This is a genomic window from Helicobacter rappini, from assembly GCF_900198625.1.
Taxonomy (GTDB): Bacteria; Campylobacterota; Campylobacteria; order Campylobacterales; family Helicobacteraceae; genus Helicobacter_A; species Helicobacter_A rappini.
The window spans coordinates 1-44,176 of the sequence record NZ_FZPK01000016.1 but is presented as its reverse complement, the minus strand read 5'-3'; the positions used below and the strand labels follow the sequence as shown (position 1 = coordinate 44,176).

At 35.4% G+C, this 44,176-nt stretch carries 36 protein-coding genes and 5 pseudogenes; 20 read left to right on the top strand and 21 right to left on the bottom strand.

Annotated features, from left to right (window positions below):
• Nucleotides 1–199: 199 nt before the first annotated feature.
• A complete protein-coding gene (locus C6H17_RS04295) occupies nt 200–907 on the top strand; it encodes an outer membrane beta-barrel protein (protein WP_020995450.1) in 708 nt (235 codons plus the stop codon).
• A 405-nt stretch (nt 908–1,312) separates the two neighbouring features.
• Here the strand turns inward: C6H17_RS04295 and C6H17_RS04290 are convergent, their stop codons facing one another.
• On the bottom strand, nt 1,313–3,115 hold the full coding sequence (locus C6H17_RS04290; protein WP_005216746.1) for a flagellar hook-basal body complex protein: 1,803 nt from the start codon (nt 3,113–3,115) through the stop codon (nt 1,313–1,315).
• A gap of 275 nt (nt 3,116–3,390) precedes the next feature.
• Here C6H17_RS04290 and C6H17_RS04285 point away from each other — a divergent pair, with 275 nt between their 5' ends.
• The gene (locus tag C6H17_RS04285; RefSeq protein ID WP_005216748.1) at nt 3,391–3,999 is read left to right on the top strand and encodes a hypothetical protein; all 609 of its coding nucleotides are present in this window, start codon (nt 3,391–3,393) and stop codon (nt 3,997–3,999) included.
• A gap of 1,250 nt (nt 4,000–5,249) precedes the next feature.
• Here C6H17_RS04285 and C6H17_RS04270 read toward each other — a convergent pair.
• Nucleotides 5,250–6,794: a flagellin A gene (locus C6H17_RS04270; protein ID WP_004086178.1), complete on the bottom strand. Its 1,545-nt coding sequence runs from the start codon at nt 6,792–6,794 to the stop codon at nt 5,250–5,252.
• Nucleotides 6,795–7,140: 346 nt separating this feature from the next.
• Here C6H17_RS04270 and aspA point away from each other — a divergent pair, with 346 nt between their 5' ends.
• The 4 genes and pseudogenes from aspA to ruvA all read left to right on the top strand — a co-directional run bounded on the left by aspA (nt 7,141) and on the right by ruvA (nt 11,540).
• Entirely contained in the window at nt 7,141–8,580 is a 1,440-nt protein-coding gene (gene aspA, locus C6H17_RS04265) for an aspartate ammonia-lyase (RefSeq protein ID WP_104731360.1), read from the top strand.
• Nucleotides 8,581–9,065: 485 nt separating this feature from the next.
• Nucleotides 9,066–9,824, top strand: a pseudogene (locus C6H17_RS13415) (anaerobic C4-dicarboxylate transporter family protein); the annotation flags it as partial.
• Nucleotides 9,825–10,226: 402 nt separating this feature from the next.
• Nucleotides 10,227–10,814: pseudogene (locus tag C6H17_RS13410) on the top strand (anaerobic C4-dicarboxylate transporter family protein); the annotation flags it as partial.
• A 156-nt stretch (nt 10,815–10,970) separates the two neighbouring features.
• Nucleotides 10,971–11,540, top strand: coding sequence for a Holliday junction branch migration protein RuvA (gene ruvA, locus C6H17_RS04255; protein ID WP_005216758.1), 570 nt, complete (start codon nt 10,971–10,973; stop codon nt 11,538–11,540).
• 466 nt (nt 11,541–12,006) lie between these two features.
• Here ruvA and C6H17_RS04250 read toward each other — a convergent pair whose 3' ends face one another.
• From C6H17_RS04250 to C6H17_RS04225, 6 genes and pseudogenes are all read right to left on the bottom strand, one after another.
• Nucleotides 12,007–13,065: an alpha/beta fold hydrolase gene (locus tag C6H17_RS04250; RefSeq protein ID WP_005216760.1), complete on the bottom strand. Its 1,059-nt coding sequence runs from the start codon at nt 13,063–13,065 to the stop codon at nt 12,007–12,009.
• 188 nt (nt 13,066–13,253) lie between these two features.
• On the bottom strand, nt 13,254–13,877 hold the full coding sequence (pyrE, locus tag C6H17_RS04245; protein ID WP_005216763.1) for an orotate phosphoribosyltransferase: 624 nt from the start codon (nt 13,875–13,877) through the stop codon (nt 13,254–13,256).
• A gap of 4 nt (nt 13,878–13,881) precedes the next feature.
• A complete protein-coding gene (frr, locus tag C6H17_RS04240) occupies nt 13,882–14,439 on the bottom strand; it encodes a ribosome recycling factor (protein ID WP_005216765.1) in 558 nt (185 codons plus the stop codon).
• A 20-nt stretch (nt 14,440–14,459) separates the two neighbouring features.
• Nucleotides 14,460–14,867 (bottom strand): annotated as a pseudogene (gene secG / locus C6H17_RS13525) (preprotein translocase subunit SecG); the annotation flags it as partial.
• Nucleotides 14,868–15,024: 157 nt separating this feature from the next.
• Nucleotides 15,025–15,705 (bottom strand): hypothetical protein, encoded by a 681-nt coding sequence (locus tag C6H17_RS04230; protein ID WP_005216774.1) that lies wholly within the window; start codon nt 15,703–15,705, stop codon nt 15,025–15,027.
• An 18-nt stretch (nt 15,706–15,723) separates the two neighbouring features.
• Nucleotides 15,724–16,698: a hypothetical protein gene (locus C6H17_RS04225; protein ID WP_005216775.1), complete on the bottom strand. Its 975-nt coding sequence runs from the start codon at nt 16,696–16,698 to the stop codon at nt 15,724–15,726.
• A 238-nt stretch (nt 16,699–16,936) separates the two neighbouring features.
• Here C6H17_RS04225 and C6H17_RS04220 point away from each other — a divergent pair, with 238 nt between their 5' ends.
• Nucleotides 16,937–18,739, top strand: a complete 1,803-nt coding sequence (locus tag C6H17_RS04220) for an AAA domain-containing protein (RefSeq protein WP_005216776.1) — start codon at nt 16,937–16,939, stop codon at nt 18,737–18,739.
• Between the two features lie 303 nt (nt 18,740–19,042).
• Here C6H17_RS04220 and C6H17_RS04215 read toward each other — a convergent pair whose 3' ends face one another.
• The 3 genes from C6H17_RS04215 to C6H17_RS04205 all read right to left on the bottom strand — a co-directional run bounded on the left by C6H17_RS04215 (nt 19,043) and on the right by C6H17_RS04205 (nt 20,961).
• Nucleotides 19,043–19,336, bottom strand: coding sequence for a hypothetical protein (locus tag C6H17_RS04215; protein WP_005216777.1), 294 nt, complete (start codon nt 19,334–19,336; stop codon nt 19,043–19,045).
• Nucleotides 19,337–19,654 (bottom strand): DMT family transporter, encoded by a 318-nt coding sequence (locus C6H17_RS04210; protein WP_005216778.1) that lies wholly within the window; start codon nt 19,652–19,654, stop codon nt 19,337–19,339. It abuts the gene before it with no gap.
• A gap of 224 nt (nt 19,655–19,878) precedes the next feature.
• Nucleotides 19,879–20,961, bottom strand: coding sequence for a cytochrome-c peroxidase (locus C6H17_RS04205; RefSeq protein ID WP_005216779.1), 1,083 nt, complete (start codon nt 20,959–20,961; stop codon nt 19,879–19,881).
• A 228-nt stretch (nt 20,962–21,189) separates the two neighbouring features.
• Here C6H17_RS04205 and C6H17_RS04200 point away from each other — a divergent pair, with 228 nt between their 5' ends.
• The 5 genes and pseudogenes from C6H17_RS04200 (at nt 21,190) to C6H17_RS04175 (ending at nt 28,390) form a co-directional block, all read left to right on the top strand.
• Nucleotides 21,190–22,707, top strand: a complete 1,518-nt coding sequence (locus tag C6H17_RS04200) for a TolC family protein (protein WP_005216780.1) — start codon at nt 21,190–21,192, stop codon at nt 22,705–22,707.
• 17 nt (nt 22,708–22,724) lie between these two features.
• Nucleotides 22,725–23,975 (top strand): efflux RND transporter periplasmic adaptor subunit, encoded by a 1,251-nt coding sequence (locus C6H17_RS04195; RefSeq protein WP_005216781.1) that lies wholly within the window; start codon nt 22,725–22,727, stop codon nt 23,973–23,975.
• A 1,443-nt stretch (nt 23,976–25,418) separates the two neighbouring features.
• Nucleotides 25,419–26,549 carry a DNA-methyltransferase gene (locus tag C6H17_RS04185; protein WP_005216784.1) on the top strand — a complete coding sequence of 377 codons (1,131 nt, stop codon included), beginning with the start codon at nt 25,419–25,421 and terminating at the stop codon, nt 26,547–26,549.
• A pseudogene (locus C6H17_RS04180) lies at nt 26,539–27,412 on the top strand (CfrBI family restriction endonuclease). The gene C6H17_RS04185 and the pseudogene C6H17_RS04180 overlap by 11 nt, the downstream one beginning before the upstream one ends.
• 369 nt (nt 27,413–27,781) lie before the next feature.
• Nucleotides 27,782–28,390 (top strand): sugar O-acetyltransferase, encoded by a 609-nt coding sequence (locus C6H17_RS04175; RefSeq protein ID WP_005216787.1) that lies wholly within the window; start codon nt 27,782–27,784, stop codon nt 28,388–28,390.
• An 82-nt stretch (nt 28,391–28,472) separates the two neighbouring features.
• Here the strand turns inward: C6H17_RS04175 and C6H17_RS04170 are convergent, their stop codons facing one another.
• Complete coding sequence (locus C6H17_RS04170) at nt 28,473–29,117, bottom strand: NAD(P)-dependent oxidoreductase (RefSeq protein WP_005216788.1); 645 nt, start codon at nt 29,115–29,117, stop codon at nt 28,473–28,475.
• A 189-nt stretch (nt 29,118–29,306) separates the two neighbouring features.
• Between C6H17_RS04170 and rrpB the strand changes: the two genes are divergently transcribed.
• Nucleotides 29,307–29,636, top strand: a complete 330-nt coding sequence (gene rrpB, locus C6H17_RS04165; protein WP_005216795.1) for a MarR family transcription factor RrpB — start codon at nt 29,307–29,309, stop codon at nt 29,634–29,636.
• 71 nt (nt 29,637–29,707) lie between these two features.
• Here the strand turns inward: rrpB and C6H17_RS04160 are convergent.
• Nucleotides 29,708–30,038 (bottom strand): annotated as a pseudogene (locus C6H17_RS04160) (winged helix-turn-helix transcriptional regulator).
• A 186-nt stretch (nt 30,039–30,224) separates the two neighbouring features.
• On the opposite strand from C6H17_RS04160, the gene C6H17_RS04155 reads away from it, so the two are divergent.
• Entirely contained in the window at nt 30,225–30,566 is a 342-nt protein-coding gene (locus C6H17_RS04155; protein ID WP_005216799.1) for a TIGR04076 family protein, read from the top strand.
• Nucleotides 30,567–30,849: 283 nt separating this feature from the next.
• Complete coding sequence (locus C6H17_RS04150; RefSeq protein ID WP_396279276.1) at nt 30,850–31,332, top strand: MFS transporter; 483 nt, start codon at nt 30,850–30,852, stop codon at nt 31,330–31,332.
• Between the two features lie 34 nt (nt 31,333–31,366).
• Here the strand turns inward: C6H17_RS04150 and C6H17_RS04145 are convergent, their stop codons facing one another.
• On the bottom strand, nt 31,367–31,885 hold the full coding sequence (locus C6H17_RS04145) for a restriction endonuclease subunit S (RefSeq protein WP_104731358.1): 519 nt from the start codon (nt 31,883–31,885) through the stop codon (nt 31,367–31,369).
• On the opposite strand from C6H17_RS04145, the gene C6H17_RS12445 reads away from it, so the two are divergent.
• The gene (locus C6H17_RS12445) at nt 31,808–32,011 is read left to right on the top strand and encodes a hypothetical protein (protein ID WP_199768858.1); all 204 of its coding nucleotides are present in this window, start codon (nt 31,808–31,810) and stop codon (nt 32,009–32,011) included. The genes C6H17_RS04145 and C6H17_RS12445 overlap by 78 nt on opposite strands.
• On the opposite strand, the gene C6H17_RS12105 is transcribed toward C6H17_RS12445, so the two are convergent.
• The 5 genes from C6H17_RS12105 to C6H17_RS04120 all read right to left on the bottom strand — a co-directional run bounded on the left by C6H17_RS12105 (nt 31,972) and on the right by C6H17_RS04120 (nt 36,430).
• A complete protein-coding gene (locus C6H17_RS12105) occupies nt 31,972–33,249 on the bottom strand; it encodes a restriction endonuclease subunit S (protein ID WP_158655003.1) in 1,278 nt (425 codons plus the stop codon). The genes C6H17_RS12445 and C6H17_RS12105 overlap by 40 nt on opposite strands.
• Nucleotides 33,250–33,258: 9 nt before the next feature.
• Nucleotides 33,259–33,930 (bottom strand): hypothetical protein, encoded by a 672-nt coding sequence (locus tag C6H17_RS04135; protein ID WP_020995452.1) that lies wholly within the window; start codon nt 33,928–33,930, stop codon nt 33,259–33,261.
• Nucleotides 33,920–35,845, bottom strand: a complete 1,926-nt coding sequence (locus C6H17_RS04130) for an HsdM family class I SAM-dependent methyltransferase (protein WP_005216808.1) — start codon at nt 35,843–35,845, stop codon at nt 33,920–33,922. The genes C6H17_RS04135 and C6H17_RS04130 overlap by 11 nt, the downstream gene beginning before the upstream one ends.
• Nucleotides 35,846–36,059: 214 nt before the next feature.
• On the bottom strand, nt 36,060–36,269 hold the full coding sequence (locus tag C6H17_RS12845; RefSeq protein ID WP_223808325.1) for a fluoride efflux transporter FluC: 210 nt from the start codon (nt 36,267–36,269) through the stop codon (nt 36,060–36,062).
• Nucleotides 36,173–36,430 (bottom strand): FluC/FEX family fluoride channel, encoded by a 258-nt coding sequence (locus C6H17_RS04120; RefSeq protein ID WP_005216809.1) that lies wholly within the window; start codon nt 36,428–36,430, stop codon nt 36,173–36,175. Before C6H17_RS04120 ends, C6H17_RS12845 begins: the two co-directional genes overlap by 97 nt.
• Nucleotides 36,431–36,503: 73 nt before the next feature.
• Here C6H17_RS04120 and C6H17_RS13250 point away from each other — a divergent pair, with 73 nt between their 5' ends.
• Nucleotides 36,504–36,626 carry a hypothetical protein gene (locus C6H17_RS13250; RefSeq protein WP_005216811.1) on the top strand — a complete coding sequence of 41 codons (123 nt, stop codon included), beginning with the start codon at nt 36,504–36,506 and terminating at the stop codon, nt 36,624–36,626.
• Between the two features lie 321 nt (nt 36,627–36,947).
• Here the strand turns inward: C6H17_RS13250 and lon are convergent, their stop codons facing one another.
• Complete coding sequence (lon, locus tag C6H17_RS04115) at nt 36,948–39,455, bottom strand: endopeptidase La (RefSeq protein ID WP_020995453.1); 2,508 nt, start codon at nt 39,453–39,455, stop codon at nt 36,948–36,950.
• A 30-nt stretch (nt 39,456–39,485) separates the two neighbouring features.
• Complete coding sequence (locus C6H17_RS04110) at nt 39,486–40,118, bottom strand: outer membrane protein assembly factor BamD (RefSeq protein WP_005216814.1); 633 nt, start codon at nt 40,116–40,118, stop codon at nt 39,486–39,488.
• Between the two features lie 222 nt (nt 40,119–40,340).
• Between C6H17_RS04110 and fliW the strand changes: the two genes are divergently transcribed.
• The 3 genes from fliW to glnA all read left to right on the top strand — a co-directional run.
• Entirely contained in the window at nt 40,341–40,754 is a 414-nt protein-coding gene (gene fliW / locus C6H17_RS04105) for a flagellar assembly protein FliW (RefSeq protein ID WP_004086083.1), read from the top strand.
• A gap of 548 nt (nt 40,755–41,302) precedes the next feature.
• Nucleotides 41,303–42,676: a sodium-dependent transporter gene (locus C6H17_RS04100; RefSeq protein WP_005216826.1), complete on the top strand. Its 1,374-nt coding sequence runs from the start codon at nt 41,303–41,305 to the stop codon at nt 42,674–42,676.
• Between the two features lie 118 nt (nt 42,677–42,794).
• A partial coding sequence (gene glnA, locus C6H17_RS04095) for a type I glutamate--ammonia ligase (RefSeq protein ID WP_104731357.1) occupies nt 42,795–44,176 on the top strand: 1,382 nt, incomplete at its 3' end.

Here is a 44,176-nt window from a genome sequence, read left to right as displayed (position 1 = left end):
AATAAAACAAGATTCCCTCTCATTTTATGTAAAAATATCGTTAAATTCCATAAAAATGTTACATTTTTTCTATTGAAATGCAGAAAAATCGTTTTTTTTTTTTTGTAGTTTGCGATTTGTTTGTTTTTATTAAAATTTTAAATCCTTTGAGCTTTTTATCAAAGTTAAAGGAAATTTAAATTATTTTAAAGGATAAACAATGAGAAAAACTCTTAGTATAATAGCTGCAAGCACATTACTTGCAGTAGGGCTTAGCAATACTGCCTTAGCAGATGAGGGCGGAGAGAAAAGCGGTCTATTTGTAGGTGTGCATGGCGGTGTTTCACTTTTTGGTGTGGGAATATATGATGAAACAGGTAAAAAAGCAACCGACAAACAATTCAAAGATCAAACAGGCACAGATGCCTCAACTGCTTCATTTAATGTTGGTTTAAAAGCTGGTTATCAATACTTCTTTATGCCAATAGTTGGTGTGAGAGGCTATCTAGGTTATGACTTTAATGGTAGTAGAGTGTTTGGAAAAGGCTCAAAATTTGGAGAAGGCGTGAAAGATGTAAGTATATCATTCCAAAATATTACATTAAACGCTGATGTAATGGTGAATTTCTTAAATACAGATAGCTTTACACTCGGTGCGTATGTAGGCTTTGGACTTGGCTATGGTATCACTGGATTAACTGGTGAAAAAACGATCGTTGATACTTTGAATAAAGGACAGGATTATAATGGATTCAATATCCCTATAAATGTAGGTATCGCAGCAACTTTTGCAGGATCTCATAAAGTAGAAATCGGTGCAAAAATCCAAGCCCTATCAGCTGGATATAGCTCAAAGACTAAGAATGATAAAAGCGAAATACTAATGAATACACATGTGATTAATGTAGGTTATTCTTACATTTTCTAATGTTTTATAGGGCATAACCTTTATTTATTCTGCCCTACTTTGTTTCAACCTATTTGTTCAGTCTTACAACCTTACATTATTAAAACTCCTTCCCACTTTTAAAGTGGGAATCTTTTGTATTTCACAGATATATTTTTGTATGTATCTTAGATAAAAAACGCTTTGTATTTTTACAGAACATATATATGAAATAAATCAAAATCTATTTACATAAGCACAAAGTTTAGCGCGTGAATGAAGAAATTTTAACTCCACAGATTCTATATTCACGCAATTTTATAGAATCTAGCTTCAAGATATGCTTGTCATTTTGCCTTGCGTAATGCTTTGATATAATTGCGATTTTGAAACCAAGAAAAATCTCATTATAATCGCATTCACATAAAAAACGCTATGAAATAAAAACTAAGCGCGTTTAAGATTGATCGCTTCTTTAATCAAGTCATCAGAAGTTGTAAAGGCTTTTGCATTCATAGAATAGCCTCTTTGCATTAAGATAAGATTAGTTAAAGCATCTGCTACATCAACATTGCTTGTCTCAACATAGCCTTGCAATACTTTCCCTTGCTTAAGGTTAGAATCTTCCCCCCATACAAGCTTTGGATTCCCACTAAGTTGCGTTACTTCGCCATTAATCGTGCTAGGATTTAGGGCAAAAAGATTCCCGCCGACCTTTTTTAACCCTTGATCGTTTGCAAACATAGCAAGTCCCACACGACCGATCGCTTCTGTCTGCCCATTTGTGAAAGCAACAGAGATAATGCCCTCATTATTGATTCTAATGTTAGACATTTCGCCGCGATTTTTACCATCTTGTTCTGTATCATTCACACCAGAATCTTTATATACTTTATTCGTGCTTCTTGATAGCGTTAGCTTAACACTTTTTTTGCCTAAGAATGGAATCTCCATATCATCAGCTTCTGCCTTACCGCTTGGGTCAAAGAAAATTTTACCCTCTTTTACCTCACTGCTAATAAGCATGCGATTGCCTGAAAATTCATGTATATAGCTACGCACATTCCAAGTCTCTGGCATTTTCTGTGTGCCTTCAGAATCTCCCGCATTTACAAGGAAGTATTCATTATGCATAGCATATTTTTTACCACCTTCATCAAAGATTTCAGTTGTATTTGTAAAACTTGGCACACTAAGATTTGTGCCTGCTAGATAGTCGTTTTTACCCATATTATCCATTTCACCGCTTAGATGCAGTCGCTCAAAGAAATTCCCACTTAGCTTAACTTTTACCGGCGTATTTGTATTATTTTTTAGCACAAGCACACCTTTTGGATCGATTGATCCATTTGGATTTCTATTTAATTCTAAATCAAGTCCTGTATCTCTCTTGATAAGGTATTGCAACTGCCCTATTGTATGAAATTTACCCTGCGATGAAGTGCCATCACCATATTCATAATGTGCGATTTGCACCGTGCCATCTGGCATTGTTACTTCAATATCTGCTTTTGGAAAAGTATTAGGGCGTATCATATCGCCGTCTCTGTTTGCAAGGGCATTAAAGTCTTGATTAAAGAAGCTTGCTTCATTAAAGACTCCATTGCTTGTGTGTGCTAATACTACATTTTTAAGCTCACCTGTGCGATTTAGATTTACACTTAAATCTACTTTTGTTGTCTCTACGGGCTGATAGCTAATTTGTGGTGGTATAGAGATTGGCTTCATCACGCCTTTTGCGAGTTCTTTATAGTCTTTTTCTGGGTCTTGTGAAGCTTTGAAATTATTTCCATTGATTTTTCCAAGATTTACGCCATAGAGATAATACCCTTCAGAATTTACCAAATATCCATCAGAATCTATTGTAAAATCCCCATTTTTTGTAAAGTAGTTTTCATCGCTGACATCAAAATTATCTTCGCCTATTTCAAACTGCCCCTCTTTATTTTTCCCAACGACAAACCAGCCCTTGCCTGTATAAGCCACGCTTGTATCACTATCTGCTTTTTTGAGATTCCCCATTTTTGTAATCACATTGTTACTAGCTCCAGTTACACCATAGCTGAAGTCATTGTTGGTAACCGTCGAAGCATTCATAGAATCCATGCTACGAGAAAATAGCGTCTTAAACTCTGGATCATTTGCCTTGTAGCCAACCGTATTGACATTGGCGATATTGTTTGAGATACTATCAAGCCCAAACTGATGTGTTTTAATCCCGCTCACAGCGTTTAACATCGTGTCATTCATTCTATGCCTCCTGCACTTTTATGGAATCTTTTTTGATAAATATAGCCTTTAATCCTATGTAATACGGCTTTTTGATATTTTTAATATGTAGTTTTTAGCAAATTCTGTGCCATTTGGGCATTTTGTGTGTGAATAAATGAGAAGCACAATCCATTCGGTATTTGGACGGACCATAAAGCTGGAGTGTATTCGCTAAAATCTAAAATAACAAAAATCTTAAAGCGCGTTTGTATAAAAACTTGCTATAATCCATATATTTATTTTAAGGGGAAAAGATGCGTGTTATAGAGAGTGAAAGTAAGCAAGGGGCTTATATCATCGTTATATTTGGATTGATTGCTGCATATTTTGGATTCTATATTTTGACTGGGATTTTGTTGCTTATGTTATTAGCATGGCTATTTTTTTGTAGTTCAAAACTCATTAATCCCACAACACCAAATGCCATAGTTTCGCCAATTAGCGGTGTGATAGAAAATATCACTCACAATGGAGATTGTGTTGAGTTTAGCATAAAAGCACGCAGAAATGGCAGGATCTATTCTCCAAGCGACCTGCATGACATAAGCGTGAAAAAATATCATGGATTCTATTTCTTACGAAAAAGTGAGTTATCAAATCAACTTGGCGTAAAAGAACTCATGCAAGCAAAGACAATGCTAGATAATGAGAATCTCTCCATAAAGATTGAAGTCTTGCCTAGAGTGTTGCGTTTTTGTGGTTTATACGATGGTAAGCTAGAGTCGCTCTTTTTAGAGAAAATTGGCTTTTTAAATGTAGGGTTATTACGCATAAGCATTAAAGGAGAGAATCTCAAAGTCCTTGCGAAAGAGCATGAAAGAGTGCTAGGTGGCAGCTCACCGCTTATTACTATTGAAAAATAATCGCTTTAAATAATTACTCAGTCTAAACGAGATTATAATTATTTTAGTATGATAGATTCTAAAAAGAAAAATTTATATGCTTTTAGAATCTAAGATTTGATTGCTTATCACAAGATTATAATTCTAAAGAAATTGAAAGCAAAAAAGAGAACTAAATCAAACATATATTGCTTGATAATTATATAGGAGCTGATACAAGTCTTACATTAGGAAATCTCCCTAAAAAACAACATCTTGATATGCTTTTGTTTTATAATCAATGCAATAGGAAATATTCCTTTTATGTAGAAGGAAATTCTAAAGAATACACTTTAGCTATACGAGGTAGCTATAATAGTAGAGATTATGTAAAAGCAGATGCTTGGAATTTATTGATAAAAGAGCAAGTGCCACGAGCCCACCATAATAAATATACTTAATTTTTATGAGCACAGAATCTAAAGGGACTATAAAATGAAAGAATTTAAAATATTGCTGATTATCTATATGATATTAAGCCTATTATTTGCCATTGGGTTTTATGGATTGATAGGAGATTTCCAAAAATCTACTAAATTTTTTATAACACTTTTAGCAATTCCTTTGTTTCCTTATTCCTTATTTTTCTTTATTATAGATACGGTAAAAAACTTTACGATATGGAAGCTAGTAAGTATAATATTGCTAATCATATCTGCTTATATGTATTTTATAGACAAATATGATTGGGCTTGGTTAAGATAGATTAGCAATGCTAAATGGTACTTATAAATAAATGGAGAGATAACATGGAGAATAAGAATAAAGAATTAATTAAAAAGCTCATGTTGCTTACATATCTCACATAAAGATATGACACAAAATCCCTTACAGATTCTAAAACACTCTAACAATAATAAATAAATGCAGAATCTAAGATCACATAAACTAAAATCTTTAATATCTAAAAGTTTTATGCAGGGCTATTATCAAAGCTGTCATATCTATAAATAACACACACTTTATAATCGCATAGAAATCTTTTCGTAAAGAATATAAAAGAGACTATAGAATCTTTTATTTAAAACATAAAGCATATAAAACTACATAATTAAATTTGATAGAATAAACACAAAGAAAAAAGAAGTATAGAATCTAAAAAGCCACATCTACCCAAAGATATATGAAAAACCATATCAAAGGCAAATGTGGCAAAAGCTATCTTAAGATAGCGGAGACTTATAGACTAACGCCATAAAGCCCTTTGAATATCGTTGCTTTAAAAGCTTTTACTATTGTAAAAGTCTTAAAACATTTTGCTGCACTGCGTTAGCTTGAGCCATAGCAAAGCTACCAGATTGAGCCAAGATATTATGCTTAGAGAATGTCGCAGATTCTTGTGCGAAATCCACATCTCTAATTTGACTTTCAGCCGCTTTAACATTAACTTGTGTGATAGAAATGTTGTTGATTGTAGCAACAAGTTGCATTTGCACAGAACCCATGTCAGCACGGATTTTATCAAGCTGTCTTGTAGCAGATTCTGCCATATCCATAACAACCATCGCACCGCGAAGTGATGTTACACCTGCACCGATACCATCTTTATTCTGCACTGCTTGAGCCGCATTTGCGTTTGCACCGCTTGCACTTGCGATATTTGCGTCCATATTACCGCGAACAGAACGCAAATTCACAGTGTATTGTGCGATACCTTGAGCTGAATGGAAACCAACACTACTAAAGTTTGTCCCAGATACAATAATATCTCTTGCATCTGTCCTAACAAGGCTTATACGACCCACGATAGCGTGATTTGTCCCAGATACCCCAGCAAAGCTACCGCCACCAAGCACCGCACCTGTTTTACCTTCAGCATGCACAGATATAGCACGACCATCAAGACTTCTAAGGTTTAATCTACCCTCGATATCCACATACGCTTCTACACCTGTTCTTTCTTTAATTGAGTTAAAGGCATTAATCAATCTACCATCAGCATCATTTTTACGCACATCATTGATTGTCCCAATGGTTGTGCCATTTACAACTAAGCCATGCACCGTTCCAGATTGCACCGGCACACCACCAGTCCCAAGCACCGTTGCATACGCACGCACACCGAGTGTATCAGAGAATTTGTTGATAGTATCTGCTAATACACCAATACCTGTGCCAGCACTTGTAGAAATGACTGCAGTTTCAAGCTTGTAGTCTTTCTTACCATCAACTTGGCGGAATTTCAATGCTACCTCTTTAAGATTCTTAGCACCAGCACTAGCAAGCATACCAATACCTGTTACAGATGAGCTTTCAAGTCTTACATGCCCGATTTTATCCGAGCTTGTTGGACCGATTGAAGCTTTCACCGTTGTATTAGAATACGCACCGATTTGGAACTCTTTGTTAGAGAAAGCACCAGATAGCATTTGCTGCCCGTTGTAGCTTGTTGTATTAGCGATATTATCAAGCTCTTCTAAGAGTCGCACAATATCGTTTTGCAACGCGCGTCTTGATTCAGTGGTTTGCCCATCTTGAGCAGCTTGGATTGCTTTAACCTTTACGGTATCAAGAATCTTTAATTGCTCATCCATTGCTTTATCCGCAATCTGAATCATACCGATAGCATCATTTGCGTTGCCGATTGCTTGCCCTAGCGAGCTTGCTTGGCTACGCAAACTATCTGCGATTGACATACCTGAAGCATCATCTGCTGCCTTGTTAATCCTCAAACCAGAGCTTAACTTCTCTAACGAGTTAGCTATTGCCCTATTGTTTTGCACACCGATGGTATGCGCATTGAGTGCCGCGATATTTGTATTTATCCTAAAACTCATGTTTGCATCCTTTGCGAAAAATTTGAATACGCAGTTTTTGAAGCAAAAGGTGTTCCTAAAATTATGTAAATAATAAAATTGTGAGATAAATTGAAGTTTTTAGAATCTATTATATTTTTAGACAATATTGACATGTGAGTTCACCATTATTTCAGTAAGTGTGGCTCGGAGTTATATAAATTGTTTTAATAAAATTCTAAAATCAATGGAAGTCTATGTATAAAACACAGATTATTACGCCTTAATGGCTTAAATATTGCTAAAAGCATAGATACTTGTTACTTTTTTTGCTATAATCCGCTGAAGCAGTAGCAATTATTGCGAAATTCATTTTTTGGAGTTTATTATGGGAAAACGCGTAGAACACGATTTTATAGGCGAACTAGAAATTGCTGATGATGTGTATTATGGAGTGCAAACTTTTAGGGCTTTGCAAAACTTCAATATTACAGGTGATAAACTCAGTGGCTATCCAAGCTTTATTAAGGCTTTCGCACAGGTAAAAAAGGCGGCAGCTCTAGCAAATAATGAGTTAAAACTACTTGATGATACAAAAAAAGATGCTATTTGTAAGGCTTGTGATAGGCTTATCGCTGGGGAATTACGCGATCAATTTGTCGTAGATATGATTCAAGGCGGGGCTGGAACTAGCACAAATATGAATACCAATGAAGTGGTAGCAAACCTTGCTTTAGAGATTATGGGGCATAAAAAGGGTGATTATCAGCACTGCCACCCAAACGACCACGTGAATCTCTCTCAATCTACAAACGACTCTTATCCCACAGCTATCCACGTAGCCCTTTATGATGAGCTTTCAGCCCTTGCTAAAGATATGGAAGTGCTTAAAAAATCCTTTGAAAATAAGTCAAAAGAGTTTAAAAATGTGCTAAAGATGGGACGCACACAGCTCCAAGACGCTGTGCCTATGACTTTAGGGCAGGAGTTTCATACATTTGCGGTGATGATGGGTGAAGACATTGCTAGAGTGCTAGAGGCAAGAAGCCTTGTAACAGAAATCAATATGGGTGGCACAGCCATTGGCACAGGGATAAACTCTCACCCAGACTATCCAAAAATCGTGCAAAAATATCTTTGCGAAGTTACAGGACACCCTTTCAAAACCGCTGATGATTTGATTGAAGCGACACAAGATATGGGTGCTTATGTGCAAGTAAGCGGCGTGCTAAAAAGAGTAGCGGTAAAACTCTCTAAGGTATGCAATGACTTGCGACTTTTAAGCTCTGGACCGCGTGCTGGGCTAAATGAAATCAATCTCCCTAAAATGCAGCCCGGAAGCTCTATTATGCCCGGAAAAGTAAATCCGGTAATTCCAGAAGTGGTGAATCAAGTGTGCTATGCAGTTATCGGTAATGATGTAACTGTAAGCTTTGCAAGTGAAGGCGGACAATTACAACTCAATGTATTTGAGCCAGTGATTGCCTATGGATTATTTAACTCTATCTCTATGATGAGAAATGCAATGCTTACCCTTGCAAGTAAATGTGTAGATGGAATCACAGCAAATGAAAAAGTATGTAGTGATTTTGTGTATAACAGCATAGGTATCGTTACAGCACTTAACCCATATATCGGTTATGAAAACTCTGCGTCTATCGCTAAAGAATCTTTGCAAACAGGCAAGCCGGTGAAAGAAATCGCATTAGAGCGAAAACTTTTAAGCAAAGAGCAGTTAGATGAGATTTTCCAACCACAAAATATGCTTAATCCTCATATGAGTGCGGAAGATAAAGCGAAGTTTCAAAAAAATTCGCCATTTGCGTAAGAGCTTGGGTTAGATTTAGTGTTTATAGAATCTGGATTCTGCGTTGTCTCTCTGTCGCTTTTAGCGGATTGTTCGCTCAAGGCTCGGTCATTACCTTTAGGTAACTTCCTTCGCCTTTCGCTCCAAAACCGCTAAAATCACTCAAAGATACTTCCGCAGTATTCGTATCAGTATCTTTTATGGGATCTAGGTTTTAACGACTTGTTATGTTTGAGCGAAGCGAACCGCCTAAGAGTTTGGATTTCAAAATAAATTTAAATTAAAAGGTATTTCATCAAATGCTTAATATGACAAGAGTTTAGATTCTAGGTTTTCACTAGGCAATACTTATTTTTTGTGTTTTTTAAGGCAAGAACCACTCTATATGCGAATTGCTATCTTAAAAAACACAAATTTAGATTGAACACAAAGTAAATCTTGTGAATCTTTAGAGTAGATTCTAAAATTGAAATACAAAACAAAGGATTACAATGGAAATGTTGGAAATGTTAGTGCTTATACTTCAAGTTGCCGTGCTGCTTGGAGCTATTTTTATCGGTATTCGGCTTGGTGGTATGGCGATAGGCTACGCTGGTGGATTTGGTGTCGTTGTGCTTTGTCTCTTTTTGGGTATGAAGCCCGGGGCTATTCCTTGGGATGTTATCCTTATCATTATGTCCGTTATTGCGGCGATTGCGGCAATGCAGCTTGCTGGTGGGCTAGACTATATGGTGCAGGTGGCTGAAAAGATTCTAAGAAAGAATCCAAAATACATTAACTACCTTGCCCCCACCGTTACCTACTTTTTGACATTTTTAGCAGGGACTGGACATACTGCGTTTTCTATGATACCTGTGATTGTAGAAGTGGCAAAGGAGCAAAACATTAAGCCCTCCGCCCCCCTTTCAATCGCTGTTGTCTCTAGTCAAATCGCCATTACCGCAAGTCCTGTAAGTGCGGCGGTAGTGTATATGACCGGTGTGCTAGAGCCGCTTGGCTGGAGCTATCCTACTTTGCTTTTAGTGTGGCTTATCACAACTTTTAGTGCGTGTATGCTGACTGCTTTTGTGGTGAGTAAGTTTTTCCCACTTGATTTGAGTAAAGACCCTGTGTATCAAGAGCGACTAAAGGCTGGACTTGTGAAATCAGCAAATGGTGCGGCACACATTGAGCTAAAAAAGGGAGCAAAGCTAAGTGTTGGGATCTTCCTTGTAGGTGTGCTTTGCGTGGTGATTTATGCCACTTCAATATCTGATGTCGTGCGTAAGCCTATGCTAGATTCTGTTAGCAAAAATATCCCGGTATATGTGGATAAAGAGCTAGATTCTATAAAGAAAGAAGCGACTTCGCTTTTAGCCATAAAAGACAACGAGCAATTAAAGCTAGAAAAGCAAAACCTTGCTGCACCGCTAGAATCTTTGAAGAAAACCTATATAGATTCTATCCCTGCCATTAAGGCAAATCCAAATGATATACAGAATCTTCAAAATGCCTTTGCCACTGCAAAAAGCGAGATAGATTCTATCACTAAAAATGAGCAGAATGAAAAAGCCATTGCATTAATAGAATCTAAGTTAGATTCATTAAGTAATGAGCTAGATTCTATCCTGCCAGACTTTGCGGCAAAAGATGGAATGTTAGCAAACTTGTCTGCAGTGGTGAAAAACTATATTGACCCTGTGCGATTGCCACGCGATGGGGCGATTATGAGCTTTATGCTGATGATTGCGACTTTAATTGTGATTTTCTGCAAGGTAGAAACCGGCAAATTGCTTGATGCAAGCACATTTAAGGCGGGAATGACAGCTTGTGTGTGCGTTTTAGGTGTAGCGTGGCTTGGTAATACTTTTGTTGATGGCTACAGGGAAGAGATTGGCGAGTTAGCCGGTAAGCTTGTAAATCCTAAAGAGGGTGGCTATCCCGCACTTTTAGCAGTAGCCCTTTTCTTTGCGAGTATGTTGCTTTACTCACAAGCGGCTACGGCTAGGGCGATTATGCCAGTTGTGATTGCTGCACTTGGTATCAGTGCTACAAATGCGGATTCTGCGTATATTTTGGTAGCAAGTTTTGCGGCTGTGTCGGCGTTATTTGTGCTTCCTACCTATCCAACGCTACTTGGAGCGGTGCAAATGGACGACACCGGCTCTACACGCATTGGCAAGTTTGTTTTCAATCATAGCTTCATACTTCCGGGTATTATCGCTATCGTGTTTGCCGTAGCCCTTGGCTTTGTTGTTGCACCAATGTTTGCTTAAAACTACCCATTTAATTTAAAGTTTTGGGCTTATTGCGAAATGAGCCTAGCTTAAAAATAGAATCTATTGTTGCGATTCTAAGATACAAAATCTTGTATAAATACGCTTGATTTTTCGCCTACATGCAATGTGAGACACAATGGCTAAGGATACATAATGATTGTAAGGTTAAAGGGAAATATAGAAAAGCTTTTGCCAACGGGTGTAGAGCTAGAAGTCTCTGGCGTTACTTATATGGTTGAGATTTCATTGCTTACAAGTGCTGCTTTACAGAATAAAACACATGTAACACTTGAGATTGCTGAGATTATCCGCGAAGATTCCCATTTGTTGTATGGATTTGAGACACGCAGAGAGCGAGAGGTATTTTTGCAACTCTTAAAGGTCAATGGTGTAGGCGCAAAGATTGCCTTAATGATTCTATCAAGCTATTCTGTGGAGCAGTTTCTTGCTATCGTGCAGACAAATAACCTTGCTGCATTAAAGGGTGTTAAGGGTATTGGCACAAAGGTTGCTGGAAAAATCATGCTTGAATTAGCTGGATATACTCAAAGCATACAAACCCCAAATAATGTAAATGTGCAATTAGCCCATGAAGCTTTAGTTGCACTAGGCTTTAAAGATACGCAAATCACACAAGCCCTGCAAGGATTAAGCAATGAGATATTGCAAATGCCACCAAATGATATGGTAAAAGCCATATTGCAAACATTGGGTAAAAGCTAGATTCTATATTGTAATTCATTTTTTGTAGTATAGAATCTTTAATGTTTTTGCTAACTTTTTATTGTGTAAAGTTCATATTCCATATTTTGACTTTGTTGTTGAAAATATGAGTCTAGCTTTATTATAGAGTTTTTGTAAGCTATATTCTTGGTTTTACAAAAGTGTTAATGGGCAAAATAACTTCGTGCAATTCCTTTTAAATTCTAAAAAAGATAATTGTTAAGCGTATAGAATCTTGTTGGTTGTGATATTTAGAAGTATTAAAGAAAGCCAGATTCTATATTTAACTTTTTTGTAGTATAAAATCTTTGCTTCTATGAAAACTCACATTCTATTTGAAAAACATTAACACACATAATGCTTTATTTAAAGTTAGATTCTTAATTTTACAAAATCATATTAAAAGATTAATTTTCTAAAAATTTAGAATCTCATTTTGTGCTGTTTAGAGTCTAAGAGTGAAAGATTAATCTCTCTTCATATCCGCTAGATTATATAGCCACTCAAGCATATCATGTAGCACTTCTTCCTTATTGATTTCTTGGAAAATCTCATGTCGTGCTTCCTTGTATAACTTTAGCGTAACTTCAAAGCCAGAATCCTTTAAAAGTTGTGCCATTTTCTGCACGCCCTTACCAAAATCACCACATGAATCACTTGCCCCACTGATGACATAAATAGGTGGTTTTGGCAAATCCTTACTATTTAACGCACTCTTTTCGCAAAGCACTTCTTGCACCCATAATGTCCCTTTAAAAAGTGCGATAAAGCTATCAAGCGAAAACACAAACTGACACGCCGCATCGGAGCGATACGCCTTAACACTCTCTATATCCCTACTTAGCCATGCAAACTCACCTGTGCTATATTTTGCATTACTATCCTTTTTCGCAAAAGGTCTATTGAATCCACCAAATGAAAGATTATTAATAAAGTTTTTACCCCATTCTTTTGCACCAATGAGGCGTAAAAATGACGCCATGCTAATGCCTGTTTTAAGCAATGGATTATACGCAGGTGAGCCAGAGAGAATAAGCCCATCTAACATCTCACCATGCTTTTTGAGATAACCTCGTGCAAGTAATGACCCCATGCTATGCCCAAGCAAAATAAAGCGATGGTGTGGAAACCTAGCGCGAAGCATTTGCGTAAGGCTATATAAATCACCTATTGCTTTATGGAATCCATCTCTATTATCTGTCGCATCAATGCCACCCATCTCCCCCCAAACATGCGTCAAAGAAATGCTTTTGCCATGTCCCCTATGATCACTGATTGCCACAACATAGCCATGTAGTGCTAACTGAGCGCAAAGCCAGATATAACGCTCTTTGTGTTCTACCATACCATGTGCGATTTGTATAATAGTAGGCTTTGTCGCATGTAGATTCTGTTGTGCTTGACCTTGCTGTGTCTCTTGTGGGAGATAAATATCATAGTAAATGTTTAAATTATCGCTTTGTGAGATAAAACATGAATCTTTTTCTATATTGATATTTTGTGGGATATTGTCTTTTGTTTCCATGTAGATTCCTTAGTCTAATCGCATTTTTGTTATTTTAGAACAGAATCTTACTAAGAGATTCTAAAGATTGAATGAGAAGTTGCTTGTTTTTTAATTTGCTTTGTTAAACATATTGCATTCTAACAGAATTAGTCTGTGGTTGATATTTAAGATTATACGAGAAAATACACTGGATAAAACAATAAACGCTAATTTCTACTGCCGGGTTTATACGCAACGGAATCTTTACAAAGTGGGCAAGTTTTAGGATCATAAAGCTCAAAGTCAAAGTCAGCTAATGCAAATAGTGGGATATCTTGGCTCAATTTACACACCTCTTTGCTTTTACCCATAGAATATGTGCCATCTGTTTTTGTGCGTCTGCAAAGCCCACGATTTGCTAATCCAGCGAATGCGACTATAATGCCACCAGCACTCTTTACACATTCTGCACTTTCCATTGCACTCCCACCGGTTGTAATGATATCTTCACAGATTAACACTCTTTCATTCTTAGCTACTTCAAAGCCCCTGCGTAAAGTCATCTTGCCATCAACCCTTTCGGTGAAGATAAATCTCACATCAAGCGCCCTTGCTAACTCATAACCAGCTAAAATGCCACCTAATGCAGGGGAGCATACACAATCAAGCACTATGCCATAATCTAGAATTTGCTGTGCCAACTCTTTTGCTAGAATCTCGGCTGTCTTTGGATTTTCTAGCACTTTAGCAGACTGCAGATAAAACGCACTATGATTGCCACTACTCAGTAAAAAATGCCCTTCAAGCAAGGCATTGTGTTCTTTATAAATAGATTCTATATCTAATGCCATGCTTTTATACCTTCATTACTTCTTCTTCTTTTGTTTTTACCATGTTATCAATCTTTTTAATATGCTCATCTGTGATTTTTTGTATCTCATCAGCACCTTTTTTGCTTTCATCTGTGGTTATTGCCTTGTCTTTCTCAAGCTTTTTAATCGCATTATTAGAATCTTGTCGAATGTTTCTTACTGCAATCTTTGCTTTCTCGCCCATTGCCTTTGCTTGTTTAGCAATATCTTTTCTTTGGTCTGAAGTCATCGGTGGAAAAAAGAGTTTGATACACTCGCCATCTGCGTTTGGATTAACCCCTATGTTTGCCTCTTGTATTGCCTTTTCTATTTCTTTTAATAAGGGCTTTTCCCATGGATTAATGATAATTGTCGTTGCATCTTGGGCTATCACACTGCCGACTTGGGCTAATGGTGTAGGTGTGCCATAGTAATCTACGCGGATATTATCAAGGATATTCACACTCACTCTACCGCTACGCAATGTTGCAAAATCTTTCTGCAATGATTGCAAACTTTTTTGCATGTATTCTTTTGTATTATTATAAATATCTTGCAACATTATTTATCTCCTTGTGTAGTAGCATTAGAATCTGTTGGGGTAGATTCTGTATTGAGTGAAGGCGTGAGTGGTGCTTGTGGTGTGAGGGCTGGTTGTGTGCCTTGTAAAAGCGGACTAGATAAAGGCAGCGTGCTATCTGTTGGTGTTAGCGGTAATGCTTTTGGAATCTCTACGCCATCAAGCACACTCGAACTACGACTTGATTTTGTATTATAGAGATAGCCTAGTGCAATGGTGTTTATAATGAAAAGCAAACCTAAAAACATTGTGATTTTTGCCATGAAGTTAGCTGGACCTTTTGCACCAAAAAGGCTTTCATTACTCCCACTATACGCACCTAAACCTATGCTAGAACTCTTTTGTAATAACACAGCTATAACAATAGCAATGGTTAATATCACTTGAAAGACAATCAAAACACTTGTCATAAAAACTCCCTAAAAAATGAAAAAGATTCTAAACTCATATTAAAGCTATAAAAATATAAAAGCCGACATTATAGCAAAAAATGCTAAATAGCATATAATTTGGGCGAAAAGTAATGAGTGCAAACACTAAAAATACAATATTATTTAAACGCTATAATTATTTCTTAGGGATAGTATGAAAAGTGCGTGCATGGCAAAAATATGTTTGAAAGATTCTAAAGACTTGTGGTGTATTTTCTAGTAATGCGTTGTCAATTTGTATATAGTTTGGTGAAAGGGCGATTGTATGGCGTTTTATGCCTTTCTCTAAAAAAGTCATAACCATAAGAATGCCATCTAGATTGTATGCGTTTGGATTGTGAATATTTAGATTTTTGGAATCTAAACTTTGAATGTTTAATCCTTGAGAATTAAGCACAAATTGCTTTTGTGCTTCCTTATTTGCAGGCTTTAGCACGAGATTCTGTAATCGCAAAAGATTGTCTTTGTATTGTGTGGTGGTGAGTTCTAATTGTATGCCAAGATTCTCTACCTCATCGCTATGTAATGTATTTTGCATAGCGATTTGCTGTGGGATACATGCTGTGTTTAAGTGCATGTTTTTTTGTATCACTTCATATATGAGATTGCGTAAAATCATATTTTGGGGTTTGGAATCTATGCTAGATTGTGGTATGCTTGTATCTATATGCGGTGCATCTAGGCGTGGTATATCAATATGTGGCAGGGTGGGGTTTTTTGGCGTATTTATGGTTGGGGCTTGTGGCACATTTAATTGATTTGCAAATAATTGATTAGATAGTAACAGATAAGGGAGTATAAAATATAAAACTTTCATAATCTTTTCCTTGCAATATTACGCTATTTTAATATGTGAATATTTTAGAATCTTAGCAAGAATATCAAAAAAGGTATTATCAATAGCTGTGAGACTCTCAAGCTCATAAAGCGATAAGATAAGATTCTCACCTCCCTTTATGCGTAGCGATAGACTTTGATTTGGCGTTGTAGCGATTGCGATGAGTTTATGCAGGGCTTTTGTTAAACCTTGCTGTTCTTGTTTTGAAAGATTTGCTTGTTTATTAATCGCATTTAGAATTTCAAAAGATTTTTGCAAAAATGCTAAATAATCCTTGGTTAATATAGAATCCTGCATAATGCGATAATCTCTATCATCTTGTGAAGTTGTGCTAGTGGCGATATGCTGCTCTCTTTTGTATAAGTCAAATAGAATCTCGTTTAAATTTGTGCTTTTTATCCATATTGTCGCATTGTTGATGGCTATTTTATAGTCTTTCTGCCATGCTTCATCATCTTGGTGTTGCAAGGGCTGTTTAAACCGATCATGCTCTAAAAGATGTGCTTCAAGTAGGCTATTTGCAGTATTATACATGGGGTGTGTGGTAATAAAGTTTGCATGTGCTACAATGTGATATGCGCTAGATTGCATGGTGCATTCTGTCGTGGCTTGTATGCTTTTATTGGGTTTATCTTGTGTGAATTTGGACTTTTCAATACAGAGTATTGAATCTGGTATAAGTGCAGTGAGATTATAGCCCTCAAAGTTAAGATTTTGTGTGTGAAACTCAAAATAGCGGTGTTTTAGCAATGTATCTTCTTGCAATTCAAGTATATATTGAAATTTTTTTGCTACTACACCATCTATCCATTCTACATTTTCTACATTGCATACGACTTTATACTCTTCGTTTTTACACTCTATATCTGGCGATATTTCATAGGTTTGTGCTTGTGCGTATTGAGTAAGAGTGATAGCTAAACACGCATTAATGCTAAACACACAAAGCAATATTACATGGCATAATCTCATACAAACCTTTCAAACACTAGTCCCAAGTTGAATCAAGTTGAATAAATCTTTAATTTTCATTAAACCTTTAGCATTGAAATATTAGCACAAAAAGAAGTAAAAGACTATTACTAGCAAGAGAAACTTACCTTAGCACATATTTAATTTTAAGCTTTTCTTTTTAATCCCATTACATATAGTATTTATTTAGAATCTAAATTTAATGCTACAATGCTATAAAAAACAGAGAGTTTCACACATGCAACCATTACAAAGTTATCTACTACAAGGGGCTACTAGCTATTTAGAATTTTTAGAGCAAACAAATCAAGGCATAGAAGAGATACACATACTTCGTATCCGCATGGAAAAGCATGATACGCTATTGCTAGAACTAGATCGTATGCTATTTGGCACAGATTATTTACAAGTCTATATACAAGATTTTATAATCGACATAGACTCATTTGAAGAAAAAAGCTTTAATGAACCGACTAAAACATTGAGATTAAAATTTTCAGATTCACTGCTTACCACCTTACTTGATGAAACTACACAAAATAATAAAGAAGTAAAGTTAAGTAAAGATTCTATAATATCTTATTTGCTTGGTGATAACTATAAAAAAGAAGTACCAAAACATTTGCGAATTTTTAATGATTTAAAATTTCTTGTAAAAAATATACGAGATTTTCTCAATAAAGATTCACTAAAACTAGCCCTGCCAACAACAAAGCCAATAGAGTTAAAAATCGCGCTAGATTCTCACATAAGCAAAGAGCAACAAGAAGCAATCAAAGGCATTTTCACTCACCCTATAAGCTATGTTTGGGGGATTAGCGGGAGTGGTAAAACACAAGTTGTGCTTTTTAACTGCTTATTAAATCTTATCACACAAAATAAAAAGACATTAATCCTTGCCCCGACAAATACCGCATTAGAGCAAATCTTTATCGCTCTTATCACACAAGGTGATAGAAAAGGTTTGCACCGATATAAATTCCTGCGTTTAGGTATGCCAAGCAGTGATTTTTTACAAAATTTCCCTGATGCGTGTTTGCAAGCTGACGAGAAAGATTCTAAAGAAGAGTTAGAATCTAATAATGAATTACAAAGTCTATTTAAGCCACAAACACTAAAAGAAAGACTGCAAGAATGCCTTGTTATAGGCGTTACGCTAGATAGCTTTGTGAAGCGTTATGCCCAGCTTTGTGAGTTAGAGTTTTCACATATTTTCCTTGATGAATGTGCCTTTTCACCACTTATAAAGCTTATCGCCCCACTTACACTTAACACGCCAATAACCCTTTTAGGCGATCATAAGCAATTAATGCCAATCTGCCACATGCAAGATTCTGACATTCAAACCAAGCATTTTGAAGTGTGCGTATGGAGTTTAAACACACTCTTTTTAGAAATGCTTTTTAATAATCACGCGATACTACACGCACAGCATAATTATGATGATATTACATTTAACTCTATCGCCCATTATAAGCTAACAACTACGCACCGCTATGGCAATAATCTAGCCCATGTGCTAGATAGACATGTCTATCATAATGGCTTAAATGGCAAAGGGCTGCCAACAGAGATTTACTATATCGATAGCACAAGCTTTGGACCAAACTATGAGTATAACGCACAAAATAATCGTAATGAAAGCATGGGCGAGGCAAATGCAATTACTGCATTAACCCAAATACTTATAGATGAATATGCGATTCTAACCCCATTTAGAGACCAGCAAAAGCTTTTAATCTCAAAGCGTATCCCTAAACACAGCGTTTTTACAATCCATAAATCACAAGGAAAAGAGTTTGATACTATCATTTTTTCGCCCGTGAAATTTAGCAAATATATGACAGATTCTTACAATAAAGCCGCATTATTCGCACTCAATGTAGCAGTTAGCCGATTGAAAAAGAAGCTTATTATCGTATGTGATTATTCCTCTTGGATACGCAGACAAGGGCAATTTATCACTGCTTTACTGCAAAATGCAAAGCCTTATCCACTCTCACATAGACAGCCTATAAAGCCTAGTGAATTACCATTTTAAGACATAGAATCTTACATGTAAAACATTGGGGCAATACACAATAAAATCTTTTAGATTGCTTTTAAGATTCTATATTGCTTATGCGGAGTTAAACGCAAAAATATGTTCTTAGAAGCCGCGACTTTGGGGTAAATGTAGGTTGAGATGCAAAAGGGATTTTAGAAACCAACATAACAATCCATCATGTTGAGCGTAGCAAAACTCTAACACTAGAGAATCTAAATTTAAGCGACTTGGAATCTCATTTGTGTAAAATCTAAAAATCTAATAAAATTTAGATTCTAATATTTATCTTGCATGAAATTATTGTATTGCATAGTAATGCAGAGTGATTTCATCATTTGCTTTTCCTGTCAGCATACACGCATTATAGGTATGATTATTTTGTGTTTTTAATGTGTGTTTTTTGCATATATTGTGTTTTAGGTTGTAAAAAAGCGTTTCATTTGCTTTATAAAGATTCTGCATATCATGTGTGTTTAACTGCTTTGTGATTGTTTTTTGGGCTTGTAAAAGTAGAATAAAAGCAAATGATAGGATAAGTAGAGAGAAAGCAATATCTATGCTTAAAAAGCTACTTTTATGATTTTGTCTCATTTAGAATTTTAATTGCAATAAAGCCACAGCGATAACTACCAAAACAATGCCAACATAACCAATAGGTTTTAACTTTTGCTTGAAAAAGTAGTAAGCCCCAGCAACACTGCCCAAAATCCCAATAGCCCCCCAAAGCGTATAGGCAATAGGCAAAGACATGCCATTATCAACAACAACAGCGAGTAGTAAAAACGCAGAACCAACAAGCACTAAGGCAAGTATCCCCCACCATATCTTACGGAATCCATCGGATTTTTGCAATGCAAGATTTGCAAAAATATCAAACACACCAGAGAGTATTATTAAGACAAAATTCATGATTAAAGTTCCATAGCTTCGAAGTATTCATGCAATCATAGCAAAAATTTAGCGAAGTTACAATACGCTGTGTTTTGCTATTTTTAAGTAATTTTTATAATTAACACTAGGGTCGTGTAATGCAATATGATTATTGCATAAAGGTAATCTAGCCTTGCAATTTCTTTTGACAACACGAATTGCTATCAAAAGATATATAAATATTAAGCTAGATATCTTTTAGATTAAAAAGTTGGCTTTGGCGTTTTAGAGCTTGCCACAGGCAACACAGGATAGATAACTTCTGGCATTTTACCATCTAGGGCTTTAAAGAATGTAGCAATAGATTCTATCTCTTTTTGACTTAAATCTATGCCTAATTGAATCTTACCCATTTCCTTAATCGCATCTTTAATATCCCAATATTGTCCATTATGAAAATATGGTGCGGTTTGCATTACATTTCTTAATGTTGGGGTTTTTACTAAACCATCTTCATTACCTTTAAAATCACCGATATTTGCGTATTGATACTGCCCCATAACGCCAAATGCCTGCATATTCCCACCAAGATTTATGCCATTATGACATGAGGTGCAACCTTTATCGATAAATAGATTTAGCCCCTCTTTTTCTTGTTTTGTAAGGGCATTTGTATCCCCTCTTAAGAAAGAATCATATCGGCTTGGTGTTGTAAGCGTAAATTCATACAATGCAATTGTATCTGCGATGAGTTTAAAGTCTATTTTCACATTTTTTCCATACGCTTTTTTAAACTCATTGACATATTCTGGTATTGAAGTGATTTTTTCTTCAACAAGCTTTGGTTGGGCTGCCATTTCTACTGGATTTTGGATTGGTCCTTGTGCTTGATCGCCTAAATGCGCTGATCTACCATCCCAAAACTGCACATCATTGAATACAGAGTTAAGCACAGTTGGGCTATTGAGATTATGCGGATTTGCACTCCATTTATGCCCGATAGCTGCTGGCACGACATCAGTACCAGCAAGTCCTAAGTTATGGCAAGTATTACATGAGATAAGGTTTGAGCTTGATAATCGTGGGTCAAAATATAGCTTCTTACCTAATTCAATTTGCTCTTTTGTAAGCAAAGGGCTATAACCTTTTGCAACACCGGTTTCTTTTATCTTTTGTTGTTGAAAGGCTGCTAGTTCCTTGCCTGTTGGCATTGGATCTAAACTAGAATCTTTTGCCTTTTGCAATAGTTCTTTATCGCTTGGGATAGCACTTGCTGCAAAAGCTACAGCTAGAGTTACCGCCCCAGCAATTACAATGTTTAGTCCAAGTTTATTGTAAGTCGTCATTATCATTCCTTTAAAATAGAGTTAAAACCGCCATTATAACATTTTAAGGAAAGTTTAGGAGATAATGCAATATGTAAATGTGTAAAATAGTATTTTTATATGGAATATTATTGCGTATAGACATGAAATCGCACAAACTTTAACAATATTTCATATAATTACAATCTTAATAGTAATTTTCAAATTTGTTATTCTGTTGTATTTCAATATATAGGTTATTTGATAGTTATGATTTATCGGTATATCTTACGCATAAGTTTTATTATTATCCCTTTTATATGTTTTTATTGTATAGGTTGCGTAAAGCTTCCTAAGGAGAGTGATTTAGCAATAAAAACGCATACGCCAAGAGTGTTTGCAAATAAGGATTTATTAGAAAGTATCGCTACGACTAAAGATAATGAATACAAGGACTTTAAAAGCACATTTTTTATGCTATTTGATGATTCTGTATTAAACGAACTTGCAAATCACGCCTTGCAAAAAAATACAAATATAAAAACCTTAGAATCAAATATTAAACAAGCAAGAGCCACTGCAAAAATACATACTTGGAATCTTTTCCCTAAAGCAAATGCTGGGCTAAACTACAATTATAGCGATAATAACTACAAGCAGATTCAGACAAATATCACGCAAAATACGACAAATATGAGTTTATCTTTTAGCTGGGAGGTTGATCTCTTTGGCAAACTAAACGCATTGAGGCTATCTAGCAAACAGCAGATTCTGCACTCAATCTATAATCTACAAGCCGCACAAGTTATTTTGCTAGGCGATATTGCAAACTACTACTTTATCATAAGACAAACAAGAGAAGCCATTACACTTAATAAACAAATCACACAAAACCTTGAAGAAATCTACAAACTCACAGAGAAAAAATACCATCTAGGGCTTGTGGGGCTTGATAGCGTAGCAACGACAAAGAGTAACTATCTCACGCAAAAAAATACAACCCTATCGCTTGAATACACGCTAGAGCAAAATAAAAACGCCCTGCTAGTGCTACTAAATGCCAATACACTTAACTTTGATATAAACACAGATAACTACACCTTTAAAACCCCACAAATCCCGCATGTAGATTCCATGCCAACAAATGTTTTATTTAACCGCCCCGATGTGCGTGCAAGTGTATTTGCACTCAATAGCTCCCTGTATCAACGCTATAATAAAAAAATGGCATTACTACCAAGTGTGAATCTAAGTGGGAATCTAGGGCAGATTCTGTTTTCACCACAGCTTGGTATCGGCGATATGGTATGGCAGATGGCAGGCTCACTTGCAGCCCCTCTTCTTAATCGTCAAGCACTCACACAAGACTACATTATCGCAAAAGAGAATACAAAACAAGCCTTTTATTCATTGCAAAATACACTTAACACCGCCCTAGCAGAAATAGAAAATGCAGCAAAATATGTCTTCATCACACAAGAGACACTAAAGCACACACAAGAAAACTACAATATACATAAAGATACACTAAACATTATGGAATCTCGCTATCAAAAAAACCTTATAGATTCTATCTCAAGGCTTGAATATGAGAATAACTATCTGCGTGCAAAAAACACCCTTGCAAGTGCAAATCTAAGCAAAAATCAAGCAGTAATAGCCCTTTACAAAGCCTTTGGCGGTGATTTTGCTCCAAATGAATTAAAAGATGGAATCTTACAAGCCGCCCAGATTCCAAAAATGGATAAAACGCAAGAAGATACTAGCGACCCAGCAAATGACTTATAAATAATAAAAGGAAAAATATGCCAAGCACAAAAGAAATATATGATACCATCACGCCAAAGGTAGCAAAAAAGAAGTTTGTTATACTTGCCATTATTGCAGTAGTGCTACTTGCTATTATCCTTTTTTATCTCTTTTTGCATGATTCTAAAAACATTACTTATACCACGATAAAGCCTATAAAAGGCGATATTACACAAAGCGTGTCAGCCACAGGCACACTCTCGCCAACAAATGAAGTAGAAATAGGCAGTCAAATCTCTGGCACGATTTATAAGCTATATGTAGATGTAAATGACTCTGTGCGGAAAAATCAGATTCTAGCAGAAATCAATCCAAATAAACTCAATCAAACAAAAGAAGGCTATGAAGCCCAGCTCCAATCAGCCCTAGCAAATCTTGAAGCCTCAAAGGTAGCGTTGGAACAAAAAAAGTGGAATTACGAACAACAGCAACAACTCTATGAAGCAACAGGGGGCAAAACACCTTCAAAGCTTGAACTACAAAATGCAAAAATGGACTATCTCTCCGCAAAAGCTGACATAAAAATCAAACAAGCAAGCATAGCCCAAATCCAAACCAATCTAAAATCCGCAAAAATAGATCTCCAAAATGCGATTATAAAAAGCCCAATAGATGGCATTATCCTAGAGCGGAGTATAAGCTTAGGGCAGACCGTTGCCGCAAGCTTTCAAACGCCAACACTTTTTAAACTCGCACAGAATCTAAAGGAAATGAATCTAGTCGTAAATATTTCAGAATCTGATATAGGCAAGGTGCAGTCAGACCAAGAAGTAAGCTTTAGTGTCGATGCCTATCCCAATCAAACATTTAAAGCAAAGGTAGATAGAGTGAATTTTGCCGCTACAACGACAGATAATATCACAAGCTATGAGACAACAATCTATGTAAATAATGAAAACTTACTTTTAAAACCGGGTATGAACGCTACCGCTTTCATACAAGTAGCAAATGAAAAGGATACGCTTTTAGTCCCAGTCGCAGCGATATTTTATAATCCACAAGCACAACAAGCAAAGCCAGATTCTAAAAAATCATCAAATCCACTCATGTTTTCTCCCCCAAGACGACAAAAACAAGCAAACACGACTACAAATACAAACAACACAAAGCAAGGCACAATATGGATACTAGAAGACGGAATCCCAAAGTCCATACCGATAAATATAGGCATTTCGGATTCTAAAATGGTAGCAATCAGCGGCGAAAATCTTAGCACTGATACAGAGATTATTGTAGAATCACACTAGGTTTCTAAGATTGTGGAATCTTTTTGTTTTGTGTCCTGCTTTTTTGCATGTTTGTTTTTATTTTTTGCACCCTAAACCCTGCAGTCACCCAAAGTGGTATAGAATCTAAAGTTTTGTCAAAATATGCCAAATGGAATTAGACTCTAAAATCATTCAGTAAAGAAGGCTCGTATAATGTAAGGCTAAAAGCCTTAGTAGAAGTAGAGAATAAAGACTATGTCAATGATAAAAGCCAAGATAAGTTTGTGATGAAAGAATACTTTAGAGATTTAGAGATATTAGTATGTTTAGTGTGTTTTTGTTAGTTTCTTGTTGTTTTATGTTTCTATTTGTATTTGTATGCTTTCTTTTAGGCTTTGTTTGTGTTTGCTTTTATGTAAGAGTGTGCTAGATTGTATTCTTGTTTAGGTATTAGATTCTATATTGTTTGGAGTCTTGTCATATTGAGCGTAGCGAAATATCTTTATTAGATTTTTATTTTAATTTGATTATCTCTGTTATTTTGTGATAATAGCGATAAACAATCATGTTTTTTAGTGCTAGATTCTATATTGAATGTCATTGCGACCCCTACAAAGCAAATCATGGCAGTCCATTTTATCGTTTATGCTGCCATATTTGCCACGCCACACTTGAGAGACAAAATTGCAATTTTGCATTCTCAAAGTCTTACAATCCACACGCCACATTTTAGAAGATTTTTACATGTTTATTGATAGTAGTATGTGAGAGAGAACATATAAAAAAGATTGTTTGCATGTTTATTTGACAAAAATACTATGAAATGAAGCAAACAAAGCAGAATTTAACAAAATTGCAAGAAAATGCAAAGCCGTTTATGCAAGTCTAGCGAGTATTTTTAGCAAATTTTCGTCAATGTAGCCAAATGTAGCCTAGTTTTAGAGCCTTATTTCAGTGGAATATCAGCCAAAAATACATACAATAGCACTAAAAGCCAATCAAAGCAAGGCAACCTTACAAGAACCAATCACACAAGCTACAAAAACTTTAAATCTTTCAATCTCTCTGCAACTTATCTCATTCTTTAAGATTTTCTATCACACATAAAAGACACAAAAAAATACACTGATGACACAAATTTTGACACATATACACATTTTATGCCCTATTTTGCGGACTTTGGATAGAATTTAGATTCTAAAAATATCCGTTTTGCTTTGTCAAATGTTATTTTTCATAAAGATAGAGAACATCACATCTTAAAAGAATGGCTAGAAAAACACCAAAAATTTAAAGTGCATTATTTAGATTTTCACTATAAAAACTGCAATTATCAAACAAAAAAAGCAGAATCTAGTGAAGTGCTAGTTACAAATTACTAAGGGTATAATGATGACTTATGATTATTTTGGCAATATTATGAAAATTATTTTATAATTAGCGTTTTTAAGGGGTTTGTGATGACTTATTCTAACATTCTTTTTGAAGCACCGCTCCATTAAAAAGCTAGGCTTAGAAAAAACAGATTCTAACCTTGATAAGCTTTTAGAGTTATTTTATCGTTATACTGAAATTGATATAAAGCGTGAAGTTACTTCATCTATTGGCAGACAAAAAGATAATGATAGAATCTATGAGTTTTTAGATAAAGAGGCGTTTGAAAAGCATTATATGGAAGTGATTTATCAAATGTTTCGCACTACGCTTTACAAAGCAAAAGATGATAAGCGTTTTGCCACTTTACGCGATAGAATCTTAAAGCACTATGATAATGAAGTTATGCAAAAAATGCTTGAATACTACAATTTTAGACAGCAGAAAAAGCCAAAACAACAAGAAACGATAAAGCAAATTACAAAGCCTAGTCTCTTAATTGGCGATAACCGCTTGAGCTTAAATAAAATTAAAGATAATCAAATAAGCCTTATTTTTACTTCACCGCCTTATTATAACGCTAGAATTTATAGTGATTATGTCAGCTATAAAGCGTATTTAAAGGCTATGCAAGAGACTTTAAAGCAGTGTTATAGAATCTTAGAAGATGGCAGATTTATTATTATCAATGTTTCCCCTGTGATTACAAAAAGAGCAGGACGAGAATTTGAGAGTATCCGCTATCCTATACATTTTGATTTTCATCAAATTTTATGTGAGAGTGGATTTTATTTTATTGATGAGATTTTATGGATAAAGCCTGAATACTCTGTGCCAAACCGCGTGGCAGGGTATTTACAAACAAAAATGCCTCTAAGTTACAAGCCAAACTGCATTAGTGAAAGCCTTATGGTGTATCGTAAAAATTCCCCATTTTTGCTGGATAAAAATATTAAAAATTATGACAAAAGCTTAAAAAATGATGATGAGCTAGATTCTACAAATTGCTGGTATATATCTCCAAAGGCAGATAAGAATCACCCAGCAGTTTTCCCCGAAGAGCTATGTAAAAGAGTGCTTAAATACTATTCTTTTAAGGGCGATGTGGTATGCGACCCTTTTGCTGGTAGTGGCACTTTTGGTAGAGTTGCTAGAAGTATGGGACGCATTCCGCTTTTGTGCGAAGCAAATGAGAGCTATGCTGAAAAATTAAAAATAGGGGGATTTAGTGAGATTTGATAGCGTGATAATACAAAGTGTAGTAGCAAAACTTTTGCAAGGCGATGATTATAGGGAGGAGGTTATCAATGCAATTAATTTAGAATTTTTAGATTTTGCACTTGATTTTTTCAAAGCAATATTTAGAAGCAAAAATGCAAGATTATGCTTTAAATTTAGAATGGTATAAAACGCATTTTATAAATAATGTAAAATTGAAGCCAGATGAAGCAGCTATTTATGCAGGAATGAATAAAAAGACAATAAGCAATATCTATGGCAGTGCTACAAAAGAAGTGGTTTTAAATGTCGCAAATGCTAATATTGATTATTTAGAATCTTTGCTTACTTCACTGGGAGATAGTAGCGATAATATAGGCATTGCTCTTAAAATAACCTACAAAAATATAGCGATTGAATTAAATCTAAGTGAATCTTTACTTGTAATCAATGCCTTAGCTACAAAGAAAATAGCCTTGCGTGGTGGAGCGTGGAGTAGTATTGGCAAAAGAGTGGAAAAGCCTTTAATGCTTAGTTTATGTGAAAAATGTGGTGTGAAACAAGAGTTTATCAACGCAGAAGTTTTTAGTAAAAATAAAGCATTAGATTTTGATAGAGAAGTGGATTTTAAACTTTATAATGTTGATAAAAGTAAAGAATATAGAGTAGAAGTAAAGTTAATGGGAAAAGGAAATCCAGAATCTGCTGATGCAGTTATCGCAAGAGATAGTCATATTTTTATCGCTGATACTTTGAGCGAACAAAACAAAAAACAATTAAAAGCATTAGGGATAGAGTTTTTAGAATTAAAAAATAACGAAAGGATTTTATTGGACTTTATAGATATATTAGAGCGATTACAAATCCCTTGTAAAAAACCTTAAGCTACAACACCCTTATGCCAAAGTTTAAACAAGCCCTTAGCAGTAGTGAAACTTGGGGTAGTAAGTGGCATCAAACCCAAATTCAAACAATGCTTGAAAATTTATAATAATCCTACAAAATTCATAAATCCCCTTGACAGACACTAGGTGTTAAGCTTTATACTTGTGCATTGTAGATTCTAGGTTGTCATACTGAAGCTATAATCTGAAGTATCTAGCATAGAATCTAAACAAGATATTTCGTGCTATGCACTCAATATGACAAGATTCTAGATTTTAGTCAAATGTGTGCAGGGCAAAAGGACATTTCTTAGAATCTTAATCGCAAGATTGCTACTAGATTCTACAAAAACCTACAAGGACACAACTATGCAAAACATTAACAAAGCAAAAGCTACAACAAACGCTACGCCAAGCACAGATAGAGATATTTTCACACGGGATATAAATGGAGAGCTAATAAGCCCAGATGATAAGGATTTCTCACAGATTTTAGCCGTTATAGAAAACACGCAAAAGTTAGTCCATAAGCTAAACACACAAGCACTAGATAAAGATTCCGTAAGGGCTGTTTTTAGCGAGATTGTAGGCTATGAAGTGGATTGTAGCACTTGGATATTCCCGCCTTTTTATGTGGATTTTGGACGCAATATCAAGGTAGGCAAAAACTTCTTTATGAATAGCTCTTGCACTTTTATGGATAGGGGCGGGATTACAATTGGCGATGATGTGTTTATCGCCCCAAAGGTGTGTCTCACTACAATCAATCACGATTTTAACCCCTACAATCGCAAGGCGACTTTTTGTAAGCCCATTGTGATAAAAGATAGGGTGTGGATAGGGATAAATGCCACGATTTGCCCGGGCGTTACTATTGGAGAAAATTCAATCATTGCTGCAGGAAGCGTAGTAACTAAAGATGTCCCGCCAAATGTCATTGTAGGCGGAAATCCCGCTAAGATTCTAAAAACACTTTAAAAACCTTTAGGGCGTAAGGCTATCACAAAGCCCTTAAGGCTACTCTGCAAATAGCCCTATATGCTTTCTTGCATAGGTTGCATTAGAATCTAGCAATTTGGCAGAGTTTATACGCAAAATCCGCATAGCCGATGATAGATTGACCTTGCGTATTTGTATGAAAGCACTCATTAGAGATTTGCACACTCTCCCCCTTTGGCTTCTCAGGCACAAACTCCGCTGCTGGACTGACAAAGCACCACTGCAACTTGCTAGATTCTTTAAGATACTTTAGCACTTCGCTATGAGCTAGGGCTGGAGGTTTGTATGCTTCAGGGAAACTAGGCGTATCCATAAGCTGCGTATGAGAATCCACATAAAGGCTTCCTGCCCCACCCACGATAAACAAAGCCCCCTTGCTTCCTTGCAGAATCTGCTCTAAGTGCATAATATGTTTTTGATATAGGCTAAGATTCTGCCATTCGCCAAAAGCATCAAATATCACATCAAAATGTCTTAAATCACTAGAATCTAGTGTGAAAATATCCTTTTTTACCACGACTAGATTCTCTAAAAGCCCTTTTACATCGCCTTTTTGCACAGATTCACTTTGCAAACAATTCTCTAGCCACTTTATATCAAACACTTCTCGCACAAACGCACACACACTTGCCCCTTGAAGTAATGCTTCTTTCGCCAAAAGTCTCCTTGCCTTGCCATTTGCTGCTAAAACTGCTACTTGTAACATTATGTTCCTTTTTATAAATTTACCCTTTTAGTTTTTGGAATCTAAAAGGGCTTTGAAATGATAAAGTAGCAATATACAAAAATCAAGTAGGGATAATTTTATAATATAGGTATAAATTTAATAGTATTGTGTAAAATAGGAAAAAAATAGGCTATAATTTTTTCTTATTTGTCACTTCAAGGAATGTGTATGAAAGATTTTTTCTTCGTGTGTCCTGTTGAAACGACACTCAATCTTATAGGCAATAAATGGAAGTTTCTCATTATCCGCGATTTGCTTCAAGGCACAAAACGCTTTGGTGAGCTGAAAAAAAGTATCGGTGCAAGTAAAAATCAAAGCATTTCTCAAAATGTGCTTACACAGAATCTGCGTGAATTAGAAGAAGCAAAGCTCATCACACGCAAGGTTTATGCTGAAGTCCCCCCACGCGTAGAATACAGCCTAACCCCACTTGGATTCACTCTGCAGTCTGTTTTGACAAGTCTAGAATCTTGGGGTAGAAGCTATCAAAATTTATAAAGTTAAGATTCTAAGAATGCTTTAGAATCTTGCGTAATATAGAAATGATAAGAGACTGCAAAAAGGCGATGCTATGTATTGCTATTTTCTTTTTTATGTGCTTGTCCCCACGCACACATAGAATCTAGAACCGGTATGATGATTTCCCACGAGATGATAGGCTGTATTCAACTTTAGGCGGGATTTGCGGATATTCTTTGCGTTTGATTAAGTCATCACTCTCAAGCTCTCGCAACGCATCTGTAAGTGATTTAAACGACACGCCATCAATGTAGCGTTTTAGCTCGTTATAGCGGACAACTCAAAACGATGAAGTGCATATAGAACAGTCATCTTATATTTGCCGCTAATAAGACTTAAAGTGTAGGCAAATGGACTCTCACAAAGCAAACAATTATGGATAGATTCTGTATTTTTTTGGATTTTTCTGCATATTTTCACCTTTTTTTATTTGTAGCCAGATAGCTTAAATGTGAATGCGTATTTTACTCTACTTTTGGTAAGTATATTACTTTATTTTGCGTATTGTATTTTTGTGAGCTTTGATTTATAATTTTGTAAATTTTAGGATTTAGAAAAGGAATAGTGATGAATAAAGTCAAAATTGAAGTGATAAAAACGCATTTTGATGAAGAGTTGGCTAAAGAATATGGCGTGGAATGCGTGTGTCCTATACACAAGGTTGGAGAGAGTTTTATCTCGCTTGGCTTTGATAAACCGCAAGGATTCTGCGATGAAGCGTGGAAGGCGATTTATCAATATGTATTTGCACTCGCACATAGCGATAAGGACAGCGTATTTTATTTTAAAGATTGGATTCAAAAGCCCGGTGTGGCGATAAACTCGTGCAATGATGGAATCCGCCCAGTGATTTTTAAACTCACAAGGCTAGATTCTAAAGCACAGACAGATGACTTTTACAATGAGTGAAAATTAGAAATGGCAGTAAGAAATTTGGTAATTACAATTTACAAACAAAGATGATAGCAATTGGCTACAACATTTTTCAAAGATTCTAAAAACACTTTAGAATCTAATGCAGGGATTATAGAGGTAAAATATTTTGATATGGGAAGATTCTAAAATTATATAGATTTGCATTTCCCCCTTGAGCTACACTAGGTGTCAGGTTTTATACTTTCACTTCACATTTATTTTTATACGAAAAGGAAAAAGATGAATCATAATTTTTTATTGTGGATTTTATGTTTTGGTGTATGGGATTTTAAGCACAGAGCTTGGAATGATGGGGATTATCCCCATTGTGGCACAGAAATTTAGCGTATCCATTGATGATGCGGGCTGGAGTGTGAGTGTATTTGCATTAATGATTGTGTTTTGTGCGCCTATTGCCCCTTTGCTTGGAATGATATGTTTATATGTGTTGATATTTGTGTTTGCAAAGCAAGGGGTTGTGCTGCTTATATTTGCGGTGCTGCTTGGAATCTTAGCGGGTGTTGTCAATAATGCCACACATTATGTGATAACGCACCCCTATCCACAAGCCCCTGATTTTGCAAATGGCTTGTTTGTCTCATCGGCAAATATCGGCTTAAGCACAGGTGTGGCTCTATGCGGACTTTGCATTTCATTGCTTAATACGCAATACACCGCCCTTTGTGCCATTGTGCTTTTATCTATAGGTGTAGCTACAATGCTATTTAGGGTGCGATTGGAAAAAGGGCATAAGGATTAAGGGGGATTTAACTTTTGAGATTTCTTGATAGATACTAGGCTTTTGTTTTAGAATCTAAAAGTTTATTTTCATAGTATTTTATGATTTTTCTTAAATGCTTTTGCTCTAAGTTTTTCATAAAAGATTCCATAAAAGCGTAGTTTGGATTGCCTTTAGAATCTATGGGTAAAACCAACTTTTCTCTTTTGATTCTCACATCATTAATCTCACGATTAAAGCTGTATTTCTCGCTTAACCTTTGAATTAAAGGCAACATAAACAAATAAATATATGGGCTAAATGTTGTATTTTCAAGCGTTGTGATATGGTCGCTCCCTATAAATTCATATTGGTGAAAAAATGCACTTCCCACGCTCCCACTATTCGCAAGGCTAATGCAGTTTTGAAACTTCCTTACTTCTTTATCATTATCGATAAAATTATCCACGCCATTATTGATAGAGCTAGAAGAAATATAAGGTGTTTTACCATTTATTTGGTGCTTTTTAATCAGTCTTTTACCGCGTTTTATTTTATGGAAAATTTTATAGAAATAAAACTCTCTCCATTGCAATTTATCAAGGTTGCAAGTATAAGAAAAGGTAGAATCTTGCCTACTAGATTCTATAAAAGCATAATAATCATTATAATCAAAGGGTATTACCCCCCCCCCCCGCTAGAATCTAGTTTATGTGTATAATAAGCTAAGATTTTTTGCAAATGCTTTTGCTCTAAGTTTTTCATAAAAGATTCCATAAATTCATAGTGTGGATTACCTTTAGAATCTATGGGAAGCATAATTGTTAAAGAATCCGCATTTTGCTGTCTAAATTGTTTTCCATAAGAAAATTTACTTTTCTGTTTATTAATACACGCAACAAGGAATAATTTCACACACAATGATAATTTCTCATTAATAAAAAAATAAATATTGTCATCTCCTGTGGCTTCATAGGAATGATAAAACGCATTACCAAACATATCAATGGAAATAAAATCTTTATATTTTTTCATAGTTTCATTGCCAATAAATGAAGCAACACCATTATTTGCTTCTCCTGCTGTAAGCAAAGGGGTTTTGCCTTGCTCTCTATCTCTCTCAACAAGTCTTTTTCCGTGATAGTTTTTGAAAAATAAAGAAAATTTAAACTTATCCCACTGCACAGATTCTAAACTTAATTCATTCTTTGCAATTTCCATTAGGCTACCCTCAAGGAAAGTTGCAAGGTTTTGCTTTGTTGTAAAAGTGTGGGATTGTTCGTTATGTCTTTGGGATACTTCGCTTTGCTCAGTATGACAAGGCAAAAGATCGGTATGACGCGATAAAAAATCAGTATGGCAGGATATAGAATCGGTATAGCAAAGTGAAGATTCAGTAAGATAAGGTGGGTGGCAAATATTATCCCCCCCCCCCCCATTAGAATCTAAAAGTTTATTTTCATAGTATTTTATGATTTTTGTTAAGTGCTTTTGTTCTAACTTACGCATACAAGATTCCATAAAAGCGTAGTTTGGGTTGCCTTTAGAATCTATGGGAAGCATAAGTTTTTGAATCTTTAATATATGCGTAGAAAGTTGATAACCATACATGTATTTAAAGGTAAAATTTTTAATAAGAGGTATCAAAAATAAGGCTATATACACATTAAGTTCCTTATTTTTAGGTTTAATGGCGTGGATTTTCATATCTAAACTTACTTTATTTTTTTGATAAAACACACTGCCTAAAAATGAAATGCTAATAAAATTTTCTAAAGTTCTAAAATTTTTATTTTCTACATTTTGCGTAAAAAATGCAATACCATTATTTAAATCTGTAGCCGTAATGCGTGGTATCTTACCATTTGAAAACTCACTTTGATTAACCAAAGCACCCGTATAAACCTCAAACAAATCACAAATTTTAAACTCGCCCCATTTCATAGAATCTACATTCATATTGTCTCCTTACTTGATTCCTTGATTTAATTCTGCTACAATTCTTTTTGTTTCGAGGGGATGCTTTTCCCCTAATCCTTCTAAAGATTTTTCTACTAAACCCATCAATATATCATCTAAAAAGATTTCAATATTTTCTGTTGCTAGATTTATAATCATTTTTTGATTGTTTTTATTTTGTATAGACGCACTTAATCGCGGCTTGTTATCATTGTTTAGCTTGTAGAGATTTTCAAAATGAAATGCCCTATTGCGTAAATTTTTAAAAAGTAGCAACAACAAACTTACTTTTTGATAGTCTTGCAACTCTATTTTATTGCTAAACCTATTCTTATTCCCCATAAAATACCGCTTAAAATCTAAGCTTTTTAAAAACTTATTTGTAAAAAGCTGATTGTGAATCTTGTAAAAATCCACCACTCTTAGCCAAAAGCCCAAACTCTGTTGCGATAATGCTTGATGATGGGCTAACTTGGTATTTAAAAGAGATTTTAAAATCCACTCATTATCATTTATGCTTACCATATAATCAATGCTATTTCTTAGCACAATTTCTATAAGCCCCATTTTTGCTGCGATAGAGTTTATTAACTTAAAATTATCTAAATGTTCTTTCAAATCCGCATAGCTATCTAGTCTTTTTTGTGAAAAAAGTCGTTGATATATTTCTTTATCTATCATCATCTCCCTCTAAACCAAATAAATATCCCCGTCCGTGCGTTATCATATTAAATTCAAATGTGAGATAATCCGCCATTGTTTTATCAAAATCTTCGTATTTTGGAATCTCATCATTAAAATAATAAAAGCTGTGTAGCCATTCATCTTGGGCTTCTATGGTAGTTTTCACGCAAAATTTAGATTCTGCTTCCATTTCATCACGCCAGACTTTTAGCAAATGTGCCTTTTTATCTTTAGCGTGTATGGTTTCTACTAAACCTTTATGCTTTTGTACTTCAAAGCCATCATCTTCGTAATGTATAAATTTACAAATCTTGTCTTTATGGTGTGGAATCCACGCGGTAAATATGGCTATACAAGGGTTTGTGCCTACACCATAGAAGGTATTTTTATTACAAGTGATGACACCTTCTAGGGTATGCTTTTTTAAAATATTTGCTTTAATCGCCTTTTCTTCTTTGCTTTTTCCTGTAACGGCACTTTGTGGGATTATCACAATCGCTTTTGCACCCTTAGTGAGAGAATCTAAAAGCTGTTCGCTAAAGGCGATTTCATAAAGATTTGGATTTGCCTTGCTGCCTTGAGAATAGGGCGGATTCATCATACCAATGCTTGCAGCTATGTCTTTTTGAAGCTCAAAGGGATTTTGCTTTAAAAAGTCTTTATTTTCTAAATTACTTTTACCATCACCACGCACAATCATATTAGTCGTGGCAATGCAAAACATATCAGGCTTTTCTTCTATGCCAAAAAGTTGATTTTCTTTGATATGTTGCCTTTGTGTCTCATCTGTAACTTGTGAAAGCATATTATGCATAGCAGCGATCAAAAATCCAGCCGTTCCACAACAAGGATCAAATACAACATCATTAGGTTTTAACTCCACTAAATCACAAAAAAGCTCACAAATATGCTTAGGGGTTAGTATAATGCCTAAAGTCTGTCCATCGCCACCACCATATTTCATAAATTCGCTATAAAATAATCCTAAAATATCCTCGCTTGTTTGCGTGTATTTAATATTTTGATAAATGCGTTTATAGAGAAATTCTGTGTAATGTTTTAGCGGTGTTTTGCCTAAGGTGCTGTTAGTTTCATTGATTTTTGGTGTATCTTTTATGATAGAGAATTGACTTAATAATTTATCTTTTTTCACTTCAGGGCGGACATTTGCGCGTTTTAAATTATCTGCTATGGCTTCATAGATTTTTATCCCATCGCTTTTTTGCTTATCTGTATTTAGTCGCTCTAAATCAAAGTTTTTATACTTTATCTCTTCTAGGGCAAGTAAAATACCAGAAACTACGATAGGCTTTTCAGTATCGCGTAAATTGCCATAGTTGCGTAAATCTTCGTGTAATTCTTTCGCATCTTTTAGAAGTTGCTCTGTTGTTTTCTCTTGGTTAGTTTGTTCTTTTAGTATCTCTTTAGTATAGTATTCTTCAATATTATATTCATTAAAGACAATAAAGTCTTCTAAATCTTTTAAATCCTTAGTTACAAAGCCATTTTCATTGATGAAATAAGGCGTGATTTTATGGCGTTTTTCATTGCCACTTACAGCTATGGCAATAATCTTTTTATAATTTGTGTGTTTGGCTAAGTGTTTGCCATAATGAATCGCACCATTAACGGCATAATTTTTCACAGAATCTGCATTTTCTAAATCAATGCAATTTTTTGAATCTAGTTTGCAATGCTTATCTATATTTGCTTTGTTTTCAAACACAAATACAAAGTCTTTTACCACCGCACAAAAGTCTGGATAGCCTGCTTTACCGCTAAGGGCTTTGGAAGCGGTTTTAAACGCTTCATCTAGCTCTTTAGTTCCTCCTCCCTGCTCTGCAAAAGGTATGTTTGCAACCTTTAATAAATCCCTCACCCAAGAATCTGTTTTTACCTCATTTCTTGCCATTGTATTCCTTTGTGATTACAAAAAGCAGAAGTATAACAAATTTTTCAGCTACTTATCATATCTTGTCAGTGATAAGAATCTCACATTTCCCCTTGAGCTACATTAGATGTTAGGCTATGTGGTGAAAAATCTGCAAATAGAGCGATACATAAGCGAATATAAAGCACATTTGCAAAAGTATGTGAAAGGCTAGAATCTTAAAGCTTTGTAGAATCTAGCCCTTAAACACATAGCCTAAACACACGCATAAGATTCCACATACATTGGAGAGTAGCATATAAAGCATTGTGGTAGGGATACAATGATTTTGCAGGAGTTTTAGCACTTCTAGGCTAAAGGTAGAAAATGTGCTAAATCCCCCAAGCAAACCGATAGTAAGGAACACAAATAAAGTGAATCTTGCCCTTTTATCATCGCCACACATAGCCCTATGCCAAAACACGCTAACATATTGATACAAAATGTCGCTATGAAGCTATAATGCAGATGACTTGGCAAAATAGATACAACACCATAGCCTATATAAAAGCGTAACGCCACCCCTATACCACCACCTAGGCTGATAAGTGCGAGTTTGGTTAGCATTTGTGTCCTTTTTGTGTGAAATTTTCATACTATAATACAAGAAAATATGCAAAAAAAACAGAAAGGCAAAACTATGATAATTCTAATCGGTGGGGAAAGCCATACGGGCAAAACGCTTTTGGCACAAAGGTTGCTTGAAATCTATCATTACCCTTATATGAGTTTAGATCATCTAAAAATGGGCTTTATAAAATGATTAGAAAATCCACCTTTTAGTGTGGAGAATGATATTGGAATCTACTTGTTGTCATGTTAGGCCTTTGAAAAAGGCGAAACATCTAATATTATGGAATCTAAAATTTTGTTAAAATGCACCAAAAGATTCGCCATTGCTTATGAAAGTGTAGATTTGAAATACATTAAGTAAGGATTTTAAATTTATTACAAAAAATAAAGTTGTGAAGAATAGACTCTATAAGAATTATAGAATCTCGGTGTTACCTATCATCTTACTAGACAGATTCCAAAAAAGACTCTAAACTTACAGAGATTCTAATTCTTTAAAGTAGCTTAGAATCTACAAAAGCACATGTTTAAAGACTTCATCAATGTTTTGGACGGCAATTATCTCTAGGTTTTGTTGCACTTCTTTTGGTATATCTTCTAAATCTCTTTTATAGTTTTTAAGCGGGATTAGAGCTTTTTTAATATCTGCTTTATAGGCTGCTATAAGCTTTTCTTTAAGCCCTCCAATAGGCAGGACTTCACCGCTAAGGTTAAGCTCACCCGTCATTGCCACATCTTGCCTTACATTTTTATCAAATAGGATTGAAGCAATAGCACACGCCATGGTAATGCCAGCACTAGGACCATCTTTTGGCGTAGCACCCTCTGGGACATGCAAGTGAATATCAAGCGTTTCTGTTGGGCTTTTATAGGTGCTAGATTCTGTATCTTTTGTGGTTTCTGTGTTGTCTTTAGATTCTGTATTACTCGATTTAGCATTCAACTTTTTAAAGTCTTTTTGCAGGGTATTATCAAGTCTATTTTTCACAACAGAGTAAGCGATATAGGCAGATTCTTTCATCACATCGCCTAATTGCCCTGTGAGTTTTAGATTACCCTTACCAAGCAGGGATAATGCCTCAATCTTTAATACATCGCCGCCAACTGCCGTCCATGCTAGTCCATTGACTACACCAAGCCTTGGCTTTCTCTCTGCTTTGTCAATCTCAAATACACTTTTTTTCAATAATCTTGTTAAATCTTTCACGCCTACTTGTATAGTCTGTGCCTTATTGCTTAGAATCTCGACTGCGGCTTTACGCATGATTTGTGCGATTTTCCTGCGGAGATTCCTTACCCCTGCTTCCCTTGTGTAATTGTGGATAATGGTCTCTATGGCGTCTTTAGAGATTTTTATCTCATCTGGTCGTAAGCCGTGATTTTTAATCTCTTGTGGAATGAGATATTTTTTTGCTATTTCGTATTTTTCCTGCGGTGTGTAGCTGCTGATTTCTATAAACTCCATTCTATCTCTAAGCGGTGCTGGAATGAGTGAAATATCATTTGCCGTTGCGATAAATACGACTTGCGATAAATCTATGCTAAAGTTTGCGTAATAGTCTCTAAAACTCACATTCTGCTCTGGGTCTAGAATCTCTAAAAGCACACTTGTAGGATCGCCCCTTACCCCCCTTACAATCTTATCGATTTCATCAAGCACAACGACTGGATTCATCTTTTTAGAATCTATTAAGCCTTGCACGATTCTACCCGGCATTGAGCCTAGATAGGTGCGTCTATGCCCCCTCAATTCATTCACATCTTCTAATCCACCTAGTGCAATCCTTACAAGCGGTCTGTTAAGTGCAGTAGCTATGGAGTTTGCAAGGCTAGTTTTACCCACGCCGGGTGCACCATAAAAGCAAAGGATAGTGCCTTTATGCTTTTCGTTTGTATTGATAGTCTCATCGTTTTTAGAATATTCTTTTAACTCTTCTTTTTTAGATTCTATTCTTTTAGATTCACTTGCTTTATCCTTTGCTCTTTGCTCTAAAAGCTGTTTGACTGCAAAATATTCTACAATCCTTTGCTTTGCATCAACGAGTGAGTAATGATCGCTACTTAATTGCTTTTCTACATTTTTAATGCTTAGCTTTTTACTGCTTATGCTTGTAAATGGAATCTCTAGCATCCATTCTACATAGTTTTGCACCATATTTGCATCAGAGCTATCAGGGTGAGCACGGGATAATCTATCAATTTGCTTTTTAATCTCTTTATATGCGTCTTCGTGCATACCGCTTTTTAACTCTTCTAGTTTGCTATAATATTGGTCTATCTCCTCATCTCGTTGTTTATCAATGCCTAGCTCTTTTTGAATCTGTTTTAATTGCTCTTTTAGGAAAAATTCGCGATTAATTTGATCCATTTTTGTATGCACTTTTGATTTTATATCTTTTTGTAATTTTTGCGTTTCAATCTCTTCTAGCACCATTTGAGTAGCAAGCATAAGCCTATCTTCTGTATCATTGCTAGAGAATAGAATATAGCTTTGCTCCTTTTTTAATCGCAAAGTAGAAGTTACTAAATCTACAACTTTATTTGGATCATCTGTGCTTTCAATATTGCGTAATAAATCAGGCGAAATGTTTTGACTTAAATGTGCTAGGGCATTAATCTTTTCCATAAACACTGCTAGAAGTGCGTCTATTGTCTGCTTATTGCTTGGCTTATAAGTGATGACTTCAATCTGTGCTTCTAGTGGCTCTACATTGATGATCTCTGTGATTTTGCCCTTTGAAATTCCTTGAAATAGAATCTTTATACGCCCATCAGGCAAACTCACCTTACGCATGATTTTACCCACAACGCCCACATCATAGAAGGGCACATCATTATCTTTTGGATTATTTTTCGCACATACTACAAATATATTTTCATTACCTTTTTGAGCCTTTTGCACGGCCGCTATATTTGCTTTATCCGAGATAAAAATGGGGGCAATGATAAAAGGAAATACAAACATTTCCTCTTCTACAACGACAGGCAATGTAACTAATGCTTCATTTTCTTTATCCATAATAATCCTTTCTTTGTATTTATATATTTTCTACCAGTTGAGTAGCACCATATACCATGGCACCTTTGATGGTGTTGGCTTTGTGGCTTCCTGCAAGTCAGAATCTATTCTTTCCTTATATATCTGTTCTGCTTCTTTTTGATCGTTTTTTTCATACACTCTTGCAATAGCCTTATTCAGCTCATTTTGTCCAAGCACAAATTTTACTTCCATTTCATGCACGAAAGGCATGTATCTACTATTTGGATATTTCTCCATAAATTCTTGTATTAAGATTATAGAATCTGTCATAAATTGTTGATCTTTTGAAGCGTTTTTAAATGCGTATAAATGTGATTTTAACCGCAAAAAGCTAATATAATCGGCATTATTTGCATTCCCATATCGCTTTAAATATTCTTTAAAATAAAAGTCAGATAAAATATATTCTTCATTACTTAAATGAGCTTGTCCTAAGGCTAACATTGCCTCTGGTATAAGTGGCGAGTTTAAATGCTCGCTTTGTAAGGAAGAAAAGTGGCTATCAGCTGTCTCTAGATTCCCAAGTCGTATGTTTTTAAAGATTCCTTCATACCAAAAACTTGCTGGTTGATTATAGACAACTTCTTTATCCTTATTACTACATGCCATAAACAAGCATGATAAAAATAGGCATAATAACATGGTAGAATGGGAAGAAAATGTATTGTAAAGTGTTTTATTTTGCAAAATAAACTCCGCTTAAAAAATAAACGATATTATATAAAAAATTCGTGTTATGTTTGCATATTTATAAACTTTTTGGTAAAATATTCATTTTGCTATATAGCTTTAAGGGCTTAAGAAATACTAAAAGCATTGTGTATGTAGCATTCGCAACTTATAATGTTAATCTCGGAGAGTGTTATGATTTTTGAAGTCAAGTCGCCAATTTTAGGTTTTGAGCATGTTAATAAGATGAAGCTAGAAAAGCTTGATGAAGTTTTTCTGCGATTAACAAATGCTGATGATGCGACACCAATTTTTACTCTAGTTAATCCATTTGTTTTACGCGAAACTTATGAATTTGAAGTGCCTATGGCATTAAAACTATTGCTTGATTTAGAAAATAGTAAAAATATTCTAACCGCTAATATCATGGTTATGCAAAATCCAATTGAACGCTCAACGATTAATTTCCTTGCACCTTTAGTTTTTAACTTTGACAATCTCACTATGGCTCAAATCGTCCTTGATAGCATTAAATACCCACATTATAAACTCGCAGAACCAATAGCTAACTACTATCCACAGGATACGGACGCACAACCGCAAGCATAACCCTACACTTTTTCTCTCTACAACGCACCTATGGGCTATTGAATTTAGTTCTATTGGATTAGCTTTATCTTGAATTCTAGATTCACAATAAATCTCATGTTGTTAATCGTATTGTATAGCTTATTGCAGTGTGTGCTGGTTATAGATGTAATTGAGCTATATGGAAATCTAGCGCATGTTTATTACCATATTGACCCTTTGGGAAGATGAAATATTTTTATTTGTTGCAGAATCTATAATTTCTGTCTGTGTAAATTGGTAATAATTTTTTAAATATTCACAATATTATATATCTATTGCTTTTGTCTTATTGGCGTTTATAACATGCAGTTTTTACTTTATTCTACATTTATGATGGCAATCAAGCGATTTTCTTTTACATAAAACATTATTCTTATGACATAGATTCTATTATGTTACTTTTTGTAAAAATTAGCTTTTTTGTTATTTTTTGATAATCTTGTTTATCATATTTATTTACATAAATGAATCATGATTGATTATCAAGTTACTTAAATGATTTGACATTTTACATAATAAGGATTAGTATGCAAAGACCTGTTTGGAGTTCTCAACTCGCATATATTTTAACCGTTGCTGGTGCGACAATAGGCTTTGGGGCTACATGGCGTTTTCCCTATATGGTCGGGCAAAATGGTGGTGGTGCGTATGTGCTTACATTTTGTATAGCGATGATTCTAATCGGAATCCCCATGATTCTTGTTGAAAATGCGATTGGCAGACGCATGCATAAAAACTCTTTTGATTGCTTTAGTGGCACAGCAAATGGCAAACCTATATCGCCGCTTTGGAAGATCATAGGCATTACTGGACTTATTGGCTGTTTTGGTATTATGGCGTATTACATGGTGATTGGTGGTTGGGTTTTAAACTATATTTTTAATAGTATAACAGGCTCACTTTCTCTCTCGCATACGCTTTCTGCTAGTGAGACAAAGGCATTTTGGGAATCGAGTGTCGTTCATGCACCACTTGCAGTAAGTATTGCTACTTTCTTTTTTGTTTTGGCAAACTATATTGTTTTAACTCGCGGTGTTATTAATGGAATCGAAAAGGCTGCAAAGATTCTCATGCCTCTGCTTTTCTGCCTTATGATTGGCATGGTTATACGAAATGTTACTTTAGATGGTGCTATGGAGGGCATTAGATACTACTTAACACCTGATTTTAGTAAAATCACACTTGATTTATTCATTGTAGTATTGGGGCAAGTATTCTTTGCATTATCGCTTGGATTTGGCGTTATGATTACGCTTTCATCGCATTTGCATAAAAATGAACAGCTTATTAAAACCTCTGTGATTACTGGTGTTGTTAATACTTTAATTGCAGTTGTAGCTGGCTTTATGATTTTCCCATCACTCTTTAGCTTTGGTGTAGATCCTGCTGCTGGTCCTAGCCTTGTATTTGAGAGTTTGCCTATTGTGTTTTCTAAAATGCATGGCGGCACGATTTTTATGGTTGCATTTTTCTGCTTGCTTATGCTTGCGGCATTTACGACTTCATTGCCAAATTTTCAAGTTTTAATCGTTGTGTTAGAAGAGAAATTTGGTATGAATAAAAAAGTAGCGGTATTCCTTGTTTTAAGTGTGGTGTTTGTGCTTGGTAATATCCCCTCAATCTTGGGTGATAACGCATGGAGTGATATAAAGATTCTAGGAAAGAGTATATTTGATGCCTTTGATGATATTAGTGCGACTATATTTTTTATCTTTACTTCCCTTGGTTGTGCTATCTTTGTAGGTTGGGTGCTTAAAGATGAAGCAAAGCAAGAAATATTGCAAGGAAGCGAAAAATATGCGGGTATTGTAAATATTTGGTTTTTATATGTGAAATATATTATCCCTATTATCATTTTAGTTGTCTTTGTGGCTAGTTTCAAAGAGAAATTTTTATCATAAAGTCTAATATGATATCCTTTATTTGCTAGGGCTTTAGTGCATTTTATAGGCTATTTATTTTTTATTCTATGTAAAATGCTATAATCCCGCTTTAGCAAGTAAAAAAGGAGTCTTAAGTATGACTAGCACACATAACACACCAGAATCTATTGAGATTTTTTTTGATTTTTGTAAAGCAAATGAAGTAGAATTTGTAGATTTTAGATTCACAGATATAAAAGGGACTTGGCATCATATAAGCTTCTCGATGTCAGCTATTGATTCTGATACTTTTAAAGTAGGTATTCCATTTGATGGCTCAAGTCTTGCCGCATGGCAACCTATCAATAAATCTGATATGATACTTATCCCAGAGCTTGTGCGATATTTTATCGATCCTTTTACTGCGGATACAACAATCGTGGTATTTTGTGATATTTGGGATATTTATAAAAATGAGCCTTATGAGAAATGCCCTAGAAGTATCGTTAAAAGAGCTATGCGGCATTTAGTTGATTTAGGCATTGGCGATAGTGCGTATTTTGGACCTGAAAATGAATTTTTTGTATTTGATAGTATTAAAATGCGAGATTCTGTAAATTGTCAATATTATGAAGTGGATACAGAAGATGGAGAATGGAATAGAGATAGGACATTTGAAGGTGGGAGTAATATAGGACACAGACCCGGCTTAAAAGGTGGATATTTTCCTGTTGCCCCTGTTGATTCCTTAGTAGATATTCGTGCAGAAATGGTAAAGGTGCTAAATCAAGTGGGGCTAGAAACATTTGTCGTGCATCATGAAGTCGCACAAGGGCAGTGTGAAATCGGTGTGCGTTTTGGCAATATGATAGAAGCAGCAGATAATGTGCAAAAGCTAAAGTATGTCGTAAAAATGGTAGCACATCTAAATGGCAAAACTGCTACCTTCATGCCAAAGCCCCTATATGGCGATAATGGTAGCGGTATGCATGTGCATATCAGTATATGGAAAGATGGTAAAAATTGCTTTGCAGGTGATAAATATCAAGGGCTTAGCGAAATGGCATTGCATTTTTTAGGCGGTGTGTTGAAACATGCAAGAAGTGTAGCAGCCTTTACAAATGCTAGCACAAATTCATACAAAAGGCTGATACCGGGCTTTGAAGCCCCAAGCATTCTAACATATTCTGCGCAAAATAGAAGTGCAAGTGTTAGGATTCCATACAATCAAGGGGAGAAAGCAAAAAGAATGGAGTTTAGATTCCCAGATAGCTCGAGTAATCCTTATCTAGCCTTTGCTAGTCTATTTATGGCAGGACTTGATGGCATTATAAAAAAGACAAATCCGGGTGAGCCTATGGATATTAATCTTTTTGAATTAAGCCTTGATGAAATTAGAGATAAAGGCATTAAGCAATTACCGCACACATTGCGTAGTGCTATTGAAGAAATGCTTGCGGATAGAGAGTATCTAAAAGAGGGCAATGTCTTTAGCGAAGACTTTTTACAAGTATATAAGGCATATAAGTTTGAAACAGA

Excerpts from the sequence above, each read along its gene's own strand:
- C6H17_RS04295 (WP_020995450.1), top strand. The coding sequence starts at position 200 with ATGAGAAAAACTCTTAGTATAATAGCTGCAAGCACATTACTTGCAGTA.
- C6H17_RS04290 (WP_005216746.1), bottom strand. The coding sequence starts at position 3,115 with ATGAATGACACGATGTTAAACGCTGTGAGCGGGATTAAAACACATCAG.
- C6H17_RS04285 (WP_005216748.1), top strand. The coding sequence starts at position 3,391 with ATGCGTGTTATAGAGAGTGAAAGTAAGCAAGGGGCTTATATCATCGTT.
- C6H17_RS04270 (WP_004086178.1), bottom strand. The coding sequence starts at position 6,794 with ATGAGTTTTAGGATAAATACAAATATCGCGGCACTCAATGCGCATACC.
- aspA (WP_104731360.1), top strand. The coding sequence starts at position 7,141 with ATGGGAAAACGCGTAGAACACGATTTTATAGGCGAACTAGAAATTGCT.
- ruvA (WP_005216758.1), top strand. The coding sequence starts at position 10,971 with ATGATTGTAAGGTTAAAGGGAAATATAGAAAAGCTTTTGCCAACGGGT.
- C6H17_RS04250 (WP_005216760.1), bottom strand. The coding sequence starts at position 13,065 with ATGGAAACAAAAGACAATATCCCACAAAATATCAATATAGAAAAAGAT.
- pyrE (WP_005216763.1), bottom strand. The coding sequence starts at position 13,877 with ATGGCATTAGATATAGAATCTATTTATAAAGAACACAATGCCTTGCTT.
- frr (WP_005216765.1), bottom strand. The coding sequence starts at position 14,439 with ATGTTGCAAGATATTTATAATAATACAAAAGAATACATGCAAAAAAGT.
- C6H17_RS04230 (WP_005216774.1), bottom strand. The coding sequence starts at position 15,705 with ATGAAAGTTTTATATTTTATACTCCCTTATCTGTTACTATCTAATCAA.
- C6H17_RS04225 (WP_005216775.1), bottom strand. The coding sequence starts at position 16,698 with ATGAGATTATGCCATGTAATATTGCTTTGTGTGTTTAGCATTAATGCG.
- C6H17_RS04220 (WP_005216776.1), top strand. The coding sequence starts at position 16,937 with ATGCAACCATTACAAAGTTATCTACTACAAGGGGCTACTAGCTATTTA.
- C6H17_RS04215 (WP_005216777.1), bottom strand. The coding sequence starts at position 19,336 with ATGAGACAAAATCATAAAAGTAGCTTTTTAAGCATAGATATTGCTTTC.
- C6H17_RS04210 (WP_005216778.1), bottom strand. The coding sequence starts at position 19,654 with ATGAATTTTGTCTTAATAATACTCTCTGGTGTGTTTGATATTTTTGCA.
- C6H17_RS04205 (WP_005216779.1), bottom strand. The coding sequence starts at position 20,961 with ATGACGACTTACAATAAACTTGGACTAAACATTGTAATTGCTGGGGCG.
- C6H17_RS04200 (WP_005216780.1), top strand. The coding sequence starts at position 21,190 with ATGATTTATCGGTATATCTTACGCATAAGTTTTATTATTATCCCTTTT.
- C6H17_RS04195 (WP_005216781.1), top strand. The coding sequence starts at position 22,725 with ATGCCAAGCACAAAAGAAATATATGATACCATCACGCCAAAGGTAGCA.
- C6H17_RS04175 (WP_005216787.1), top strand. The coding sequence starts at position 27,782 with ATGCAAAACATTAACAAAGCAAAAGCTACAACAAACGCTACGCCAAGC.
- C6H17_RS04170 (WP_005216788.1), bottom strand. The coding sequence starts at position 29,117 with ATGTTACAAGTAGCAGTTTTAGCAGCAAATGGCAAGGCAAGGAGACTT.
- rrpB (WP_005216795.1), top strand. The coding sequence starts at position 29,307 with ATGAAAGATTTTTTCTTCGTGTGTCCTGTTGAAACGACACTCAATCTT.
- C6H17_RS04155 (WP_005216799.1), top strand. The coding sequence starts at position 30,225 with ATGAATAAAGTCAAAATTGAAGTGATAAAAACGCATTTTGATGAAGAG.
- C6H17_RS12105 (WP_158655003.1), bottom strand. The coding sequence starts at position 33,249 with ATGAATGTAGATTCTATGAAATGGGGCGAGTTTAAAATTTGTGATTTG.
- C6H17_RS04135 (WP_020995452.1), bottom strand. The coding sequence starts at position 33,930 with ATGATAGATAAAGAAATATATCAACGACTTTTTTCACAAAAAAGACTA.
- C6H17_RS04130 (WP_005216808.1), bottom strand. The coding sequence starts at position 35,845 with ATGGCAAGAAATGAGGTAAAAACAGATTCTTGGGTGAGGGATTTATTA.
- C6H17_RS12845 (WP_223808325.1), bottom strand. The coding sequence starts at position 36,269 with ATGTGTGGCGATGATAAAAGGGCAAGATTCACTTTATTTGTGTTCCTT.
- C6H17_RS04120 (WP_005216809.1), bottom strand. The coding sequence starts at position 36,430 with ATGCTAACCAAACTCGCACTTATCAGCCTAGGTGGTGGTATAGGGGTG.
- C6H17_RS13250 (WP_005216811.1), top strand. The coding sequence starts at position 36,504 with ATGATAATTCTAATCGGTGGGGAAAGCCATACGGGCAAAACGCTTTTG.
- lon (WP_020995453.1), bottom strand. The coding sequence starts at position 39,455 with ATGGATAAAGAAAATGAAGCATTAGTTACATTGCCTGTCGTTGTAGAA.
- C6H17_RS04110 (WP_005216814.1), bottom strand. The coding sequence starts at position 40,118 with ATGTTATTATGCCTATTTTTATCATGCTTGTTTATGGCATGTAGTAAT.
- fliW (WP_004086083.1), top strand. The coding sequence starts at position 40,341 with ATGATTTTTGAAGTCAAGTCGCCAATTTTAGGTTTTGAGCATGTTAAT.
- C6H17_RS04100 (WP_005216826.1), top strand. The coding sequence starts at position 41,303 with ATGCAAAGACCTGTTTGGAGTTCTCAACTCGCATATATTTTAACCGTT.